This is a genomic window from Actinomadura sp. DC4 (genome assembly GCF_030406325.1).
In the GTDB taxonomy this organism is placed as follows: domain Bacteria; phylum Actinomycetota; class Actinomycetes; order Streptosporangiales; family Streptosporangiaceae; genus Actinoallomurus.
Genome location: NZ_JAUEQY010000020.1, coordinates 113,641 through 171,311 on the forward strand (window position 1 = coordinate 113,641; position 57,671 = coordinate 171,311).

Below are 57,671 nucleotides of genomic sequence, written 5' to 3' on the forward strand. Positions count from 1 at the left end.
CGAGGAGTTCGACGCCGACTTCTTCGGCTACCGGCCGACCGAGGCCGAGCTCCTCGACCCGCAGCAGCGACTGTTCCTCGAATGCGTCTACCACGCCCTCCAGCAGGCGGGGTACGCGCCGCGCGAGTATCCCGGCGCGATCGGCGTGTACGCGGGCGCCGGCCAGAGCCGCTACTTCCTCACCCACGTGCACCCGCACCTGAACGGCGCCGCCGACTCGATGACGCTGCTGCCCGCCACCTCCGGCAACTCGCCGAGCTCGTTCGCCACCCGCGTGTCCTACGAGCTGGGCCTCACCGGGCCGGGCATCACCGTCGCGACGGCCTGCTCGACCTCCCTCGTCGCCGTCCACCTGGCCTGCCGCGACCTGCTCGACCACCAGTGCGACATCGCCGTGGCGGGCGGCGCGTCGCTCAACCCGGTGCCGAAGCAGGGGTACCGCCACACACCCGGCGGGCCGCTGTCGCCCGACGGCCGCTGCCGGGCGTTCGACGCCGGCGCGGACGGCATGTTCCCCGGCGACGGGCTCGGCGTCGTGGTGCTCAAACGCCTCGCCGACGCCCTCACCGACGGCGACACGATCCGCGCGGTGATCAAGGGCTCGGCGGTCAACAACGACGGGGATCGCAAGGTCGGCTTCACCGCGCCGAGCGCGCCCGGCCAGACCGAGGTCATCCTCGCCGCCCACGCCGCCGCCGGCATCGAGGCGGAGTCGGTCTCCTACGTGGAAGCCCACGGCACGGGCACGCCGGTCGGCGACCCGATCGAGCTGCGCGCCCTCATCGACGCGTTCGAAGGCTCCACCGGCTGCTCCATCGGCTCGGTCAAGACCAACATCGGGCACCTGGACGCCGCCGCGGGCATCGCCGGCCTCATCAAGACCGTGCTCGCGCTCGAACACGAGGCCCTCCCGCCCAGCCTGCACTTCACGCGGCCCAACCCGCTCATCGCGTACGGGCCGTTCCGCGTCAACGCCGAGCTCACCCCCTGGCCGCGCACCCCCGGCGCCCCCCGGCGGGCCGGCGTCAGCTCCTTCGGCATCGGCGGCACCAACGCGCACGTCGTCCTGCAGGAGGCGCCCGTACCGGCCCCGGCCTCGCGGGAGGACCGCCACCAGGTCGTGACCGTGTCGGCCCGCTCGCCCGAGGCCCTCGCGCAGGCCGCCACCGAACTCGCCGGCCACCTGGAGACCCACCCCGACCTGGACCTGCGCGACGTCGCGCACACCCTGCGCTCCGGGCGCGAGGAGTTCACCTGCCGCCGCGCGGTCGCCGCCCGTGACGCCCGCACCGCCGCGCGCCTGCTGCGCTCGGCCACGGACCACGTGGCGGCCGCCCGCCCGGTCGCGTTCCTCCTGCCCGGGGGCGGCGCGCAGTACGCCGCGATGGGCAGGGGACTGGCCGGCGAGCCGGTGTTCGCCGCCGAGCTCGCGCGGTGCGCCGCCATCCTCGGCAGGGACCGGGACACCTGGCTCGACGACGGCGGGGGCTTCCCCGGCCTGGTCGCGGTCTCGTACGCGGTCGCCCGGCAGCTGGAGGCGTACGGCGTGCGGCCGGTCGCGCTGCTCGGCCACAGCCTGGGCGAGTACACCGCCGCGTGCCTCGCCGGCGTGATCGACCTGGAGGAGGCGCTGCCGCTGGTGGCCGAGCGCGAGCGGCTCTTCGCGCTCGCCGGAGGCGCGACCACGAGCGTGCTCCTGGCCGCCGACGCACTCGGCGAGTATCTGACCGGGGCGCTGTCGCTCGCCACCGTCAACGGCCCGCTGCACTGCTCGGTCTCGGGGCCGGTCGAGGAGATCGAGGCGCTGGAACGGCGGCTGGAGGCCGACGGCGTCGACCACAGCAGGCTCCGGGTGCCCAACGCCGTGCACTCCGCACTGCTGGACCCGATCCTGCCCGAGTACGAGCGCGCCCTGTCGCGGGTCACCCTGCGCGAACCGCGCACGCCGTTCGTGTCCAACGTGACCGCCACCTGGATCACGCCCGAACAGGCGACCGACCCGGCGTACTGGCTGCGGCACACGCGCGAGACCGTGCGGTTCGCCGACGGCCTCGCCCGAATCCAGGCCGAGCACCGGCCGGTGTTCGTCGAGGCCGGCCCGGGACGCGGGCTGAGCCGCCTGGCCGAGATCCAGCTCGGCCGCGAGGCCGTCGTCGTCCCGGCCATGCGGCATCCCCGCGACGACCACGACGACGCCGAGGCCCTGATGGGCGCCCTCGGCACCGTCTGGGCCACCGGCGGCACGATCGGCCGGCACGCCCCGTACGAGGAGAACCCGCGCCGCCGCGTGCCCCTGCCCGGCTACCCCTTCCAGCGGCGGCGCTACTGGCTGAACCCTCCCGCCCCGGCGGAGGAGCCCGGCGGCACGTACGTCGTGCCCGGCGGGCTGCGCGACCCCGCGTTCGGCCAGGCCCTGGACCTGGCCCGGCGTACGCGCGGCCGGCTGCTGATCACCGAACCGGACGGTCCCGCCGTCTCCGGCGCCGACCCCGATGAGGAGACCCGCCGGGTCGAGGAGGACGACGAACTGCTGCGCGGTCGGATCCGCGTCGAGCGGACCCCCGAGGCGCTCCAGCGCGACCTCGACCGGCTGTGCTCGCTGTACGCGCTGCGCTTCCTGCGCGAGGCGGGGGTCACGGGCGAGCCCCGCACGGCCGGGGAGATCGCGGCCGCGGTCCAGGTCGTGCCCGGCTACCGGCCGTTCCTGAACGCCCTGCTCGCCATGCTGGAGGAGGACGGCCACCTCACCCGCGACGACGCGGGCCGGGTCACGGTCGACGGGCCCTCCGGCATCGACGAGTTGCGCGCCGCCATCCTCGAAGACCATCCCGGCCACGCCGACGAACTCGACCTGCTCGACCGCTGCGCCGCGCAGTACGCCGAGGTGTTCGCCGGGCGGAAGGAAGGCCATCAGGTCCTGCTCCCGGACGGCAGCAGCGACATCTCCCAGGCGGCCGTCGACCGGCGGGTCGGCGTCAGTGACGTCGCCGTGCACACGCGGCTCGTCGCCCAGGCCGTCGCGCGGCTCGGCCGGCGCGGGCCGCTGCGCGTCCTGGAGGTCGGCGCCGGCCGCGGCTACCTCACGTGGGAGGTCGCGGACGCCCTCAAGGGCATTCCGGACGTGGAGTACCACTTCACCGACCTCGGCCGGTCGTTCGTGCTCGCCGCGCAGCGTACGGCGGCCGAGCGCGGGATCGACTTCATGCGCTTCGGCGTGCTCGACGTCTCCGCCGACCCCGCGCCGCAGGGCTACCCCGCCGGCGGCTTCGACGTCGTACTCGCCTTCAACGTGCTGCACGCGACGCCCGACCTGCACGAGACGCTCGGACACGTCCGCGCGTCGCTGGCGCCGGGCGGGCAGCTGTTCCTGATCGAGGCCGCGCGGCAGCGGCGGCCGTCGATGATGACGGCGGGCCTGTACGCGGGCTGGTGGTACTTCTCCGACGACCTGCGTGAGCACTCGCCGCTGCTGGCGCCCGAGCGCTGGGCCGGCCTGCTCGCCGCCGAGGGCTACGCCGACGTGCGCGCCCATCCGCGGGACCGGGCCGTGGCGCGGGAGGCCGACCACGCGCTGCTCACCGCGCGGCGGCCGGCGCTCGACCCCGAACGCGCCCGGCGCGTGCGCCTGCTGGAGGAGGCCGGGGCGCAGGTCGAGATCGTGCCGGACGGCGGGCTGAGCGGGCTGGAGCGGCTCGGCGCCGTCGCGCTGCGGGTCGTGCCCGCGCGGGAGACCGTCCCGGAGAGCGCGCCGGAGAAGGGCCCCGCGCCCGCGGGCCTGTTCGGCGGCGGCTCGGCCTTCAACCGGCGCCCGGAGCTGGCCACGCCGTACGCCGAGCCGGCCACCGGCCTCGAACGCACCATCGCGGAGACCTGGCAGGCCATCCTCGGCGTCGACCGCGTCGGGGTGGACGACAGCTTCTTCGACCTGGGCGGTGAGTCGCTGCTGGCGATGCAGCTCGTCACCCGGCTTCGGCAGGAGCTCGACGTCGCCCTGTCCGTCCGCAGGTTCTTCGACGCCGGCGACCCGACCGTACGAGGGCTCGTCCGGGTGATCGAGGAGGTGCGGGCCGAGGGCGCGCCCGTGGCCGGCCCGATCACGGCGAGCCCGCGCCGCCGCGCCGGCCGGCAGTGAGAGGAGACGCGACCATGCTGGAGTTCCCCGCGTCGTACGCCCAGGAGCGGATGTGGTTCTTCCACCGCCTGGATCCGGGCAACCCGTCCTACAACGTCCCGCTCCTGCTCCGCCTGCGCGGACGGCTCGACCCCGTACGGCTGGAGCGCGCGCTGGAGAGCGTGGCCGAGCGCCACGAGATCCTGCGCACCACCTACGGCGACGCCGGCGGCGAGCTGCGCCAGCGGGTCCACGAGCGGCCGGCCGTGCCGTTCGACCAGGTCGCCGTGGACACACCGGTGCCGGCGCAGGTGATGGACGACCCGGCCGTCGCCGGGCTCGTACGCGACTTCGTGCGGGCCCCGTTCGACCTGGCCGCCGGGTCGCCGCTGCGCGCGCGGCTGCTGCGACTCGGGCCCGATGACCACCTGCTGATGCTCTGCCAGCACCACATCGCCACCGACGGCTGGTCGCTCGGCGTCCTCGTTCGCGAGCTCGACGCGTCCTACCGCGACGTGTCCCTGCCCGACCCGCCGATCCAGTACGCGGACTACGCCGAGTGGCAGCGCGCCACCGTGACGGGGGAGACCCTCGACGCCGAGCTCGACCACTGGCGGTCGCGTCTCGGCGAGAACCCGCCACGGCTCACCCTGCCGCAGGACCGGCCACGCCCGGAGGAACCGTCCTTCCGCGGAGCGCGCGTCGACTTCGCGATCTCCCCCGAGACGAGCGAGGCGCTGCGTGCCGTGGCGCGGCGGCACGGCGCCTCGCTCTACATGACGCTGCTCGCGGCCTGGAGCGCGCTGCTGCACCGGTACGGCGCGGGCGGCGACATCGTGGTCGGCACCCTCCTGGCGAACCGCGAGAACGAGCAGGTCGCCTCGCTGCTCGGATTGTTCGTCAACACTCTCCCGCTGCGCGTGGACCTCACCGGCGAGCCGGTCTTCGCCGAGCTGCTGGGCCGCGTGCGCACGGCGACGCTCGACGTGCTGGCCCACCAGGACACCCCGACCGAGAAGATCGTCGAGCGGGTGCGCCCCGACCGGGAGGGCGGCGGGAACCCGCTGTTCCAGGTGCTGTTCGCGCTGCAGAACTTCGCGAGCCGGCGGCTGGAGCTCGGCGGCCTGGACGTCGAGCGCGTGGACGACGAGGAGGAGTCCACGCGGTTCGACCTGGAGCTCCACGTGTGGGAGCACCCCGGCCACCTGCGCGGCGCGCTGGTCTTCGACCTCGACCTGTTCGACCACGGGACCGCCGAACGGATGGCGGGCCATCTGCGCGCGCTGCTCGACGCGGTGAGCGCCGACCCGGACCTGCCGCTGACGGCTCCGGCCCTGCGCACGGAGGAGGACGAGCGGCGCCTGCGCGACCTCATGGCGGCGCGCGGGCGGGCGGCCGTGCTGGACGGCCACGGCCATGTGCCCCCCGAGGGTGTGCCCGGCGACGTCTGGGAGGGGCGGCGTACGGGCGAGCGGGGCCGCGTGCTGCCCGACGGGACCGTCGAGATCTTCGCCGGGGTCGGCCCGGACGGGCGGCTCCCCGACGTGGTGCGCGCGGACGGGCGCCGCGTCGTACGGGCGGATCTGGAGGAGGCCCTCCTGCGTGCGGAGCCGGCGCTGGCCGACGTGGTCGTGGTGCCGCGGGTCCGCCGCGACACCGGAGCGGCCGAACCGGTCGCGTACGTGGTGCCGGCCGGGCCGGTCGACCTGGACGCGCTGGCCGGCGCGCTCCCGGTGCCGGTCGCCGTCGTCCCGGTCTCGGCGCTGCCGCTTTCCTCGGACGGGGAGGTCGACACGCGGGCGCTGCTGCGGCTGCCGGTCGCCGACGCCGACGAGGCCGTACGCCTGGAGCGGCGCCTCGGCGAGGGCGCCGCCGTGCTGGTCGCCGAGACCGGAGCGGAGCCGCTCGCCCGGGTACCCGTCCCGCCGTTCCCCGAGGCCGGACGGTCGCCGGCGCCCGAGCCCGAGAGCGGAGCACCGTCGCTGGCCGACGGCGGGCCGCCCGCCGACCCCGGCTTCGCCCGTCTCGGCGACGCACTGGTGCGGGCCGCCGAGTCCGCCCCGGAGGGACGCGCCGACATCGTCGTCATCGCCGACGACGGCGGAGAACGGTCCCTGACCTACGGCGAACTGCTGGACCGATCGCTGCGGACCCTCGCCGGGCTGCGCGCCCTCGGGCTGGAGCCCGGCGACCCGGTCCTGCTCCAGCTCGGCGACCACGCCGACTTCATGACCGTGCTGTGGGCGGCCGTCCTCGGCGGCTTCGTCGCCGTGCCGCTGGCCGCGCCCGAGGACTACCGGCGGCGTGGCGCCGCCGTCGACCGGTTCCACGGCGCCTGGGACACACTGGAACGACCCCTCGTGGTCACCGCGCCGGAACGCCTCGCCGAGATCCGGGAGGCGGCGCGCGAGCACGGCTGGGACGACCTGCGCGTGACCGCCCCGGACGACCTCGCCCGCGGCCACGCGCCCGCGGACGCCCACCCCGCCGAATCCGACGATCCCGTCCTCTATCTGCTGACCTCGGGCAGCACCGGGCGCCCCAAGGTCGTGGTCCTGCGGCACCGCAACATCCTCGCCCGCAGCGCCGCCACGGCCGCTCTCAACGACCTCGGGCCGGACGAGGTCTCGTTCAACTGGATGCCGCTCGACCACGTCGGCGGCGTCGTCATGTTCCACCTGCGCGACGTCATCCTCGGCTGCCGCCAGGTGCACGCGCCGACGAACTGGATCCTGCGCGACCCCCTGCGCTGGCCGGGCGTCGCGCACCGGCACCGCGCCACCGTCACCTGGGCGCCCAACTTCGCCTTCGGGCTCGTCGCCGACCGGGCCGCCGACCTGGGTGAACCCGGCTGGGACCTGTCCCGGCTGCGCTTCGTCATGAACGCGGGCGAGCCGATCGTGTCCCGCGTCGCCCGCCGCTGGCTGCGGGTGCTCGCCCCGTACGGCCTGCCCGCCACGGCGATGCGGCCGGCCTGGGGCATGTCCGAGACCTCCTCGGCGATGACGTACTCCGACCGTTTCACGCTCGGCACGACCGGCGACGACGACCCGTTCGTCGAGGTCGGCCGCCCCCTGCCCGGCTGCGCGGCGCGCGTCGTCGGTGAGGACGGTCTCACCGTCCTGCCGGAGGGGCGTACCGGCCGGTTGCAGGTACGCGGGACGACCGTGACCAGCGGGTACCACGACGCGCCGGAGCGGAACGCCGAGGCGTTCACCGCCGACGGCTGGTTCGACACCGGGGACCTCGGCCGCATCCAGGACGGGCGGCTCACCCTCACCGGGCGCGCCAAGGACGTCATCATCGTCAACGGCGTCAACCACCACAGCCACGAGATCGAGGCGGCCGTCGAGGAGCTGGACTGCGTCGAGCCCTCCTTCACCGCCGCCGTGGCCGTCCGCCCGGCCGGCGCGACGACGGACGAGCTCGTGGTCTTCGTGCACCTGCGCACGGACGCCGGCGACGCGCCACGCCTCGTACGTCAGGCCGTGCTGGACCGCACCGGGGTCAACCCCCGCCACGTCGTGCCGGTCGGCCGGGAGGACATCCCCAAGACCGAGATCGGCAAGATCCAGCGCTCGCTGCTGCGGACGCGCTTCGAGGCCGGGGCGTACGCGGAGCTCCTGCCCGCCGACGACTCCACGAGCGTCCCCGGCCACTTCCACCGGCCCGTGTGGGTCCGCCGGAACCTGCCGGGCACCCCGGAGAAGGCGCCGTCCGGCGACGTCCTGCTCCTCCTCGGTGAGGACGGGCCGGGCGAGGATCTCGCGGCCCTGCTCGGCAAGGCCGGGCGGCGCTGCCTGCGCGCCGAGGTCGCGCGCGACGGGACGGAGTTCGCCCGGCTGGGCCAGGACCACTACGCGGTGGCGCGGGGAAGTGCGGAGGGGTACCGCCGCCTCCGCGAGGCGCTCGGCGGGTTCCCGCCCACCGTCGTCCACCTGCGGTCCTGCGGCGCGCCCGCCGGGCAGGCCCGCGCGGAAGCGCTCGACCTGCTCTGCCTCGCGCGCGAGGCCGCCGGCGTGACCGAGCTGTACGCCGTCACCACGGACCCGGACGGTCTCGCCGGCTGCGACCGGGCGTCTCTGGCGGGGTTGATCGCCTCCCTCGCGCACGAACGGCCGGACACCCGCGTCGTCCACGTCGGCCTCGGCCCGGAGGCCGGCGCCGCCCAGCTCGCGGCCGAGCTCGGCCGGCTGCCGCGCGAGCGCGCCGTCGCCCACCGGTCCGGCCGCCGCCTCGTACGCCGCCTGGTCCTCGCGGAGACGTCACGGACGGGCGCCGTGCCGATCCGCAGCGGCGGCCGCTACCTGGTCACCGGGGCCGACGGCGGCATCGGCCGGCTGCTCGTCGCCGAGCTGGCCGGGCCGTACGGCACGCGGGTCCTGGCCCTCGGCCGTACCGGCGGGCCCGCCGTGCCGGGCGTCGAGCGTGCCGTCGCCGACGTCCGCGACCGGGACGCGCTCGCCGGGGTGCTCCGCGACGCCGAGCGGCGGTGGGGCGCGCCCCTGGACGGGGTGTTCCACCTCGCCGGCCGTTACGCGGAGCGGCCGCTGGACCGCTGCGCCCCCGCCGATCTGGAGGAGATCCTCGCCGCCAAGGTCGAGGGCGCACGGAACCTGCACGAGCTGCTGGGCGACCGGCCGGGCACGCTGTTCGTGTCCTTCTCCTCCGTCAACGGCCTCTTCGGCGGCGCGTCGGTCGGCGCGTACGCCGCGGCCAACGCCTACCTCGACGCGCTCGCCGTCCACCAGCGCCGCCGCGGGCTGGACGCGTACAGCCTGGCGTGGAGCATGTGGGACGAGGTCGGGATGAGCGCCGGATACCCCCTCAAGGCGCTCACCGAGAGCCGCGGCTACCGCGTGCTGCCCGCCGACGAGGCGCTGCGCTCGCTCCGGGTCGCGCTGGGCCGCGACGCGCCGCACCAGCTCATCGGGCTCGACCCGGCCCGCCCGTGGGTCGCCTCGCACCTCACCGGCTCACACCCGCTGCGGCGGCTGGCCGCCTACACCGAGTCCGGGCCGGTCCTGAGCGCGGAGGACAGGTACGGCACGCCGCTCGGCCACCGGACCGTACGGCTTGACGCCCTGCCGCGGGACCCGGGGACCGGGGAGGTGGATCGGGCACGTCTCGCCGGCACCGGTCCGCGCCGGGCGGCCGAGCCGCGCGAGGGGCTGGAGACCGTCATCGCCACGACCTGGGCCGAGGTGCTCGGCCTGACACGGGTCGGGGCGGAGGAGAACTTCTTCGATCTGGGTGGCGGGTCGCTGCAGGCGACCCGGGTCCACGGCCTGCTGGAGGAACGGCTGGAGCGTGAGCTGTCGATGGTGGAGCTGTTCCGCTGCCCGACCGTACGCTCTCTCGCCGACGCCCTCGAACCGGGGCGGGAGCAGGCGCCGGCGGGCGGCCGGGGCCGGTCCCGCGCGGAGCGACGCCTGCGCGCCGCGGGGAACCGGCCCTGACGCCGGGCGCCCGGAGGCGACGGCCTCCGGGCGCCCGGCCTTAGGAGGCCCTAGCCGCCGACCTTGGCGAACGCCCCGTCCAGACGCTGCAGCAGCCACGGGATGCCCAGCGTCGACGGGTTGCGGAACAGCGTGATCGTCGGCAGGTCGGCGAGCTCGTACGTCGAGCCCTTGGTCGCGGACCGCATCACCGGGTTCGTCTCGATCTGCTTCTGCACGTCGGGGGTCTGGTACGCCGCCACCATCAGGTCGGCCTTGAGCACGTCGAGCCTCTCCATGCTCAGGCTGCCGACGCCGTTGGCGTTCTTGACCAGCTTCGTGAGCCTCGGCGCCTGTTCCAGGCCCAGGGAGCGCAGGAACTGGACCGCGAAGTCCTGGTCGGAGGACAGGGTGAGGATCTGGGAGCGCGTCAGGGCGTACGTGACGCTGAAGGTCCTGCCCTTCAGCCCGGGGTGCTTGCTCTTGGTCGCCTCGATCGCGGCCTGCGCCGTCGACACCGCCTGGTCGGCCTTCGAGGACAGGCCCAGGGCCTTGCCGACGAGGCGCTGGCGGTCCTGCCAGGAGTCGGCGCCGGCGGACTTCAGCGGCCCGATGGTCGGGGCCACCCTGGAGAGCGCCTTGTAGTTCTGGGCCGCGGTGAAGTCGCCGGTGTCGAGGATGACGTCGGGTTTGACGCTCGCGACGCGCTCCAGCGGGATCGTCGGCACGGCGGCGATCAGCTGGGTGCGCTTCGGGTCCAGCCTTCCCTTCAGCCACGGGTAGACCCCGTCGGGGCTGAACGGGTCCTTGGCCGCCAGCACGGGGACGACGCCGAGCGCGAGCGCCGCGTCGACGTCGACGGAGCTGAGCGCGACGACCCGTTTCGGGGCGGACTTCAGCTTCGTCGTGCCCAGGGAGTGCTGGAGCGTCACCGGGAAGGCCCCGGACTCCGACGCCGGCGCGCTCCCGGAGTCGTCGGCCTTGCTCGAGCCGCAGGCTCCCGTCGCGAGCAGGGCCGAGGCCAGGGAGAGCCCGGCCCAGAGCCGCCGGGGATGGGTCGTACCGAACATGAAGGACCTCCGGAAGGAAGAGCGTTGTCGATGTGCGGGGAGAAGCGCCGGATCAGGTCGAGTCGCGGTGCAGGGGAGAGGAGAGGCCGCGGACGGCGACGGTTCCGAAGACCGCCGTCATCACCGCGGTCCAGGCGAGCGTGCGCAGCAGCGGCGTCAGGACCGCGCCCGCGCCCGCCAGCCCGCGCATCGTGTCCACCCCGCAGCTCAGCGGGAGGAGATGGACGACGGGCCGCAGGGCGTGCGGAAAGGAGTCCAGCGGTGCGAAGCCGGTGCTGAAGAACAACATGAGCAGGAAGACGACCGACACGCCGCTCAGGGCGGACACGTTGCGCGCGCGTACCGCGATCGCGCACACCAGCGAGGAGAACCCGATCCCGACGAGCACCGGGACCAGGGCGAACACCGGCAGCACGGCCACATCGTCGAGCCGGAAGCCGAGGGCGTATCCGACCGCGACGAACGTCAGTGCCGTGACCAGCATGCGGACGACCTCCGCCCCCAGCCGCCCGGTCAGTGGCGACGTACGGTGCACGGGCATCGCGCGGAACCGGCCGAGCAGCCCGGAGTCCCGCTCCAGCATCAGCGAGACGCCGACGCCGACGCCGCCGAAGACGGTGCCGACCAGCGCGGCGAGAGGGACGAAGCGGTTGAGGCTGTCGCCGCCGGACGCGGCGGCCATCGTGTCGCCGAACACGACGCGGAACACCAGGAGCAGGAAGACCGGGAAGACCAGCGCCTGCATGGAGACCATCGGCGTCCGCCACCAGCGGCGCAGCAGGCGCTGCGCCTGGAGCGCCCCGTGCGCGAACGCGGCGCGCGTTCCGGTCTCGCTCATCGGGCCCGTCCCCGGGCGAGGGCACGGCCGGCGAGGGGCGTGAAGACCACGAGCATCCCGGCCAGCCACGCGAGGGTGACCACGACCGGGCGCGCCGTCGGCCCGCCCGAGGCGAGCCCGCGCAGCGCGTCGGCGGCCTTGGAGACGGGCTGGTCGCGGACGAACGGCCGGATCCAGCCGGGAAAGCCCGAGACCGGCGCGAACCCGGTCGACAGCATCGTCAGCAGCAGTTGCGGCACCAGCAGCGCCGAGGCCGTGTGCTCGGGGTTCCCGACCGCCAGGCCGAGCGCCACGCAGCCGACGCACAGGCACAGCGCGCACCCCAGCGCCAGGGCGGCGAACCCCAGGGCCGGGCCGGCTCCGGTACGGAAGCGGAACCCGAAGGCCATGGCCACCGCGACCGCCACCACGAGGGCGAGCACGGCGCGGCACAGGTCCGCGCCGAGCCGTCCGGCGACCGGGGCGAGACGCGCCACGGGCATCGACCGGAACCTTGAGACCATGCCCGACCGCACGTCGGCGGCGATCGCGTCGGCGGAGCTCATCGCGACGAAGATCATCGCTTGGAGCACCACGATCGGCGGAAGCCACTGCGCGTAGTCGATCCCGCGCCCGGCCATGACGCCGCGCAGCGGCACGTAGAAGCCGGCGAAGAACACCAGAGGCGCGGCGACCGCGCCGATGACCTCACCGGTGTCGCGGCGCAGCAGGACCACCGCGCGCAGCGTGAGGACCCAGGCGGCGTTCACCGCGGCTCCTCCGTCCGGTGGCCGGTCAGCGCCAGGAACACCTCATCGAGCGACGGGCGCCGCAGCGCGATGTCGGTCAGCGCCACGCCCGCGTCCTCGACCCTCTTGACGACCTCGGTGAGCGTCCCGGGCCCGTCCGGCGCCGGCAGCACCACGGTGTCCCCGCGCAGGGCCGGGCTCAGGTCCGACAGCGTGTCCAGCAGACGCGGCGCATCCTCCGGATCGCCGGGCGTGACCTCGCAGAACGTGCCGCCGACCTGGCGCTTCAGCTCCTCCGGAGCGCCGGTCGCGATCACCCGCCCGTGGTCGATCACCACGATCCGGTCGGCGAGCCGGTCCGCCTCCTCCAGGTACTGCGTGGTCAGCAGCACCGCGGCGCCGCGCTCGCGCAACCCGCGTACGGCCTCCCACAGCGCCAGGCGGCTCCGCGGGTCCAGGCCCGTGGTCGGCTCGTCGAGGAAGACGACCGACGGGTCGCGCACCATCCCGGCCGCCAGGTCGAGCCGGCGCCGCATACCGCCGGAGTACGTCGCGGCGCGCCGGTCGGCGGCGTCGAGCAGGTCGAAGGCGGTCAGCAGCTCGGCCGCCCGCTCGCGCGCGGTGGCCTTGCGCAGGCCGAGGAGGCGCGCGAACAGCACGAGGTTCTCCCGGCCGGTCAGCTCCTCGTCGACGGCCGCGTACTGGCCGGTCAGGGCGATGACCCGGCGGACCGCCGCGGGCTCGCGCACCACGTCGTGGCCCGCGACGAGCGCGCGCCCGGAGTCCGGGCGCTCCAGCGTCGACAGGATGTTGACGGCGGTGGTCTTGCCCGCCCCGTTGGGGCCCAGCAGGCCGACGATCTCGCCCGGCCCGACCGTCAGGGACAGCCCGTCCAGCGCGACCTGGTCCCCGTAGGACATCCGAAGGTCCTCGACGCTGACACCGGCCGGTGCGCTCACGGTGCGCCCGCCCCCTCCGCCGCGGCGGCCAGCCGCCAGCCGCGCACCCGCGTGCGCTCGCGCCAGAAGGCGGCGTACCGGCCGTCGAGGGCCATCAGCTCCTCATGCGTGCCGGACTCGGCCACCCGCCCGCCGTCCAGGACGACGATGCGGTCGGCGCTCGTGATCGTCTCCAGGCGGTGCGCTACCACGATGAGGGTGCGCCGTCCCGAGAGCTCGCCCAGCGCCCGCTGGACCGCGGCCTGGTTCTCCGCGTCCAGGGACGCGGTCGCCTCGTCCAGCAGCATCACCGGAGCGTCCTTGAGCAGCGCGCGCGCCAGCGACACGCGCTGCCGCTCGCCGCCGGACAGCGCGGCGCCGCCCTCTCCGACGCGTGTGTCCCAGCCGTCCGGGAGCCGCGCGACGATGTCGTCCACGCGCGCCAGCCGCGCCACGCGCTCGATCTCCTCGTCCCCGGCCTTGGCCCGGCCGACCTGGACGTTCTGGCGGATCGTGCCGTCGAACAGGTAGACGTCCTGGAACACCACGGACAGCGTCGCGGCGAGCTGGTCGGTCGTGAGGTCGCGTACGTCGTGGCCGCCGAGGCGCACCGATCCCGAATCCACGTCGAAGAACCGCGCCACGAGACGGGTCACGGTCGTCTTGCCGGAGCCGGAGGCGCCGACCAGGGCCACGGTGCCGCCCGCGTCGGCGGTGAACGTCACCCCGTCCAGCACCCTGCGGCCGGCGTCGTAGCCGAAGCGCACGTCGCGGAACTCCACGGAGACGGCCTCCCCGTCCGGCGCCTCGCCCGGGTTCTCCGGCTCGGGGAGCGGCCGGGCGTCGAGCACCTCGGTCACCCCGGCCAGAGCGGTACGTGAGGAACGGAGCGTGCCGGCGAGGTTCGCCACCGCCGCCACCGGCTCGGCGAAGCGTACGACCAGCACGAGTGCCGCGATCGTCCCGGCCGCGTCGCCGCCGCCGAGCAGGTGCGCGGTCCCGACGACCAGCGCGGCCGCCACCCCGAGCTGCACGGTCAGCCCGAACAGCATCCGGGCGGGCGCGTCCGCGCGCGCCCTGCGGCGCGACGCGCGGTCCTGCTCGGTCAGGGCGTCCTCCAGCAGCGCCCGGCCGGGCCCGTCCGGACCGGCCGTGCGCAGCACGGGCTGGGCGCGGGCGAACTCCACGACCCGGTCGTTGGCCTCGGCAGCGGCCTCGTCCAGCCGGTCGTCGACGCGCTCGGCCAGCACGGAGGTCCAGCGGTACATCGCGTACAGGACGGGCGCGCAGACCAGCAGCGTCAGCCCGATCCGCCAGTCGAAGACGAACACGCCGACGATCACCACGAGCGGCGTGAGCGTCCCGGCCAGCAGCGGTTCGAGCAGGTGGGCGATGATGCCGCTGACGTCCTTGGCGCCCTGCCCGATCAGCCGGGTCAGCCGGCCCGTACGGCCGCCGGAGAACCAGCCGAGGGGCAGCGTCACGAGGTGGTCGCCGAGCCGGTGGTGCAGGCGGTTGATGGTCGCCATGCCGACGCGGAAACCGCCCATGGACTGTACGTGGCGTGCCGCCAGCGTCGCGACGGCCGACACCGCGACGGCGCCCGTCCAGATCCACGCCGCGCCGGTGTCGTGGCGCAGCAGCGCGCGCAGGGCCGGCACGAGGAGGACGAACGTGACCCCTTGGAGCACGGCGTAGGCGGTCACGGCGACGATCTGGCGCCGGAGCATCGGAGCGAGGCCGTCGCCGACGACGGCGTACAGGCGGCCGAGCAGGTTCTCAGACGTCATCGGGCCACCTCGCTGGTCTCGTTCTGGGCCTCCCACAGCCGCCGGTACGTCCCGTCCCGCGCGGCGAGGTCCTCGTGCCGGCCGCGGTCGGTGACCCGGCCGCCGTCAAGGACGAGGATCTGGTCGGCGTTCACGACGGTCGCCAGCCGGTGCGCGACCACGAGCACGGTGCGCCCGGCGGACAGCCGGGAAAGGGCGTCCTGGACCGCGGCCTCGGAGTCGGGGTCGGCGTACGCGGTCGCCTCGTCCAGGACGAGGACCGGGGGATCGGCGAGCAGCAGCCGGGCGACGGCCACGCGCTGCGCCTCGCCGCCGGACAGGTTCGCGTCCTCGCCGACGACGGACGCATAGCCGCGCGGCAGTGCCGTCACGACGTCGTGGAGGTTCGCCGCGCGCGCCGCCTCGCGTACCTCCTCGGCCGAGGCGCCGGCGCGGCCGAGCCGGATGTTGTCCTCGACGCTCGTCCTCAGCAGCGGCGCGTCCTGGAGGACGAAGCCGACGTGGCGGTAGAGCACGCCGGAGGCGATCTCACGGACGTCCACACCGCCGACCCGCACCGTGCCGGAGTCGACGTCGAAGAACCGCGCGACGAGCCCGGCCAGCGTGGACTTGCCGGCGCCGGACGGGCCGACCAGCGCGGTCAGCGCGCCGGGCTCGAGGACGGCGCTCACCTCGGTCAGCACCCGGGTGCCGGGGGAGTGGGAGAACGTCACCTGGTCGAACTCGACCCGGGCGCCGGACGGCTCGCGTGGCGCAACGGGCTCGCGCAGCTCCGGGGTGGCCAGCAGGCCGCGGATGCGCCCGGCCGCGGCCTCGGCCGCCCGCATGCTGTTCGCCGCCTGCCCCATCGTCTGCACCGGCGCGGTCAGCCCGAGCCCGAGCAGAACGAACGGCAGCACGTCGACCGGCGTGACCACATTCCCGGCGACCAGCGCCGTGCCGCCGACGAGGACGACGGTGAGCACGCCGACGGGGGCGATCACGGCGGTGCTGAGCGAGATGAGCCGGAGCACGGGTGCGTTCGCGGTGGAGAAGGTCCGGTGGTAGCCGTCGGCGGCGTCGACGAACCGGCGGTGCGCACGGCGGGAGCGGCCGTACATCTTCACGACGGCGATGCCCTGCACGAACTCGACGACCGAGGCGTGCACGGCGCGCATCGCCTGCGCGACCTCGGTCATGCCGCCGCCCGCGCGCGCCATGACGACGCGCTGCGCGGCGGCGAAGACGAGGATCGGGAGAAGCGTCACGAGCGAGAGCTCCCAGCTGATCGTGAACAGCCACACCAGCGCCGCGAGCGGCGTCACGATGGCGGAGACCAGGTCGAGCCGCGCGTGCGCCACGGCGTAGTGCATCTCGTCCAGGTCGTCCTGCAGGGCGCCCTGCACCGACCCGCTCGTCCCGGCGGTGAACCAGCCGAGCGGGACGCGGCGCAGGTGGTCCGCGATGCGCCGCCGCAGCGTGAGCGCGAGGTCGGCGTCCGCGCCGTGGCTGACGGCGACGGCGGCGCCGCCGACGAGGAACGCGGCCACGGCGGCACCGGCGGCCACGTAGACCGTCGCCCGGACACCGCCGTGCGAGGCTCCATCGGTCACGCGCCGGGCGATCTCGTAGACGGCCGCGAACGGGACCAGCACCAGGACGGCCGCGATCGCCCGCAGGACGGTCGCGACGGCGAGCGCTCGCCTGACCGGGGCGGTCAGCTCGTGGAACGCCTTGTCCGGCGAACCGTCTTTCGCGCGTCTCATGGCTGACTCCCTGGAGATGGAACGGGCGTTCGCAATTTACAACGGTGTGTTGTAAATAGGCAAGGTATGCCTAACCTAAGTGGAAGTGCCGCGGTACCGCCATGCGGGGGCAGAGTGGGGGTGGCGGGCGGTGAGAGTCTTGTTAGGTAAGGCTAACCTAAGTTAGCCTCCTGTTGCCTGAACGGGCAGATTCTCGACGCGAAGGGGTTTCCGTGGCCGTCACGCCTGCCGAACTCATCACGAAGTTGGACAGCGCCGATCCCAACGACATCGTCCGAAGATTCGCGGCGAACCCGGCCTTCCGTGCCGCCAACCAGGAAGAACTCACCACCGAGCAGGACCCGTACCGCCGCCCCGTACGGCCGGCCGACCTCGCCTGGCTGGACTACTCAGAGCCGATGCCGGCCGAGAGGACGCTCCTGCTGAGCTGGCTGCTCGGCAACCGCATGCTGCGCAACGTCTACGACGCCGACCTGCTCCACCTGCCCCCGGTGGCCGGCCCGGCCGCCGACCGCGACGGCGGCGAGTTCTACTCGATGGAGAACCGGGTGCTCGGGGCGCTGGCCGGGCCCATCCTGGAGCAGCACCTGTTCACCTATCTCCAACGCGACCACGAGCCGCTGGCGACGCCCGAGCTCCGCCCGCTCAAGGCGCACCTGCGCGCGTACTTCGAGGAGCGGTCGGCCGCGCGCGACGACGCCTTCGCGATCGCGCTGACCCGCCGCGACCGCCGCGAGGCGGCGACGTTCGTGCTGGTCCAGCTCACCGCGCACCTTCCCGCCGCCTACCACGCGATCGGCCGCAACGCGCTCGGGGAGTACGCCCTCGCACACCCGACCCTGCGCGGGTCGCTCATCGCCGACTACCAGGGCTGGTCCGACCGGGCTCCGGAGTACGGCCGGCTGCTCGCCGAGGCCGGGCTCGGGCCGGGCACCGCGGCGTACTGGCAGCTCTCCCTGGGCACCTCGCTCGCGCGGGGCAACCAGCTGCACCGCCTGTCACGTACCCACGAGCACTTCTTCCGTTTCCTCGGGGCCTGGGTGCACAAGAAGATCGACGACGCGGTCACGGCGGGACGGTACGCCGCCGTGTTCGAGGAGGGCCTCGGCCACCGGACCGGTCTGTTCGAGGGCGTCGCCGCGTACGACGACGCGCTGGTCGACGACGTCCTCACGCCACTCGTCGAGCGGTTCGGGACCTCGGTGATCGAGGAGTTCCACGCCGGCTTCGACGAGGCCCGGCGGCTGGCCGAGCTGTGGAACCGCGACCTGTCCGAGCAGCTCGCCTGGGCCGATGAGATCCCCGCGTACATGGAACGGGCGGAGCGGATCCAGCGCCACATCACCGACGAGAACATCCAGGTCGACCTCGACACCTTCGTCGAGTCGTGTGAGGAGACCTCGACCACCCACGTCCACGACGAGCACCGCCTCGTGATGATCGAGGTGGGTCAGATGCACTTCTGGAACAACGTCACCCACCAGATCAAACTCGAACAGGGCGACAAGCTACTGATCCCGCTGGGGCGCCTGCACGGCTCGGTCGTGCTCTCCGGGACGTGTACGTATCATCAGCCGATCATCCCGGAGGACATGTACCAGCGATTCTTCCGGGGCTGAACATGGATGTGGAGAGCTGCACGATCGGAGACCTGCCCGACTGGGGCGAGGCGTGCGTGGACGACCTGCTGGCGACGCTGCTGGAGGAGAAGTCCTTTCCCTGTACGTTCGCCGTCGCGGCGGCCAGGAAGAAGGCCCTGCGCTTCGCCTTCATCGAGAGCGCGAAGGACCCCGACCGCTGGGGTCCGCTGCCCGACGTCATCAACGAGTATCTTCGCGTCTACAAGAGCATCGACCGGGACACCTCACTAGTCGTCTTCTTCCGCCCGGAGCCGGAGCCGGCCCCGCTCTCCTCGTACTTCTCCCGGTTCTGGGACGTCCTCCAGTACCTGCACCGGAAGGACGCGCAGCCGTGGCCGTCCGGCCTTCCCGACGACCCCGGCGAGGCCATGTGGGAGTTCAGCTTCTCCGGCGAGCCGATGTTCGTGGTCTGCAACACCCCCGCGCACACGCGGCGGCGGAGCCGCCACAGCCCCGGAATGCTCATCACGTTCCAGCCCCGCTGGGTGTTCGAGGGCCTGGAACCGGACAGCCCGCGAGGGTCGTCGGCCCGGCGCGTCATCCGCAACCGCATCCGCCGGTTCGACGGAATGGAGCCGGCGTCCCAGCTCGGCGACTACGGCGACGCGAACAACCTGGAGTGGAAGGGCTACTTTCTGCCGGACGCCAATGACGAGGACTTCCGTCACTGCCCGTTCCACCAGAAGAAGACGCGGGAGATCGGGGTTCACCAGGTCGTCGTCAACGGCCGGCGGCAGTACTCCCTGTGGCCGTCCGGTCGCCGACTGCCCTCGGGCTGGAGCCCGGCCGGCTTCCGCGGGGACCGGCAGGCGTGTCTCGCCCATATCGAAGAGCAGTGGACCGACATGCGTCCGCTCGCTGTTTAGGGGCCTGCCAGCCAGTCGCGGCGGTTCGCTCGCTGTGGAGCGGACCGCCATTCGTTCCTGCCGCGGCGCCGGCCGGGCTAGGCTCGTCCGCCATGTCGCCTTCCTACCTGTCCGCGACGGCGGAGGCCTACGACGCCGTCGCCGCCCGCTATGCCGAGCTTCCCCGAGATGACCTCAACCGTCTGCCGCTGGACCGTGCGGTGCTGGCGGCCTTCGCCGAGGCCGTGAAGGACGCGCCCGTCGCCGAACTCGGCTGCGGACCGGGACCCGTGACGGCGCACCTGCGCGACCTGGGCCTGGACGTCTTCGGCGTCGACCTGTCGCCGGTGATGATCGACCTGGCCCGTGAGACCTATCCCGACCTGAGGTTCGAGGTCGGCTCGATGGACGGCCTGGACCTGGCCGACGGCGCCCTCGGCGGCATCGTCTCCTGGTACTCCGTCATCCACACCCCGCCGCGCGAGCTGCCGCCGTACTTCACCGAGTTCGGCCGGGTGCTGGCCCCGGGCGGCCACCTTCTCCTGGCCTTCTTCGAGGGCGAGGACGTCGAGGTCTTCGACCACAAGGTGACGCCGGCCTACCGCTGGCCGATCGACGAGCTCGCCGAACTGGCCCGCAAGGCGGAGTTCGCCGAGGTGGGCCGGATGCTGCGCGAGCCGTGCGAGGACGAGCGCTTCCGCCGGGGCCATCTGCTGATGCGCAGGCAGTAGGCCCGTTCAGGACCGCGCGCTGAGGCGGACCGGCAGATCCCCGGCGATGGTCCGCTGGCGGTCCGTCTCATGGAGGAGCGCGACGACCATCTCGTCGAACGCCTGGTCGGTGTGCTTGCGCCTGAGCGTCCGCAGGACACCCTTGCGGCTGGCCTCGGTGACCATGCCGAGCAGGGCGATGTAGGGAACCTCCTGGCCTGCGGAGAAGTCGTCGTACACGGCTTGAGCCACACTGCGCAGCTCCGCGTACGGAGCGGATTCCACGAGGACCATGTGTGCCGCGTCTTTGAGATCCACCTTCCGAATCCTATCTGCGCGCTGAGAGATTCACCCGCGGGTCGGTGGCCGACCTGCGAGCGCGGGAACCCCGCCCCACGAGACGCTGCGCCTGTTGAAGGTCGTCGGCACTCAGGACCTGAGCACCGCGGAAGGCCGGAGGTTGTTACCTTCTTCGCCATGGCTTCGCGGGCACGCGCATCGAACGAGCGCGGCGATGTGGTGGACGGACCGATCTCGGAGGACATTCGAACGCTGCTGAACGGACTGGGTCCCGGCAATCACTTCGTCATCGTGGAGCGGCTTGATGCCGAGAACGATGAGCACTACATGCAGGCCTATCTCCACGACGATGGCTCGTACTGGCTGGAGTATCGGGAGGGCACTGCCGACACGCACTTCCAGACCTCCAGCCGGAGTCCACAGTTGATATCCCAGACGTTCACGAAGTGGCTGTACCGGTTGCCGGGCTGGCGGGACGGCTTCAGCTGGCAGCCCTGGGCCGAGGAGCCGGACACGCGGTGATCCGGACCGTTGCAAGCCCCGCGTCGATCCAGGTCAGGGTCGGAGGGTGTGAGGGAGTCCGAAGAAGTCGAACAGGCCCGAGTCGCGGAACGCGACGATCCGCGTGATGCCCGCGTCGGAGGCCGAGAGGACCATCACCCCGTGCGCGTGATGGTTGCCGTCCGGCCCACGTCTGTACATGGCGGCCGCGGGCTGGCCGTTGGCGGAGGTCGCGACCATCCGGTAGAAGCCGGGCGCGGTGAGGACCCTGGCGCCGAAGAAGCGGCCGATGATCTCGCGTCCGGCGAACCAGGACGGGGTGGGCGGCATCTCCAGGACGGCCTCTTCGGTCAGCAGCTCCATGAGCGCCGGGACGTCGGCGTGCTCGAAGGCGGTGACGTAGCGGTCCAGAAGCTCTCGCCGGTACGCGCCGGAGGCCTCGGCCGTGCCGTCTTCGGAGGGTGCCACCTGGCCGAGCCGGCTCCGGGCGCGCTGCAGGATGCTCTTGACGGCGGGGACGGAGACGCCGAGCATTTCGGCGACCTCGGCCGCGCGCATCGCGAGCACGTCGCGCAGGATGAGGACGGCGCGCTGGCGCGGGGGCAGATACTGCAGGGCGGCGACCAGCGCGAGTCGCAGGCTCGCCCGCGTCGCGACGATGCCGGCGGGATCGTCGGAGCCGGCGCCGGCCAGGCGGTCGGGGAAGGGCTGTAGCCAGCTCACCTCCGGCGGCGGCGCCGTCGGGCCTTCGGGGTCCTCGGCGGGACCGCCGAGCCCCGAGGGCAACGGCCGGCGCTTGCGGTGTTCCAGCGCGGTGAGGCAGACGTTGACCGCGATCCGGTAGAGCCAGGTGCGCAGTGACGCCCGGCCCTCGAACGCGCCGTAGGAGCGCCACGCGCGCAGGTAGGTCTCCTGGACCAGGTCCTCGGCGTCGTGGACCGAGCCGAGCATGCGGTAGCAGTAGGCCAGCAGCTCGGGCCGGTACGGGGAGGTCAGCCGGGCGAAGCCGTCGCCGTCGGGCGTCACCGCCGGCCCACCGGGACGGTCCGCGGGGCCGCTTGCCTCGAACGGGAGGCGTACCCCCTCCGGGCCGTACGCTTCGGCGGGATCATCGCCCGTCAGGCTATCGACTTCGACGTAGGCGGAACCCATCCGCGTCACCGTCCGGTCCCGGGCAGGGCGGCGGGTTCGACGATCCGCAGGTGGTTTCCGGCCGGATCCTCCACGGTCGTGTCGACGATCAATCTCCCGTCGTCCACCACCCCCGGTCCGGACGTCGCCCCGTACCAGGCGCTGAGTCGTACCCCTGTCGCCTCTGCCATGACCGCTCCTCTCGCTTTCCCACGAAGACTCCTTTCGCCTACTGACTCGGCGACCCCTCAAAAGGAATCGGCATCAGCGGCTGGGGGTGAGCACACGCGCGGCGGGCGCTCTCGGGGCGGGGACGGTGCGGCGGCCCGGGATGGCCAGCGCCGCTATCGCTCCGGCCAGTGACAGCGTGCCGCTGGCGGCGGTCGCCCAGGCGAATCCGGAGGTGAAGGTGGCCGGTCCGGCGTAGCTGCCGGCCTTGCCGAACACGAGGGCCAGGACGGCGACCCCGAACACTCCGCCCAGTTGCCGTCCGGTGTTGAACACTCCCGAGGCCTTGCCGATCTGCTCGGGCGTGACCGCGTTGAGGACGGCGGTCTGGGCGGCGGGCATCGCCAGGCTCACGCCGGCCCCCGCGACGACCATCGGCGCGACCATCTGCCAGTACGGCGCGGAAGGCGTGACGACGAGCGCGAGGCATCCCATCCCGGCCGCCTGCATGGCCAGTCCGGCCGCGGCCAGGAGACGCGAGCCGACCCGGTTCACCAGCCTTCCCGCCGGCGGCGCCACGACCGTCACCGAGACCGTCCAGGCCAGCAGGTGCAACCCGGCGGTCAGCGGCCTGTCGCCGCGTCCGGTCTGGAAGTACTGGGCCGCGAAGAACAAGGAGCCGTAGAGCGAGGCGTACAGGAACACTCCGGCGGCGTTCCCCGCCGCGAAGCCGCGGAGACGGAACAGGCTCAGGGGCACCATCGGCCGTACGGCGGCCCGCTGCCAGGCCACGAAGGCGACGCCGCAGACCGCGCCCGCGACCAGCGCCCCGGTCACCTCGGCGCTGCCCCATCCGGCGGCGTGGGAGCGGATCAGGCCCCACACCAATCCGAGCGCGGCGCCGGTCGCCAGCGCCAGGCCGCCGCCGTCAACGCCACCACCGCCCCCACGGCTCTCCGGAATCCGCCGCAGCACCAGCGGGATGATGGTCACGCCGATCGGCAGGTTGAGCCAGAAGATCCACTGCCAGGCGAGTCCCTGGGTGACGGCGCCGCCGACCACGGGGCCGGCGACGACCGCGAGCCCGGTCAGCCCGGCGGAGACGCCCAGCGCCTTCGGCCGGTCCGCCGGCGGGTAGGCGGCGCCGAGCAACGCCATCGCCAGCGGCATCACCAGTGCCGCCCCGGCGCCCTGCACCACACGCGCCGCGATCAGCCAGTTGACGCCCGGGGCGAGCGCGCAGGCCGCCGAGGCCGCGGTGAACAGGGCCAGCCCGGTCGTGAACACCCGCCGCCGCCCGAACCGGTCGCCCAGCACGGCACCGGTCATGAGCAGTACGGCGAAGCTCAGGCTGTAGGCGTTCACCGTCCACTCGAGTTGTTCGATCGAGGTGCCCAGATCCAGCCGGATCCGGCTCAGTGCCGTCGTCACCACGGTGGAGTCCAGCGCCACCATCACCGAGGCCGCCGAGGCGAGCCCCATCACCCATCTTCTGTCCATGTGACTACCGACCGGCCGGCCGCGAAAAGGAATCGGGTCCCGGCCGGTTCCTTTTCGCGAGCCGCCGAGTCGACAGGTGTGACGGAACCTTCCGTACCAAGCGATCAGGAGTGACAGTGCTGCTCGAGAACAAGAACGCGATCGTCTACGGGGCGGGCGGACACGTCGGAGGCGAGGTCGCCCGGACGTTCGCCGCGGAAGGGGCACGGGTCTTCCTCGCGGGGCGTACCAGCGCCGCGCTGAACAGGATCGCCGAGAGGATCCGCGCCACGGGCGGTGTCGCCGACACCGCCACGGTGGACGTGCTGGACGAGGACGCCGTCGAGGCGCACGCCGACGCGGTGGTCCGGGCCGCCGGATCCCTCGACATCTCCTTCAACGCCATCAGCCTGCCCCAGGCGGGCATTCAGGGCACCCGGCTCGTCGACATGACGCCTGAGGGCTTCGATCTGCCGATGAACACCTACCCCAAGGCCAACTTCCTGACGGCCAGGGCCGCCGGACGGCGCATGGCCGGTCATGGATCAGGCGTGATCTTGACGATCACGGCGAGCCCGTCCCGTACGGCCGTCCCGCTCATGGGAGGCATGGCACCGGCGTGGGCGGCGATCGAATCGCTGTCCCGGGGCCTGGCCGCCGAGCTCGGACCTCAGGGTGTCCGGGTCGTCTGCCTGAACGCGGCCGGGATGCCGGAGACGACGCAGCTCACCGAGGTGTACGGCCTGCACGCCGACGCGTACGGCATCACCCGCGACGAGTTCGCGGCCCGCATGACGGGCCTGACGGTGCGCAAGCGACTGCCGACGGTCGCTGAGATCGCCGGCGTGGCCGCCTTCGTCGCCTCGGACCGCTCCAGCGCGATGACCGGGGCGATCGCCGACCTCACCGGCGGCCTGATCGCCGACTGAGAGGCAGGCGCGCGGCCGGACCGATGGATTCCGGTGCTTCCCCGGATCTCCATCTGTACAAGGCGATCAGAGGAGACGGACATGCAGGATTCCGTACGAGTTGCAGGATCGGTGGCGTTTGTGACCGGCGCCGACCGGGGGCATCGGTCGCGCGCTCACGGAGGCGCTGCTGGAGCGCGGCGCCATGAAGGTTACGCGACGGCGCGATCCGGAGACGCTCGCCGCGTTGCGCGAGCGCCATGGCTCCCGGCTGGTTGCGTTGCGGTCGGACGTCACGAACGCCGGGCAGGTCGCCGAGGCCGGACGCCAGGCGACGGACGTCGATCTGCTCTTCAACAACGCGGGCGCGTTCGAGCCGACAGAGCTGACCGGCGAGACGATCGTCGACGTGGCCCGGCGCGAGATGGAGGTCAACTACTTCGGGGCGCCGCGGATGCTGCGGGGCTTCGCGGACACGCTGTCGCGGCGCGGCGGCGTCATCGTCCACGTCGGCTCGGCGGCCGGACTCAGCAACGTGCCACTCCAGCCCACGTACAGCGCCTCGAAGGCCGCGCAGCATTCGCTGACCCAGCCTCCCGCGCGCTGCTGGCGGCCCGGGGCGTGACGGTGCACGGCGTCTACCCGGGGCCGGTCGACACTGACATGACCAAGGATCTTCCGCCTCAGTTCGAGAAGACCCCGGCCAAGGGCGTCGCGAAGGAGATCCTCGACGGCGTCGAGGCGGGTGAGGAGGACATGTTCCCGGACCCGTTCGCCGCGGCCTTCGGTGAGCGGTTCCACTCTTCACCGAAGAGCGTGGAACGGCAGATGGCGGCGATGGTCGCGGTCCCGGCGTACAGGGGTGATTCTCGGGGCCGCCTGCGGAGCGCTGTTCGGATGCGATGCCGTCGAACAGGCCCGCCGCAGGCGGTCCGCGCCAAGGCGGTGAGCTCTTGCGCTGGCGTACGGAGCGGATCGAGGTCCGCTCAGGGAGCTGCCAGGCGCTCACGTTCGGCGGTCCACTCGCCGGCGGGATCGTCGAGTACGAGACGACGCGTGTGGTGCCCCGGTCGACCCTGCGGCGCGCCATCCCCGGGGGCGGTTGAGCGTTGCCGTGCGTTACTAGGCTGGCGGGGTGGCGGGATATCCGGCGTTTGGTGTGCTGTTGGCGCGGCTGTCAGATCGTCGGAGGCTGGATATCGGTGGTCTGTCTGGGCTGGCCGGGGTCGGTGAGTCCGAGCTTCGGACTGTGTTCGATGGCGTCGTGCCGAGCCCGTCGCTGCTTCGGCGCCTCGCGCCGGCCCTCAGGCTGCATGTCGCGGACCTGTTCGTGATCGCCGGGGTGGCGGTGCCAGAGGAGTTGGCCCCGCTGGACGCGAACGCCAGAGTGTGGGTTCGCCGACTCGTCGGGCGTGCCGTGTACCTGTCGCCGGAGCACAGACGCCGGTTGTTGCGGCTCGTCCGGTCATTGCCTCAATGGGACCGTACGCAGCCGGTACCGCCGCCGCAGAAGCGGGAGCAGTACGAGCCGGGCTTCGGCGCCGTGCTCGTACGCATGCTGGGCAACCGGAATCTGGATTGGTCGGGCGGGGTCTGGGCTTTAGGGCTGCTGACCAGGCATCTGTATCTGTCCGCTGCGACGATCGGCATGGTGGGTCACGGTCGCAAGGAGCTGACCCCTGACTTGCTGGTCGGTTTCGCGACGGTGTTGGGCATCCCCGCCGACGACCTCGCCGCCATCACCGGAATCGAACCGGCCGGTGACATCTCCCCACCGAACCCGGCGGCGGCCGAGGTGGCCGAGCTGATCTGGGAGGTCCGCCGTCTGACCGCCGACCAGGTGCGGCAGGTCTGCGACGAGGCCGAGTCCATGCGGCAGGAGTGACCGGTCCGAGCGGCGGATCACCCACGCCTGCGACGCCGCCCGTACGGTCTCCGGCACACGGCGCTCCTGCTCGACGCCGGTGTCCCGCCCAAAGGAGTCGCGCGTCGCCTGGGTCGCAGCGTGGACATGCCGTGGAAAGCGTACACGGGTCGCCTCGACGGCGACGAAGCATGGATCAACCGGATGATCGAGGGCTTTGGCAAGGAATTCCAGGCCTATGTAGCGGCGGGCTTCGGTCCATTCGTCGGTCTGTTCCATCAGCACCGCGCCGACCGGGCGGATGATCGCGCTCCGGGTCGGGGAAGATCCCGACCAAGTCGGTACGCCGACGGATCTCTCTGTTCAGTCGTTCTTGGGGATTGTTGGATCGGATCTGCCGCCAGATCTCGCGCGGGAAGCCGGTGAAGGCCAGCAGATCGGGCCGTGCCGACCGCACCCGCCACCGCTGCGACCATCTTCGAAAAGCCCGCCAACGAGGAGGTCTGTGCTCAGCACGCCCGGGTGGTCGACAGCTTAGAGGCCAAGCCTCCCGACGCGGCCGGCCATCTAGACGAGGCCAAGCCGTGCAGTACACCGGTGACGGCGACCTGCCGCCAACATCTGGACTGACCTGGCTTGGCCTCGTCTCGCCCGTCAATCACCGTTTAAGGGTAATGCGTAGCTTGCGACCTTTTGGTAGGATCGCACCCTTAATGCCCTTTAGCTTAAGAGTAGCGTACCCATGGACACAGATGAGACTGGACCCGAATTCGAAATTCGGGCACTCCGGATTGCGCGAGCCATTCACGATCCAGGCAGTCTGCAGGGCCCGATAATTTACCAAGGCCGTGAGCGAGACGCGGTATTCGTTGACGCCACGGCGATAAATGCGTATGAATTTACGGTTCGGAGAGACGTAAAGAAGGCTAGGGACGACGCACGCAAGCTGATGCAGATGCTAACCGAACTGCAACGTCAGCCGGATAATGCATTTAAGAGCTTGACGGGCTGGTTTGTCACAAGAGAAGAACCCAACGCAGAACAACGGAAGGCTATATCACAGATCCTTCATGGATCGAAGGTGGCCGTCCATGTAATCAGTGTCGCGACCTTGCAACACAGATTGTGCGACTCGGAAAAATACCTGAACGCCCGCACAAACGCTCCATTTGGCAGTATCGCCTATTCATCTCGGCAGAACTTGCCAGCCGTAAAGGTGCCCGTCTCATTTTTTGGCGAAGGCGTTTCGGAACTATCACTTCAAGATGTCGTCACCCAACTCCTGGGCGGTAAACGATTCTTGCTATCGGGGGAATTCGGTACCGGAAAAAGCCATGCGCTACGCGAGATCTATGCGACCCTCCGGAAAATGCATTTCCGCAAGCATAAGCTGACCCCTTTTCCGCTACATATAAATTTGCGAGATTGTGTCGGACTTAGGAGTCCCTCGGAAGTGATACGTCGCCACTCTGAGGAAATCGGCTTTGCCGATTCGGCGAGTCTCATCTCGGCATGGCGAGCCGGTTCATGCGTTCTTCTGCTGGACGGTTTCGACGAGGTTGTGCCTCCACGATGGCTTGGGAGCGCATCTGACTTGAAGAGCTTCCGCTGGCAGGCTCTCTCGGCGGTGAGGAAGCTAGTCCAGGAAAGTCCACATGGCGTTGGGCTTATCGCGTGTGGGCGGTCGCACTACTTCTCTTCCAAGAGCGAAATGTTTGACGCTTTGGGATTTACTGGCGATTCATCTTTGCTCACCATTCATGATTTCGACAGACGGCAGCTCAGCGAGTATCTAGAGTTGGCGGGTGTGGAGTGGTCCGTTCCTGACTGGATGCCGACCAGGCCGCTACTCATTGGCTATCTTGTCGCTATGAATTTGTTCTCAGAAATTGACCCGACGCTTTCAACGCCGGCAGTGGCTTGGCGAAAGCTCTTCTACGCTCTTTGCGAGCGAGAATCTCGCATATTTACGGCAGTTCGACCAGAGGTAATACGCCATCTGGTATCTCGCGTGGCTACAATTGCGCGCGCGAAGGGCGACGAGAACGGCCCGGTAGATGCCGATATGCTCCGTACCGCATTTATTGAGGTGAATGGACGCGAACCCGATGAAGAAGGATCGCAGGTTTTGCTTCGCCTGCCGGGACTGGCAATATCAGACTCACCGACTTCTGATCGTGAAGGAGGCGGCGAAGAGCGGTTCTTTGCCGACAAGGCGCTCGCCGAAACCGCATATGGCGAGGACTTGGCCCAGTACTTGACCACACCGTACGACGGCCACCCTCTTTCGAGAAGGGCGGCTTGGGTTACCGGAACAGATTCGCTCGGTATAGGTGTTGCGGCGGCCGCGTGTCGCGATGCTAGCGTGACACCTTCCGCCGTACTCGCTGTCTCTAAGCGCCGACAGGACCATCATCATTACGATGCGGTACTCGCAGATTCTTTGCAGGTGTCTACCGAACTAGATACCGATCCCACGAGCGTTCGAACGAACTTCCTAATCGAGGGTGTAATCTTCCCGTCGATAGCACTTATAGGCAATGACCCGGTAATGTCTCGCACAACATACAAAGACTGCGTCGTTGAGATACTGGATGTCGCTGACTTGGATGCTGATGACAAGATACCGACATTCCAGAATTGTCTAATTGGATATTTCGATGGGTTTTCGAGACTTCCAGAATGGCTGACGAGCAGTTTTGAAAACTGTGATATAGAGGCTTTCTCGGCCGCACACCAGACAACTGCGGCAATCATGGAACTCAATATACCATCCGAACGGCGGGTCGCCCTAACCATACTCAAGAAGATATACGATAGGCCGGGAGGTGGCCGAAAGGAAGGTGCTCTTTCGCGAGGCCTTGATATGCGCAGTCGCGAGTTGGTGCCAGACGTCATTAGCAAGCTTGTCTCAAACGGGTGGATCGCTCGCGCTTTTGGGAGTAATGACACGCTCTATGTACAAGTAAAGGGCTTGCGACGAGAAGTGCTTGCGGTTCTAGAAGAACCTATGAGTTTCCGTTTTTGACGTTTTGGATACTCGGCTTTACCGCTTTTCGACGTCCGATTTTGGGACTCGCGCCCCAGTTGAGGTTCCCCCCGTTCGGCGGACAGCGGTGCTGAAGTGCGCGGCGCGGCGGCGTAGGTGTCGGTATCGATTGGCGGCGCGTGCCGTGGGTGGCGGTGTCGTGGCCGCGATTCGGTAGAAGAAGCGTTTGCCGATTTCGATCAGGGCGAGATAGCCGGCCACCATGCCGGCGAGCGCGGCGAAGAACCCGATGGGCAGCGGCCGGAAGCCGAGGGCATGAGCGAGCGGTGTCGCGGGCAGCAGTGCGCCGACGGCGACGACGCCGAGCGCGGCAAGGGTGAGTGGCAGGCTGGGGTGGCTCCGGAAGAACGGGATGCGGCGCGTGCGGATCGCGAAGATGACCAGGGTCTGGGTGGCGAGGGATTCGACGAACCAGCCGGAGCGGAACTGTGCGGGGCCGGAGTGGAAGATCCACAGCATGACGGCGAAGGTGGCGAAGTCGAACACCGAGCTGAGCGGGCCGAAGTAGATCATGAAGCGGCGGATGAAGGTGATGTCCCAGTGTGAGGGGCGGCGTAGCTGCTCCTCATCGACGTTGTCGGTGGGAATCGCCAACTGGCTGGAGTCATAGAGCAGGTTGTTGAGCAGGATCTGGGACGGCAGCATCGGCAGGAAGCTCAGGAACAGCGACGCGCCGGCGGCCGACGCCATGTTGCCGAAGTTGCTGGACGTCCCCATCAGCACGTATTTGATGGTGTTGGCGAAGATCCGCCGTCCTTCGGCGACGCCGTCGGCGAGTACGCCGAGATCCTTTTCCAGCAGGATCACGTCGGCGGCGTCCTTGGCGACATCGGTGGCCGAGTCGACGGAGATGCCCACGTCGGCGGCGTGCAGCGCGAGCGCGTCGTTGACGCCGTCACCGAGGAAGGCGACCCCGCCGCCACTGTGCCGTTGAGCGTGGACGATGCGGGCCTTGTGCTCGGGGGTGACCCGGGCGAACACGGTGGTGCGGGCGATCGCTGCGGCGAGGCCGGCGTCGTCGAGCGCGTCCAGGTCGGTGCCGGTCAGTGCGCCACCGGCGCCGAGTCCCAGGTCGCGACAGACCTTGCCGGCGACGGCGGCGTTGTCTCCGGTGACGACCTTGACGGTGATCCCCAGGTCGGCCAGGCGGCGCAGGGCCTGGGCGGCGTCCTGTTTGGGCGGGTCCAGGAACACCAGGAACCCGGCGAGCCGCAGGCCGTGCTCGTCGCCGTTCTGCGGCCGGTGGCCTTCGGGCAGGGGCCGGGTAGCGACGGCGATGACGCGGTTGCCCTGGGCGAACTCGGCGTTCAGCGCCGTACGTGCCGCGTCCGTCACATCGGTGCAGCGTTCCAGTACGGTCTCCGGCGCTCCCTTGGTGATGAGGAGCGTCCGGCCTGCCGGATCACGGACCAGGACCGAGATCATGCGGCGGTCGTGGTCGAACGGGAGCACCGCCAGACGTGTGTGGCCGGCCTGCGCGGCCTGCAGGGACGCGGCCTCAGACGATCGCCACAGTGCCTGGTCGAGGGGGTTGCCGGCCACCGTCTGCTCCCCGGGGGCCGAGTCCTCGGTGCACAGCAATCCCAGGCGCAGCACGGCGCCGGGGTCGCCGCCGTCGGCTGGGACGGCGCGCATGTAGTCGACGCGTCCTTGGGTGAGGGTGCCGGTCTTGTCGGTGAACAGGACGTCGACGTCGCCCAGGTCCTCGATGCACACCAGGCGTTTGACCAGCACCTTGCGACGGCTCATCCGCCGGGATCCGGCGGCGAGGCTGGTCGAGACCACGGCTGGCAGCAGTTGCGGGGTGATGCCGACCGCGATGGCGAGAGAGAACAGCAGCGCGTCGATGATCGGTCTGTGCAGCACGACGTTGATCACGAAGATCGTGATGGTCAGCGCCCCGGCGACATAGACCAGCAGCATGGAGAAGCGGCGGAGCCCGATCTGGAACTGGGTGTCGAGCGGGTGTGTGCCGAGCCCGGCGGCGATCCTGCCGAACTCGGTGCGGGCACCGGTGGCCACCACGACCCCGTCGGCGCTGCCGGCGTGCACCACGGTACCCATCAGCGCGCAGCCGGACAGGTCGGCCAGTGGTGTGCCTGCCGGGACGGGGCCGGTGGTCTTGTCGACCGGCAGTGACTCGCCGGTCAGCGCCGACTCCTCGCACTCCAGGCCGGTGACGTCGATCAGCCGGAGGTCGGCGGGGATGATGTCGCCGAGCCGCAACCGTACGAGGTCGCCGGGGACCAGGGCGGCGACGTCGACCGCGGTCGTCTGGCCGTCGCGGGTGACGAGCGTCTGGTGATGGATCTGGGAGTGCAGGGCCTGGGCGGCCCTCTCGGCGCGGTACTCATTGACGAAGCCGAGCCCGACCGAGACCGCGACGATCACCGCGATGATGATCGCGGAATCGCGTTCGCCGACCAGGAAGGAGGCGAGCGCGGCGGCCAGCAGAAGGCCCAGCAACGGAGACCGCAGTTGATGCCACAGCACCGACCACGGCCGCGCCCGGTGGGTGGCCACCGCGTTCGGCCCCCACCGCGCCTGCCGCGCCGCGACCTCCTGCGCGGACAGGCCTTCGGCGGAGACCCCGAGCTCACGCAGCGTCTGCTCGGTGGTCTTGCTGGCCGCCTCCGCCGTGGTCTCGAAGATTCGGGCGGTGGGCTTCACGGTGACCGTCATCGTCGGCTCGATCCGGACGGCGCGCCGAGGAGCGTACGGGCCTCGCGCGCGATCTGCAGATCTTCGCGCGCAGTGATCACCACGGTCGCGACAGTGGCTCCGGTGGTGGTGATGTCACCGTCGCCCTGGACGGCAGTGTTACGGCGGGCGTCGATGCGGGCGCCGAGGAAGCCCAGCGGCTCGACCGCCCGCTGCCGCACCGTAGGGGAGTGCTCACCGACCCCGCCGGTGAAGGCGAGCACGTCCAGGCCTCCGAGGGCGGCGCTCATCGCGGCGATCCCGCCCGCGAGCCGATGGATGTAGACGTCCAGGGCGAGAGTGGCGGCCGGTTCCCTGCGCGTGGCGGCGGCCACGATCGACCGCATGTCTCCGGTGCCGGCCAGCGCGGTGAGTCCGGAGCGTTCCTCCAGCGCGGTGGCGATCTCGTGCGGTGTCAGCCGTCGCTGTTCCTGGAGCCACAGCACCAGCCCGGGGTCGACGGTACCCGATCGGGTGGCCATGACCAGGCCCTCCAGCGGGGTGAAGCCCATGGTGGTGTCGACGCTGCGTCCACCGGCCACGGCGGTGAGCGAGGCGCCGGCTCCCAGGTGACAGGTGACGATCCGGAGATCCTCGATCCGGCGGCCGAGTAGTTCCGCGGCGCGCCGGGAGCAGTAGGCGTGCGACAGCCCGTGGAACCCGTAGCGGTGGATCGCATAGCGGTCCCGCCATTCGCGCGGTATCGCATAGGTCGAGGCCGCGGCGGGGATGGTGGTGTGGAACGCGGTGTCGAAGCTGGCCGTGGCCTGGACGTCGGGCAGCAGCGAGGTGACGGCGTCGAGCGCGGCGAGGGACTTGGGCTGGTGCAGCGGGGCGAGGGCGGTCAGCTCTCCCAGCCGTTCCCGGACGTCGTCATCGATCCGGGCTGGTCCGGTGAAACGCGTCCCGCCGTGCACGATCCGGTGCCCGACCACGTCGGGCCGCTCCCAGCCTTTCAGGATCTCGCGCAGCCGGTCCGTGTCGAACCCGTCCGGCCCGGCGGGCAGGTCGTCGTCGTGCCGGGGGGCGTCGTGCGCGTCGAGCAACCGCAGTTTCAGGCTCGAGGATCCGGCGTTGATGACCAATACCCGCATCTTTCAGCTCCTGTCGAGGGGTCAGTACGGCCACGCCCACTCGCGGATGTCGGCGGAGTCCTCGCCGTGCTCTCGGGTGTGGGCGCGGTGGCGGAGCCGCTCGTCACTCATCTGCTGCCGGATGTGGCCCATCCGGCCGCCGAGTCCGGGCACCCGGTCGATGACGTCCATCACCAGGTGGAACCGGTCCAGGTCGTTGAGCATCACCATGTCGAACGGGGTCGTGGTGGTGCCCTCCTCCTTGTAGCCCCGTACGTGCAGGTTGGGGTGGCCGGCGCGGCGGTAGGTCAGCCGGTGGATCAGCCACGGGTAGCCGTGGAAGGCGAAGACGACGGGCTTGTCGGTGGTGAACAAGGCGTCGAACTCGGCGTCGGGCAGGCCGTGCGGGTGTTCGCTCGGCGGCTGGAGCTTCAGCAGGTCCACCACGTTGACGACCCGTACGCGCAGCTCCGGGAGGTGCCGGCGGAGCAGGTCGACGGCCGCCATCGTCTCCAGCGTCGGCACGTCGCCCGCGCAGGCCAGCACCACGTCGGGGTCGGCGCCGCCGTCGGTACTCGCCCACTCCCAGATGCCGATGCCGCGGACGCAGTGAGCCACGGCCTCCTCCATCGGCAGCCAGGTGAGCTCGGGCTGCTTGCCCGCAACGATGACGTTGACGTAATCACGAGAGCGGAGGCAGTGGTCGGCGACCGACAACAGCGTGTTGGCGTCCGGTGGCAGATAGACGCGAACCACCTCGGCCTTCTTGTTCAGCACCACGTCGAGGAAGCCGGGGTCCTGGTGAGTGAGGCCGTTGTTGTCCTGCCGCCACACATGCGAGGACAGCAGGTAGTTCAGCGAGGCGATCGGACGCCGCCAGGGCAGATGCCGGGTGACCTTGAGCCACTTGGCGTGCTGGTTGAACATCGAGCCGACGATGTGGATGAACGCCTCGTAGCTGGTGAACATCCCGTGCCGGCCGGTCAGCAGATACCCCTCGAGCCAGCCCTGGCACAGGTGCTCGCTCAGCACCTCCATCACCCGGCCGTGCGGAGCCAGATGCTCGTCGGTCTCCAGCCGCTCGGCCTGCCAGACCCGGTCGGTGACCTCGAACAGCGCCGAGAGCCGGTTGGACACGACCTCGTCAGGGCCCATGACCCGGAAGCTGTCGGGGTTGGCGGCGACGACATCGCGAAGGTAGCCGCCCAGCACCTGGGTCGCCTGGCTGACGATGGTCCCGTGCTTGTCCACGGGAACGGCGTACGTCTCGAACCGCGGCAGGTCCAACGGCTGTAGCAACATCCCGCCGTTGGCCATCGGGTTGGCGCTCATCCTGCGGGTGCCGACCGGTGCCAGCTCGCGCAGGGCGGCGACCGGCCGGCCGTCGTCGGCGAAGAGGCCTTCGGGCTGGTAGGAGCGCAACCACTGCTCCAACTGAGCCAGATGCCCGGGATTGGCACGGACCTCGGCGAGTGGTACTTGGTGGGCGCGCCAGGTGCCCTCGACCGGTAGGCCGTCGACCGTCTTGGGACCCGTCCATCCCTTGGGTGTGCGTAGCACGATCATCGGCCAGCGGACCGGTCGTTCGAAGACCCGGCCCGCCCGCACCGCCTGCTGGATCGCCGTGATGTCATCCATCGCCTGGTCCAGCGTGTCCGCCATCAGGTCGTGCAGCACCTCCGGATCGCTACCGGCCACGACATAGGGGCGGTATCCGTACCCTTCGAGGAGGCTGATGAGGTCGGACTCGGGGATGCGGGCGAGCACGGTCGGGTTGGCGATCTTGTAGCCGTTCAAATGCAGGATCGGCAGTACCGCGCCGTCCCGTACGGGATCGAGGAACTTGTTGGAGTGCCAGCTCGCCGCGAGCGGCCCGGTCTCGGCCTCACCGTCCCCGACGATGCAGGCCACCACCAGTCCTGGATGGTCGAACGCGGCGCCGAAGGCGTGCGCCAGGGAATAGCCGAGCTCGCCGCCCTCGTGGATGGAGCCCGGCGTCTCCGGCGCGACGTGGGAGGGGATGCCACCGGGGAAGGAGAACTGCCGGAACAGCCGCTCCATCCCTTCGGCGTCCTGGGAGACCCGCGGGTAGGTTTCGCTGTAGGAGCCCTCGAGCCAGGCGTTCGCGACCGCCGCCGGACCGCCGTGGCCAGGACCCATCACGTAGATCATGTCCTGGTCGCGCGCCTTGATGACGCGGTTCAGGTGGACGTAACAGAAGTTCAGGCCGGGCGAGGTGCCCCAGTGCCCCAGCAGGCGCGGCTTGATGTGCTCGCGCAGCAGCGGTTCGCGCAGCAGTGGGTTGGCCATCAGGTAGATCTGTGCGGCCGACAGGTAGTTGGCCGCCCGCCACCAGGCGTCGATCAGGTCGCGCTCGATCGGGTCCACGAAGACTCCCCACTTCTCGCACGGCCGTCATCTTGGCCAGGGGCTGGGCTTACCTGGGTAAAGGTCACTTCAGAATGGGCAGGGATCGGACCAGTCCGGTGCTGCGCCACCAGCGGCCCAAGCCGAGGGCGTCGCCCGCACCGACCATCGCCAGCCCGATGAGCAGCAGGGCATAGATCAGATGGTCATCCATGAACGGGTTACCGGCGGGCGGGAGCACCGCGCTCCACATCATCACCATCAGCAGCGCCCCCGCGGCGGCTGTGATGCGCATTCCGATTCCCAGGATCAGGGCGGCGCCGACGGCAGCCAGCCCGATCATGAACAGCCAGTCGACCACGGTGACACCGGTGAGGTGACGGTAGAGCCCGGCCAGCGGCCCCTTGGTTCCGAACTTGAGAAAACCCTGCGTGGGGTGACCGCCGTGGAGCCAGGCCTGTTCGCCGGTGGTGTCATGTCCGAGCCCGAAGGTCTTGTCCAGGAAGGCCCACAGGAAGACCCAGCCCAGACCCAGACGCGTAGCCGCCCACAGGCACCGGGCGGCCGACGTCTGAGAGGACGTACGCGGCGAGGCGATGGGGGCCGGCGGGCCGGGATACCGCCGAGACAGTCGCAGACGGTGGGACGGCCGGTAGCCGGACCCGGGAGCTTTCGCGGTCATGTGTTCCCATTCCCAAAGCCGATGTCGTCCCCAGGCAACCGTGACCGGCGCTGAGGGGAAACAGTCGATCTGCGCTGAACTCATCACCGCACCAGATGGCCGGGCCCAGAAAGCATCCCGCGGATTATTTTGCGCCGTCATGTAACATGAATTTGACGTCTTCAAGAGTTCTTGGAGACGTCCGCTATTAGACGCGCCAGATGAGCTCGGAACGGTTCGCCGGTGACCATTGCGGGTGGTGATCGGTCCTGGTGATGGGTTCTTCCTCGATCAACTGTTTCCCGGAGGACGGGGGCGGCGTTCACTAGAGAGTGAAACAGCTCGGCCTCCGCATTCGTGGATGAGACCGGGCCCTCTGCGTCGACCGGCCCGGAAGACCGACCTTCCGCAGACCTTGAGTCATCTAGCGTTCGGAGTCGGTCATGGGCATCATCGCCTGGGTCATTCTCGGGCTGGTGGCAGGAATTGCCGCCAAAACGCTGGTTCCCGGCAGGGACGGTCATGGACTGGTCATCACCACATTAATCGGTATCGCCGGAGCGCTGCTGGGCGGTCTCCTTGCCACGCGGCTGTTCCATGTCAACGGCACGCAGGGATTGTTCAACCTCTCTACCTGGGTCACCGCCATCCTGGGCGCCGCAGTCCTTCTGCTCGCGTCCCATCTGGTCACCGGGCAGAACCGTGGCCGGTTCTCCGGAGGACGCAGGTGAGCGTGCCGACGCCGCGGCCCCGCCCGCCCATGCCTTGAACCGGGCCGGAGGCGGCATCCGAGACTGCCGCTGTGGGGTTGCCGTCAGAACGCCCCACGGCGGCGTTCCATCGACCGGCCGACCGGTGATCAGCTGAAATGGTGGGCCTTGCTCGGATTCGTGAATGGTGCCCTCGCGTAACTGCCGAGGCGCCCCGCGGCAGTCGGCACCGAGCAGCTTCGATCGCATCTGACGGGGAGGCCCTCGCGTGAGTCCTGGCCCTGACCGGCCGCCTGGACTGAGCTTCGTCTCTCACGTTCGGAACGGCTACACCATCGCTGAACTCAGCGGCGAACTCGACATCGCCTGCGTTCCCACCTTGCGCGAGCAGCTTCTCGGGGCGCTCCGGCCCGATGCCGGCCACCTCATCGTCGACCTGTCCGGGGTGGACTTCTGCGACGCCAGCGGCCTCGCCGTACTCATCGGAATCGGTCGCCGCGCCACGCTTCTCGGCGGTGTCCTCCGCCTGGTCGCCCCCGCACCATCGACGATGACGGTGATCTACTCCCTGGGCCTCCACCGAAAGCTGGACATCTTCCCCAGTGTCCCCGCCGCGACCACCGGCGCGAAGACCATTCGGCATCGGGCCGCGGAGGCGACAAGGTCCGAGGCCACCGGCTCCGGGCTCGTGATGAAACACACCGCTACACCGGACATCGAGGAACTACGGCCGGCGATCGCCACCCTGCTCGCCGAGATCGACGCGTGGCACGAGGCCGACCCTGACGGCCGGTTCACTCCCGTGCTCCACATCCTGGCCGGAGCGTACGCCGGCCTCGACCAGACCGCTCTCGCCCACGCGGCGCGTTCCCTCGTTCTCACGCTGAGGCGCCACCCCCTCACCCACTCCCCGGCCGTCGCCGCAGCCGCGAGCCGTCTACGGCGAATCGTTGAGGCGGACGGGCATCAGCTGTAGATCGGGCGGAGAATGGCGTTGTGGGAGGGCCACCCAGCGTTATCGTGCCGCCGAAGGCTTCCGGCTGAACCGGCATTCCCCTACCTGTGGCATGTGCCGCTCGGTCTCGGCCGGGGGCCCGGAAGACCAGATGAGGACGTAGCGGCCGCGGACCGTGCTCGCCGCGGCCAGTGGGAGTGCACCGCCGGACAATGCCGCGGTCTCCAACCGGGGAATGCGCGCCCACCGTCGCGAGGGCCTGGCGCGTCACATTTGTGTGCTCATCCCTGAGATGCTGGACAGCGGACCGTGGTGGTCCGTGATCCCGGCGACCCGAGCGGAGGTGGCGGGACATGGAGGTTCGCCAGCTTCGTTACTTCGTGACGCTGGCCGAGGAGTTGCATTTCGGCCGGGCGGCGGCGCGGGAGCACATCGTGCAGTCGGCGCTGAGCCAGCAGTTGCAGCGGCTCGAACGCGAGTTGGGCGTTCGCCTGCTGGCGCGCAGTACGCACTACGTCCGGCTGACCACGGCGGGTGCGGCGTTCCTGGTCGAGGCCCGCCAGATCCTCGCCCACATCGATCGCGCGGCGCAGATAGCCCGCAGCGCCGCCGGATCGTCCCCGAGCCTCCGGGTGGGCATCATTGACGCGAGCTATGACTCGATGCCGCAGATCCTGCACGAGGTCCAGGCGCGCCATCCGGACCTGGTGATCCACCAGGTCGAGCTCAGCGTTCCTGAGCAGTACCAGCAGCTTCTCGACGGCCGCCTCGACGTGGGCATCGGCCGGGCGGCGCTGGCCCCGCCCGGGGTGGCCTCGCACCTGTTCCGCGACGACCCGCTGGGGGTGCTGGTGCCCGACGGGCATCGCTTCACGGCCATGGACGGCGTGCCCGTCGCCACGCTCGCCCGCGAGCCGCTGCTGCTCGCCGAAGACGGGCGGGCGCCGGAGTTCAACCAGTTCGTGGTTGAGATGTGCAGGCAGGCCGGGTTCACCCCTGCGGTCTACAAGGGGACCGTGGAGAGCATCCGCGCCGCCGTCGACCTGGTCGCCGGCGGACGGTGCCTGTACTGTGTGCCGTCATCGTGTATCTCGGCGCTCCCGGGCACCATCTGGCGGCCGCTGGTCGAACCCATGTCCGACTACCCCTGGTCGCTTCTGTGGCGGGCGAAGGACACCTCCGATCTCGTACGTGCCGTCGTCAACTGCACCAAAGTGATGTCGGAGCGACTGGGGTGGCTGGCCTCCCCGGCCCGGACGATCCACTGATCGCGGATGGCTTCAGCGTACGGAAGGTGTTCGCGGATTCCGGGCGTGGATGAGGGCCGGGCCGACCAAATCTGGGGTCGATCACCGATGCCGTCGGCGGGACGATTCGGGTTGGTGTGCTTGATCTGTATCGGAAACGGCCGGGGCTGCTGTCGGAGGTACAGCCGGCCGACGTGTCACGTCCGCCTCCGCCGCGCTCAACCTCGTACTGCGCCAAGCGAGTACCGAAGTGGACGGAGCGGCGGCCGTAAACGCCGAGGCTTGTCGATGGACCGATCATTCATCGCCCTTCGCGGCTACGCACACAGCAACAACCGCAAACTCAAAGAGGTCGCCTTGGCGCTTATCGATGATGCCATTAGCATCACTGACCTCGCCTAACCACTGTTCCAGCGTGGCCCGGCGAACTGGGCGAGCGCTTGGTGCAGTTGTGGGGTGACTTTGGCGACGCGCCCGACATAGCAGACGAGTAGATGTCCGTCCCGCAGGTAAATTGCTCGGGCGGGGGGCTGGGCGCTTGGCCGCAACTGAACCTGGAGCGCGTAGCGGTTGGATCCTTGTCCAGGCGCTGTCCGCGCCCTGCCTACAGTCACCTTGTCGATGTCCTGCCAGGACAACCGAAAGGGGTGTAGAGGGTTGGTAACCTCAATGAACTCGCCGTTGATCACTAGCTCACCGCTGTACTTCCGGCGCATCACGAGTAGTGGGGTGAGGGCCAGGAACGGCAGTGCAAGGAGGACGACCAGACTCCGCCATGCCCCTGGATACCAGCCGCTTTGGTTGAGGAGGACGATAATAGCCAGTGCGAGCGGCCAGAACAGCATCAACATCCTAGGGCGGAACACCGGGCCGCGGAGAGGACACCGGTACTCACCGTCAGGAATGGCCGACTCGGCCGCGCCTATCCTGGGCATGACCGACAGCGGTGCCTCAGGCACGGGGACGACCGTCACGGGAGCGGAATCGTTGGTGACGAACCCGGCCAGTCGGTCTCGCACGCTGCGATGACGGAACTGATACACGCCCCCAACCTGCCGCAGTAGCCCCAATTTGTGCGCATCGCGTAAGAAACGCACCAGTGACCACGGCAGGCGGCCCGAACCCGCCAGGGATACTCGCGTCAGGACCCACCGAAACCAGGCGCTTAGTACCAGCACAGCGATGGTTGTCCCGGCCAGGGCGCCCAAGCCGATGCAGACATCGGAGATCAGGCTGTGCACCCCCGCATAAGCGGCTAATCCGCTGTCCCCGGCCCATACGATGCCGCCCACCACGCTCAGGGTGAGCACGGTGGCTCGGCGATCACCGCGCAGCAGCGTATCCGGGGCGGTGACCTCGTCCACGGCGGCTGGTGCGGCGACGGCGACCTTGAACAACACGAGCAGCAGGAAAACCCCTGCCCCGACTAGGGACACAGCACGTTCCTTGAAATTGCCCACGGTCCCGAACAAGCCGAGCACAGCCGTGAAAGCCAACCCCACTTTGCCCCAGCGCGAGAACAGGGCTTTCCGTAGCGCTGCAAGAGCGGCACGCAGCCGGGGCAATCTGGTCCGGCCACTGGGTTGCCCGACTCGGAAGCCGAACAACCTCGCGACTAGGATTTCCACGCAAAAGCCGACGAACAGGCCGGTGACCATCGCAACGTTGACATCGGGCCGCGCGACGGATGCCGGAACGTCGGCCAGTGTCGCGGCGATCCACTCAGCTAAGGGCACGAAGACGAATACGACCAGGGCCGCCACGGCCGGCACGGACAACGCCCGCGGGATGGCCCTGTGCAACTGCCACCATGCGAGCTCGTCGGTACCCTGGCGAACCAGGTGGCGCGCGAGAAATCTTAACCACGCATCGGCGCGCTGAGCGTCCCAACGCCGTACCCGCCGCTCCGGAGCCGGTGGATCAGCGCCGTAGACAGCGGGTATCAGGCCGTCAAGGAGGTGATCGCGCACTGCCTCCGCAGTGGAAAAACGTAGGGGATCGGCCAGTTCACCGGGGTGCGTGTTGGGCCTGGAGTAGACCGTGCGCAACAGCCAGATCATCAGCGGTGTCTTTAACGCGGCGGCCAGCGGCGTCTCACGGCTATCGAAGAGCTGTCTGAGAACCGGCACCCACTCATCGGCTCGCTCGTGCGGCACCGACTCGCGCAGGTAGCGGGCCGCGGCGTCCGGGCTGACCGGCTCGGCCCGGAGCATGATGGCCGACCTGAGCTCGCCGCCCACCGCGGCGACAGCCGCTTCGTACTCGGCTGTGCGGCAGGTTAGGACGATCGGTTCCTTAGTGCTCAAGGATCTGTTGATCCTGGCAAGGCACTCGGCGCGACGCGCCTCGGGCAGTTCGTCCAGCCCATCGAGAACCGGGAACACCCGCCGTTCGGAAACCAACTCCCCTGCCTGGCCCCTCAACCAGGGGTGCTCCTCCCCAAGGCGACGAGCCATCCACGTGTGCAGGTGTTCCTCCTCCGACCAGGAGGAGATCGACAACAGCACAGGTATCGGATTTCTCGGCTTCCGCTGTGCCAGTAGCTCCAGCACCAGCAGCATCGCCAGTGTTGTCTTGCCGGCGCCCTGGTCACCGACCACGACCATACGTTGGTGCAACTCGTGGAACGCGCTGGCCAGCCCGGCGATCCTGGGCTCTCGGCCAGCCACTGGCAGATCGGACGTCGACCACCGGACCTCGAGTGGGTACTCGTCGTCCACGCCGAGCACCGCAACTTCGGCGAGCCATCGCGCCCGCACCTGTGATGCGAGGCGTTCGGTCGCGTCGTCCTGCGGGGACCCGCGCTCGACGTGGATGGTGATCTGTTCGATATCCCTGGCCTGGACTAGAAAGCGGACGACACTGTTGGAGACGGTGTTATAAGTGTCTCCGGATCGGTCGTCGTGACCAGCCATGGCCAAGTCCTCAATCTTGTTGAACTACTGTGCTGAGCCGCTCCGGTTCGGTGGAGGCTCTATAAGTTGACTCCTGCCGCCGGTTGGGGCCGGTGTCGAGCGTAGTAGCTGGTTTCGTGTTCGGCGGGCGGGATGGAGCGATTGGAAAATCCTATAATCATGTGTGGTTCACGCTGCTCGGAGAAATCGATCGAGGACCATGAAGTCCTCGTCGGTGAATTATCGACGACACGTGGATCTGGCACTGATTTCGTGATCTTGACCCAAGCCGGCGGTCTGCCCGGTGATGTGCCGGTACCCCCAGTCCGGGTTCTCGGCGGCCAGCCGCAGCACCAAGGCTCGAATGGTGGGGCGGATCGGCGGTCGTCCCGGCCTGTGCTTGGAGTAGGTCAACGTCGCTTCACAAGATCGGCCTGCCAGCGCAAGAGCGTCCGTGGGGTGACGAACAGGTGGTGCCGGCGGGTCGCGGGAGCAGTCGCGCGAGCGCGGAAATGATCGCCCGGTCCGCCCACGATGGCCGAGGAGCCGCGGTCTGGCGGCGGAGCAACGCGAGCTGATGACGCAGTACCAAGACCTCGGCATCTTTCGACGCCTGTGCCCTGGGGGAGCAGCGCAATCCAGCAGATCCTGCCGGACCCGAGCCTGTCGAGCACACGAAACCCCAGATCAGAACCTGTGACACGATACTCGGCACCCACAGGTCAGCGGTCCCGGAAGCGAGCCGGCCCGATCCTCACCCGAAGGATCAATCAGGCGATCGCCGAATGGTACGTCGTGCAGATGCTCGAACTGTCCTGGGACGGGTTCTGCGAGCACACCGAGCAGCTGGAACATCGGCCGCCCTCAATACGGCTACCTGGCCGAAAGCGCCCTCATCCGGTGCCGGCGAGACGCGCGGAGGGCAAGACCAGGACCCGCCTGGTCCCCGATCCGGCCACAGCGCCGACGGTGACCCTGATCTTCCAGCTGCGGGCTTTGCAACGGCTCGGCTATGACGACATCGCCGACCGGCTGAACACCGATTCCACGGCGCACCCGCCTCCCGCGCCGGTCGATCCGCGGCGGGCGGTCGGGCGATGGACACGGCCGGCCGTCCGCGGCGTTCTTGGGAATCCGAGGTACACCGGCCACATGGTGTGGAACCGGCGGGCGACCAAGAAGGGCGGGCGTTTTAATCCGCCGAGTGAACGGGTCTGGTCACCACGCCCCACCCATGAGCCGCTGGTCACCAAGGAATTGTTCGAAGCCGCCTCACCGGTGGCCAAGTACCGGCAAGGCTCCCGTACGGGCGCCGGAATCAACGATCACCCGCAGGCGAAGCGCTCTTATCGGCTGCGCTCCTATGTCATCTGTGATTTCTGCGACCGCCGCATGTTCGGGAAGACACGACGTGACGTCGCCTTCCTCGCGTGCCAGCCGCAACGGCAGCATCACAAGGGACGCGCTCCGCCAAAGATCAACGCGACGACAGCGCGATCTTCCAGCGCAAGCAACTCACGCGTGAACTCACCGGGCTTCAACGGCGCCAGGACAACCTCATCGACCAACTGGAGAACTTCGAAGCCACCGGCGACACCGACGCCGACGCCGAGTACCGGCAGACCATCCAACGTCGTTTCGCCGAACTCACCGTCACCCGGCGAACCAAGCAGTCCGAGCTCGACCAGATCAAGATCGACACATCGCCATCCGGAGGCGACGCCGACCTACTCGATCTGATCCCTAGCTGCAGGCCGACATGGCCGAACTCCCCAAGAGCCTCGAACGCCGGCTCTATGACGCCTTCCACCTGAACGTCCACTACAACCGAGCCCGTCACGAAGCCACCATCCAGGTGACGATCCGCGAAGAAACGATCATTACGCTCACCGAAGCCACACAGGACGACCGGGACGACCAGGACGAAGGTCGACGCACCTCGGGTGTACTCGGTGACGCGTTGTTCTGGGTGCCCCCGGCAGGATTCGAACCTGCGGCACACGGTTTAGGAATCCACAGGCTATCCGCCTGCTGGCCGGTCCCTGACCTGCGCCGGACCAACCTCGGCAGCCTATGAGGGGAACCGCCATCCCGCGTATATCCCGCGGGCCCACTGCTACCCGTCTTGGATCTTGGCGTCCATCGCTCCAGGAGGTTGGCCGCATGCAACACTCGATACAGTGGTTAGACAGTGGGTTGATACTGCGTGGCGAGGGGGCAGTGATGACTACGAGCAGCGCGGACTACCCGTCCGAACGTCCGGAGCGTGGTTCAGTGTCGCTCGATGAGCTGGCGCGGCGCAAGCACGTCCATCCGATCCGGTCTGCTGATGACCTGGCCCAGGACGACGTGTTCGACACTGACGAGGAGCTGGACGCTTTCCTCGAACATGTTCACTCGTCCCGTCACGCCGACCTAGCCTGATTGCTCGTGGATCGCGTAGTCCTCGACACAGACGTCTCATCCCTGAGCTTGAAGCGCCGGCTCCCGTCATCTGTCATGACCCGGCTCATCGGCAAACAGCCATGCATCACGTTCGTCACGCTCGGCGAGCTGACCCAGTGGGCCGAACTTCGACAGTGGGGCCGGCGCAACCGTGACGCCTTGGGCCACTGGCTCGACGGAGTGATCGTCCTTCCGTATACCGACGACGTCGCGCGAACGTGGGGCCAGATCTCCGCGTACGCCATCCGCCGCGGTCGGCCCCGACCTGCCAATGACTCCTGGATCGCGGCCTGTGCTCTCACCTACGGCCTGCCGCTGGCGACGCTCAACGTCAAAGACTTCGAAGACTTCGCCGAGCACGAGGGCCTGACACTGATCACTCGGTAGGCAGTGGGCGAGTCGCTCGCCCATTACCCTGGTCCGATCGGCACTAGGAGGCCGGCTACGAAAAACAAGAGACCGACTCCTACGTTGACAGCAAATCCCTGCCAAAACGATCGCCGATTATTCTTGGCGAGTTCGGCACGGAGCTGATCCTCTTGTTTCTCAAGCTCAAGCCGGAGAAGCATCGCAACAGCTTCCTGCTGTTCCTTATGGATCTCAGCTAGCTGTTGGGCATGCTCCGCCTCCGTCCTCAACTGCTCGAGTGCTGCCGCACGCGCTGTCATCTCGGCGGTAAGCTCATCAAGAAGACTGCCAGACTCCTTAAGCAACTCAGCGACACGTACAGCACGATCTTCAAGGCTGGGCAGCGTAAGTCGTTCTTCGAGCTGGTTGTCAACCAACTGCTCCGTCCGGGGCTCATCCCCGAGGATACGCGAAAGCCACTGGTCTACCTGGGATATGACTCTGCCTATATGGGATTCGACTCTGTTTTTCAAGGCCGCTTGTGCAGCCGAAGCGCCGAGAGCAAACAGAACAAATGCGACCACGCCTACAATCTGTACTAAATCCACGGCGAGCACCCTATCCGTGTGAGCAGCCACGTCAAGGCCTGCATACGACGATGTTCTCCGCCATGCGTACAGGCTCCCGCCGCCCGGTCATCCCGTCCGCCATCGCCCCACCCTTCGGGGAGCGGGCCAGGTTTCAGGGGTGAAGGTGGAGCGCCCCGCTGGACGAACGACCTTCACCCCTGAAACCTGGTCTGCTTGGCTCGTCCTGGGGCGATGGCGGACGGGATGACCGGGCTTCCACCTCAACGACCCAGGAACCCGACTTCCCGCGCAGGCCATCCCGGAGCCGCAGCACCCCCGCCGGAGGCATAGGGACGGCAACCGGCCACTGTGGCATAGTCCGTGAACGGCATGTGCCTGGCTGCTGATGCGTTGAACGAGTGCGGCAACGAAGTTGCACAATGGGCCGCCCGATCGGCACGGCCGGAGGGACCGGCGCCCACGCCGCACGCCCGTAGGGCGTGCCGGAGCGGGAGGCCCTGCGGTGGCGCGCAGCGCCGCCGCCTTGATGCGCTGGCCACGGTTACCCCGGCCCTTGTGTTGGACGTACGGAGTGCGCCGACCGCGAAGCTTCTAAGGCGTGCGCTGCTCCACCATGGGCTGAACCCCTCCCGCTGGGAGCTTCCGGTGCCGGCCGCCGAGGCAAAGGCGCTCAAGTGGCTCGCTGACCAGTCCCGCCCTGTCGCGGACCTGGCCGAGGCCGACGTCACGCGAACGGCGCTCAACGCCATTGCGGTCACGATGGCCGGCGGTGCGGCGGCTGCGTCGACCATCGCCCGTAAGCGTGCGGTGCTCTACAACGTGCTCAAGTACGCGGTGAAGGAGCGCAGGCTTTTGGAGACCAACCCGATTGATCAAGTGGACTGGAAAGCGCCGGAGCGGGTCGAGCAGGTGGACCGTAGCGTGGTCGCGAATTCCACTCAGGCGCGTCAGCTTCTCGCCGCGGTGACGTACGTCGGTCGGCTCTCGGGCCGTGGGCAACGCTTGCGTGCGATGTACGCCTGCATGTATTACGGCGGTCTTCGACCTTCGGAGGCGGTGGGGCTTCGGCGGCGGGACTGCGAGTTGCCCGAGTTGTGCGCCTGCCAAGGTGAGTGCTCCTGTGGTCGTCCGAAGGCAGCCTGGGGGCGGCTGGTGCTGGTCAAGTCGCGTCCTGGTCCGGGCAAGCTCTACACCGACAGCGGCGAAACCCACGATGACAGGGACTGAAACGGTGCCCGTCCGGTCACAAGCGCGTCGTTCCGATTCCGCCGGAGCTGGTGCGCATCCTCGCTGAGCATCTGGAGAGGTTCGGCGCGGGGGAGGAAGGCCGGCTGTTCCGTACCTCGACCGGCGGCATCGTGTCCGCGTCGGCGGTATGGCGTATCTGGCGTGATGCGCGGGTCATCGGCCTGTCCTCTGAGCAACAGGTGACGCCACTTGCCGGGCGGCCATACGACCTGCGGCATGCGTACGCGACGCTGCTTCTCAACGCGGGCGTGCCGCCCAAGGAGGTCGCACTGCGCATGGGCAACAGCGTCGAGGTGTTGTGGAAGGTGTATGCGGGTTGCCTCGACGGCGATGAGGTGCGCCTCAACCGCATGATCGAAAAGGCGCTCGCCGCGTGAGGCGGCTCCAAGGGCAGGGCTCCGGTTTCATCCCGGGGCTCTGTCGTATTTCAGGGCTTCACTTGCACAAACGAGTCGATTTTCATCCCACACATATCCCGCGAACACCGGCTGAGGGCTGCTTCTCGTGGCATCCGGCTGCACACATGCGAAACCCCGACCACCCATGTTCATGCTGGTCAACGTGGGTTTTCGGTGATCATCTAGGTGCCCCCGGCAGGATTCGAACCTGCGGCACACGGTTTAGGAATTCGCTGGGGTTCATGCCGGACGGCAATGGATGATGTCGCCTTCGCGCATTCTTGCAGCTAGCTCGCTCGGCTACGTGTCGATCAGTCCGAGGAATGATGCGCGCTGTTGTCTCCGCGTAGTCCGTGCGGGCCCCCCTCGGGCTCCCACGCGCTCCCCATCGCAGCCGCGGGACGCGGCGATCGAAGCACCCGCCCGGATGTCCTGCCGCTCTGTGCCGGTCGAGGCGGTTTGGTCCTGTTTCCTGTCGTGTTCCCATCCGCTCCGCCCTTCAATAACTGACGGTCACGGTCCGCATTGATTGCGGGGAGGCACCATCTCTGATGCCTCGGTGGGGTGGGCGGACCGTGTGGTGCGGTGGATGACCACGCTGAGTGTCATGGTGCTGGCCAAGGACCGTCGCGATCACCTCCTACAAGGCCGGATTGCAACGTCAGGCGTGGCAGTGGGCGCGGGCGAACCGGACACCGACCGGCGCTCTGCCCTCGGGCCGGCGATAGCCAAGCAGTTCGAACGTCACGAACACTGAGGTCGCCTGGTTAAACAAACCGGCACAAGAGCTGGGCCCGACTCCCGCGTGAGTAGCTCTTGCAGGCCCGACTCAGCATGGCCACTGTCGCGCCACTATCCGCTCATGCCGAGTACAGGATGTGTGAGGGGATCCCGGGTTAGGACGCACGACGCCCGAAGGCCCGACGCTTACGTGGAAGATCCGGCCCGTCCCCTTAGAAGGAGCGCCCAGCCATGATCCTCCCGAACGTTCGGGACCCTCGCTTCATCACGCTTCGTCGCGGCGGGAGGCTCACTGATTCGGATCATCATCTCCTCGCTCTTTGGGCGGCGTCGTGCGCGGAACACGTCCTTCACCTGTTCGAGTCGGTTCAGCCGGAGGAACCACGACCACGTGAAGCGATCGAGCACGCCCGCGCCTGGGTGCGTGGCGAGGTCAAGATGATGCAGGCTCGCGCGGCGGGCGGTCATGCAATGGGCGCGGCCAGAGACCTGCGTGGGACAGCACGGCATGCCGCGTACGCTGCTGGCCAGGCGGGGGCCGTCGCACACGTCGCCGCGCACGAACTCGGTGCGTCCGCCTATGCGATCAAGGCCGCACGTGCTGCCGCGCCGGAAGGCGAGAGCGATACCGCAGGGCGACTCGAGTGCCGATGGCAGCGTGACCAACTCCCGGAGGCGATTCGCGAGCTCGTGCTCGATGACCAGCGGTTGCGGAACGACATCTGCTGGTCGGTGTTTGACGGCTGAGCGGGCGTGGGCTGCGAGCCCACCCCAGCGCTCACCCGAATCTGCCGCTGGTCGGGCATGCCATCGGCGATCCGCGTGCGGACACGTCCGGCTTTGCCGATGGAAGTGTTCCATTCGGGTCCCGATCCTGGGTGGAGTGACTTGTTTCGGGGCATCATGGACGGAAGGATGAAAGAGTAGCTTTGCCCGCGGAATGAACCTGTCTTGTCGCTCGACGGCTTTGGGTGGAATGCGAGGTTGCTCATGGATCCATCCGCGATCATCGCAGCGGCGCTGAGCGGTGGCGCCACCGCTACTGCGTCCGAGCTAGCGTCGGCCGCGGTGCGGGATGCTTACAGCCGGTTTCGTGCCGTACTCATCGCGCGTCTTGGAGATCGGCGGCCGGCTGAGCGTCTTCTCGAAGATATTGAGAGAGAGCCCGAGAAGTCCGATATCTTAGTGCTCCAGATTATCCGCGATGATCCTGATGTCATCAATGAGGTTTATCAACTCGCCGTGCGCCTCCTTGACGCCCTGCAAGAATCGGACGCCAGCCCTGTCAAATATCGCGTGGAAGTCACGCGGGCAGCGGGCGTTCAGATCGGCAGCCACAACACACAGGTGAACACCTTTTCTGTTGGCGAGGCCAGAGTCGGCGGGGATTAGCGCCAATGGTGGAGACATCCAGGACACCACGGCCGACTGGAACGCAGGCAGAAACGCTTTCCACACAAACCAGGGTGCTCCGCTGGCCCGATCCGCTGAAGCCACCGCTTCAATTGGAAGAGTCGATGTTACGGTCAGCCGAGGCAGTGGGGGCAGACCACTCGGAGACTCTGAATTTGCGCGTACAACTAGCGTTCTCAAGGGCTCAGCGCGGCTCGTCACAGGACGCGGTGGTGACATTGGAGGCGGTGCTCGAGCGGCAGATCGCCCGACTCGGTCCTGCCGCACAGGACGTGTTGGCCACCATGAACATGTTGGCTCATTGTCGTGGACAGTCGGGTGATCTTTCTGGTGCGGTTGTTGACTTCAATAACCTCGCATTGGAGTGTACGCGGATTTTCGGAGCTGCTCATCCTGAAACCTTCTTCGTCCTGCACAATCTGGCCATATGGCGTGGCTTGGCGGGAAACCCGCGGGGTGCGGTCCAAGCTCTGGAGGAGTTGATACAGGATCAGGAGCGAACTCTCGGCCCTGAGGATCCGGACACGCTCGCGACACGATCGGCATGGGCCCATTGGATAGGTGAATGCGGCGAAAGTGAGAGGGCTATCAAGGCGCATGAGGCTGTTCTTGATTCGTACGCAAAGACACTGGGTATCCGTCACCCAGTGGCGATGACGGTGCGAAACAACTTGGCGCACCTCCTCGGGAGTGCCGGTCGGACGGAGCTCGCCGTGGCGAATTTTAAAGCACTCCTCTTGGATCGGCGCTCGGTCCTTGGCCCCGACCACCCGGACACGCTCGCCACAAGAAACAATTTGGCGCACTGTTGGGGCCTAGCCGGCCAACTAGGTCGGGCGGTGGCCGAGTTGGAGCAATTAGTCCTTGACTACACCAGAATTCTGGGTGAGAGCCACCCCGGCACCCGGGGAGCAGTCGGAAACCTCAGATATTGGCGAGATCGGGATGGCGATAAGTGATGACGGCGGCATCGAACCCGGAGCCGTATGCCGCCGTTAGTGGTTCGGGGGTCATTCATAACGTCTTCATGAGTGGCGCAATCGAGGGCGTAGCGAAGGCCGACCCAGAAAATATCCAGCAGGTCGCCGCGTCTCAGCTGGCGCTAAGCAATAGCTATTACCAGAGCGCATTGAGTCAGGCTTCACGAAGCTTTATGGCGGCAATCGTCTCCGCTGGAGTGGGCCTATTGTTCTTTGTTTCTTCTGTCGTATTCGCCATGGTGAGCCGCAATGTGAGTGCAGCGTACATTAGCGCTCTGGCAGGTGGCATTGTAGAAGTGATCTCCGGCCTAAACTTTTGGTTGTTCGGTAGGACTGCATCACAGCTTGACACCTTTCATGTGCGGCTAGAAAAGATGCAACGATATCTTCTCGCAAATAGTGTTTGCACTAGTCTTCCTGAGGAAAATCGGGCACAGGTGATTGCTGACCTTGTTAAGTCAATGGTCGACGGCCGGGAGTAGCCACAAGACGAAAAAAGGGCAAATAGCGCCTCAAAAAGAAGTCGATACCCTTTTAGCTCGAACTTGTTTGATACTTAATGAGTCATTTGATCGCTGACGAATTCATCTGCCGCTGATCGTGCGCAACATGCTGATGACAGAGCATGTCCTGCAACGTGGCGTGCCAGCCATCGCTGCAAGCGGCGACAGTTTCGCCGGCACACCCCTAGAACGGGGTGTTGCGACGACTCCTAGAACCGAAGGGGGTTCCAGGGGGTCACCCCCCTGGGCAAATACAGTGTCCGAGGGGCGACTGGACAGTTAAGCCCATGGTCTTGCCCACCGATCTAGTGTTTCGTCGGCGATGAGCTGAGGTGGCATATTGTGCCTACTCGGCCATGATCACGGCGTCATAGTCGACCGTGGTAAGTGTCGTGTTGTTGGCGGCTATCGCTGTGGTCGTCAGCTTCGGGCACATGCGTGAGCTAGCGCTTCGGCACGGGGAGCCGTGGTGGAGCGCCACGCTTATCCCACTCAGCGTGGATGGGATGGTCGTTGCGGCTTCTATGTCGGTCCTACTGGCGAGCCGGATGGGCAGGCGGGTGAGTGGTTGCCTTGGACGCTTCTCATCGTCGGGAGCATGGCTTGTCTCGCGGCGAACGTCGGGGTGGCGAGCCACATGTGGTGAGTCGTCTGATCGCTGCCTGGCCGTCTTTCGCGTTCGTAGGTTCGTACCACTTGCTTCAAGGACAATTCCGGATCGGTCGTGGCATCCCCGCCCCACGCTGGGATGGGTCGGAGGCTGTTCTACTGGGTCTCGGATCGGCGACGGGGATGAAGGCCCGTCGTGTCTGGAGGATCCGGGGAGGGTTCTTCAGCGCCAGGCATGGGAGTGGGCGTTGGCGAATCGCTCAGAGGATGGCCTGCTGCCCGCGGGGGCGGTTATCGCGAGGCGCTTCAACCGAAGTCCTCGATGGTGGTGCCTAGTCAAGAACACCGGCGCTGCTGGATCCTTGGAACCGATCGCGATCACGGCGGACCTCTACGCCGAAGTGGTCACCGAGCTCGCCCGCGAGGCCGCGGAGAAGACGGCCGCGATGATCCCCCGGAACAAGGCACGCGCCACGCGCCGGTCCCCCCACGGGCCCCCAAGGCTCGGATCCGTCCAACGGAGAGCGAGTACATGAGGTGTTTTCCCTGGTCAGGCGAGGTGCCCCCGGCAGGGCACGCAGAAGATGGGAACGCCTTCTGCACGGCCCGCAGCTCGCCAGCTGGTGGTCGAATCGGTCGTCTTGCTGCCGCCAGCGCTTCGCGGCGTACACGCGATTCGGGCGGCACAGGAGCGGCGGGCGACAGCATCGCCGACTGACGCCGGGGCTGTTGAGCATTGAGGGGAAACGGTGCTCGAACAACTCGATGGTCGACAACCCCAGCGCGGTGGTAACTGGTAGGGATCGCGCGATGTTGTCGCGGCAAAAGCCTCAACGCTACAGCGACGCGCCTTAGAAACTGTCACGTGGACATCTAACGACACCAACGTCTGGGCGGGATCCTCGGCGAGTACGCACATGCCGTTTGACCTGCGTGGACGAGATTATCGGCATGCACAGGCCAGGTAACGGTTCGCGCCGTTGCAACTTCCCGTTGACCTCGACGAGCGCGTGCGCTGGGACGCCGTCCGCGCCACGTGCGATCGCGCTGACGAGATCGCTCGGCAGCTGTACGCCGATGTCCTACAGAGGAGAAGCGCCGCTGCATGTATCAGAAGCACGAAGGGCACGGCGAGGGTGGTCAGCGTGAGGTGAGTGTGATGGTCAAGGTGATCGCATTGCGGACGGAGAGCTCGTCGGTTCCGTTCTGAATTGCGAGGGCACGAGGGTTGGTGCTCAGTTGTGTGGAGACATGGGGTGCGGAGTCTTCATCAAGGGCGAGGGCGAGCGGCCGAGCGATCTCTCGGGCGATCCAGCCGAGGAAGACGCCTTGGTGTTGGACCTGGACAGCATTCGGGTCTGCCTTGTTGTTGCGGTCGCGGACGAGCTCGAGGAGGGTGCCAGCGGGCAGCTGAGAGAGGTAGGCGGCGTTGCCGGCATTGCGGTGTCGGCGCAAGGGGCAGGTGAAGGTTCCGTTGCCGCTGAGGATCGTGGCCTGCGCGGTGCGCGGGCTGCGGCGTTCGGTGCTGCGGATGAGGAGACGAGCGGTGTCGGGGTCCGTGATCTTGGTGATCTCGTCGACGGTGAGTTGGCTGAGCCAGTCGAGGAACTGCCCCAAGGTCGGCTCCGGGTGGGGGCAGGCGGCGGCGAGGACTGTCGCCGCAGCCCGGTCGTGGATGCCGATGCTGGATGCGTAGCAGGCAGTGGGGCTTCCGACCCCGTATTTGATCATGGCGGGAAGGGCGGCCAGGCGGTCCTCGGCGGGGACACCGCGGCGGAGTTCGAGAAGCTGGAGCAGAGCCGAGACGACCCAGGCGAGGTCTTGGACGATGATCTTGTCGATCGCGCTGGTCGTCGCGGCGATGTCAGAGGTGAGCAGGTCCCTGTGGTGGGTTTGGTGGAGATCGGTTGCCGGGAGGCCGGCGATCCAGTCGGTGGCTACAGGCACGAGGGCAGAGGCGGCGACCCTCTTCTGGCGGGCGCTGCGCTGGAATTCGTATACGTTGATCGCGAGAGTCAGGACAAGGCGTTGCAGGTGGGGCCAGCTGTCGGCGGTGAGTAGTTCGGGGTGGGCATCGAGGGCTGCGTGGATCTGCTCAGCGGCGACGAGTGCGTCGATGCCGCCCTGGACGCTAAGGCCGGAGCGGATGATCGCGGCGCGTGTTGGGCGGTCGGGTAGACGCTGGGCGATGGCGGTGACGCGGCGGGCGGAGAAGCGGGCCAGCGGGGCCAGAGACCACTTCTGGGAGCCGAGTTGGTGGCCGGCGAGGGTATCTCCGAGAAGAGCCTGGGCGGCCTGTTCGAGGAAAACCTGGTCTGGGGTGTCAATGATCTCCTCGGCGAGCAGGGCCAGGAGCTGGAGGTCCAGTGCCTCAGCCCACTCGGACAGTGTTTCGTCGGTGGGCTCGGCCAAGTCCAGCGCGGTGAGGTCCTGGCCGGACTCGGGCCGATGACCAAGGCGGGCGATGACCAGTTTGTAGTAGAGCCAGGCGAGCGTGGAGATGACCGGTTCGATCTTGTCGTGGTCCAGGTAGCGGCGGCGGAGCTCCCTGGCGGTGTTGCCGTCCTTTGCGATCAGGATGACGTGGCCCTCGGTCTCCCGCCCGGCGCGGCCAGCCCGTCCGGCCGTGTTCCAGAAGTCGCGGATGCTGACCTGGTCGTTTTGGCCGCGCCAGGTGTCGGGGACGAGGACGGTCTTGGTGGGCAGGTTCATGCCCTGGGACAGGGTGCTGGTGGCGCACAAAACCCGAAGTGCGCCATTGCGGTAAGCGCGTTCGATGCAGTGGCGGACGGCTTGAGGGACCTCGGAGTGGTGGTAGGCGTAGCCTCGGAGGACCATGGTGGCCAGTTCGTGGCTGGCCCCGATGTGCCGGCCGATCTCGGCGGAGGCTTCCAGCCGTTGCTGTACGACGTCGGCGTTAATGGCGTCGTCCGAGGTGCCGAGTTTCGGAGCGCCTTCCTTCTCTAGGGCTTCGCCCAGGGCCCTGGCGGCAGCGCGGGCTTTGATCTTGGTGGGCTGGCTGATGAGCACTGGCCCGAGCCGATCGAAGTGCAGAGCCAGGGCCGCGGCGACGTCCTTAGGCGCTTCAGGGAAAAGGTTGACGCGCTTGAGGTGCCGAGTCAGGACGCTGGGAAGGAAGAACTCGCCGTTGTCGCCGTTGCCGTAGTCAATGGCGCCCTGCTGTCCGTCCATTTTGCGGCCACGCCAGGAGAAGATGCCCATTCGCAGGCGAGAGGGCGACCAGTTGATCTTGGCGAGGTTGGTGGCGTCAGCGTTGGGGTCGAGCCAGCGGGCGAGATCGTCACCGTTGGGCAGGACCGCAGAGAGCAGCACGAGGCGGGCGGTCGGGGCTGTGCGGCGGAGGCGGGTCAGCAGCATCTCAAGGCGCAGTCCGCGCTCGGAGCGGTCGATGGTATGGCCCTCGTCGACCAGGATCAAGGCGAGGCGCTGCGCCAGCTCGGGCATGTTGCGCAGCAGCAGGTCGAGCTTCTCGCTGGTGACGACGAGGACATCGGTGAAATCAAGGAGCTGAGTCTCGTAGCGGACGTGCTCGGCACCGCCGAAGAGTGAGGAGACTCGGAGGCCGAGAAGGTCGAGGCTCTCGGACAGGTGTCTTTCGACCTGGGCGGCAAGGGCACGGGTTGGGACGACGTAGACGGCGAGGCGGGGAGTGAGCCACCAGTGGTTTTCGTCGCCGGGTTGGGGGGCGAGGGCGTGGAGGATGGCCCATTCAGCGATGTGGGTTTTGCCCGCTGAGGTGGGCATGGTCACGGCCATGTTTCGTGCCACTGCGTCGACCAAGCCAGCGTCCAGGGCGGCGCGTTGGGAGGGCCATACCTGGATGACGGGGCGCTCGGCAACGATCAGGGCTCTGAGGTAGCGCTCCCAGAGGCGGCCCCAGGTGGCCGCGCGGCGCAGGAGCAGCCAGGGCGATGTGGCGACAATGTCTTCGGCGACGTGAGCGAGGGAGTCGATAAGAGTCCAGGTATCGGCCACCGAGGCGTCCAGCAGGACGGAGGCGGCCTTGCGTAGGTCGGTCACAGCCGCGCGGCCTGCAGTCCGGTTGCCGCTGCGCCACAGTGCCGCAAGGTTGCGGGCGGCACGTCCGGCGAGTCCGTAGGCGGCCAGCACGGCGGCGTCCGCCACATCTGCCCGCCCTTCGGAGGTTTCATCGATGAGCCGTTGCCCGAGAGTGGGCAGTTCCTCGGCAGCCTGGGCGCCCAGACGCGAGACCTCGTCGAGGTCGCGGCGTAGGACGGCGCCTGCCAACGCGGCGATCCGGTACGGAGCGGTTGTGGTCGGCGACTCGAAGTCCTCAAGCTCGTCGCGGGCGAAAAGGGCATGTACCTCGCGGGTGAAGGCGGCGGCGAGGGTCGAGGCGTTGGCCTGGTAGCCAGCCAGGCTCCACATCGTCGAGGCGATCGCCAGCAGTTCGACGCGCCGTGGATGGTCGGCCTCGTATCGGTTGGCGAGGTCGGCGTACGCCTCGGCGATTTCGGTCAACGGGCCGGGATCGGCTCGGCGTTCCCTTGGCGTGCGGGTGAGCTGGCCAAGCCGAGCGAGGGTCAGGCCGCGTCGCATGCCGTCGAGGTCGTAGGTGTAGGCAGCCGGGGTACCCTCAGCGCTGATCTGGTTGCTGAGAACGTGCGAGCGTAGCTGGGCACGCAGACCGGGGGCGGCCTCGCCATCAGTGAGGACTTCCTTGCCAAGCCTGTAGATGGTGCCGTTGTAGTCCTTCACGCCGCGGTGCCGTGGGTGGTCTCGGTATGGCGGGGGCCGGCGCCTGTTACAGCGGCCTGGTACACGCGTGCCACGAAGTCCTGAAGTCCGCTGATCTTGACGACCGTTAGCTCGGTGCGATGGGTTACCTTGTCGGCCAGGCGGTCGACGATTTCGTCCTTCCAAGCGAGAGTGTCGTGGACGAAGACCATATGCCGCTCCACCACTCGTTCCTTGGGCCGGCGAAGCAAATCGGCAAGGTTCCGGACGAGGAATTGGTGGTTTCGCTCGGCGCAGCGAGCCAGGGCGAAGTGCAGGCTTTCATCGAGTCGATCGAGGACCTTCTCCAGGCTGTCGTATGCCTCCAGCCCCAGGTCGAGCTTGCGAGTGGCGCGGGTCTTCACTTCGGGCACGGCGATCACGGGCGGTGACTGGCGGAAGCGGAAGGCCAGCACGTCCGTGCCCTGCACAGCCTGGTTCGGTGTTTGCTTGTAGCGCAACTTCAAGATCGGCACGTACCAGCGACGCACCCGCCGATACAGGCCGGCGGTCACGATCTCACCGAAGTCGCCGTGCCTGACCTTGATGTCGTTCGGGAACTTGTTCGCGCGCAAATAGTCGGCGACATCTGAGGCTCCGAGGTCATCGAACACAAGCGCCAGTTCATTGGGGTTCAGGTAGTTGCGGGCCACATCGTGGCCGAGTTGGTCCATCAGCTCCTCGTTGTTGAGCTGACTGGATTCAACGAGGGCTTCGTAGTGCAGCTCGCCCTCGGGCTGCTTCACCGGTTGCGGCTCCAACCACCTGCCGAACATGCTCCCCCTTGGACTCTGCGATACCCCGCCCTCATTCTCGTGTACATCCCTCCCGAAGACGAGACCTGCTCGCGTTCAGGTGGCTGATGCTCAGCCTTGATCGGGATCCTTCCGGGTCTTCGATGTCTCCATCAAACCCGGGGCGGTTCACCGAGAGCCTTCTGATCGCAGCTGAGCCAGAGCTGGTCGCACGCTATGGTCACGTTCCCGGCGATACCGGAGTAAGCCTGAAGTCGACTGGCGTGCATCTGCGGCAAGCGAGCGGGCTGACGTCAAGCGCGCCTGAATCGCCTGCGGCCCGCGTTACGATTGACCTGTTGCCGGGCCGCGCGCAGCGCAGTGTTGTCGAGCGGTGCCGACACTACTTCACAGGGCCGATCCCGCAGGCCCGTTCGCGCGTCAAGTAATACCGGCACGCCTGAGCGGTGATGACACATGACCACAGACCCAAGCTCGACCCGCGTACCTGGTCGGGTGATCTCTCCAGCGGCATACGCTGCGCTGGGTGAGGCCCTCACAGCAATCATCTGGAACAAGGACGCTTTCGAGCGTCATCTCCGAGGGCTGCTCCGTGGTCACCCTGAGCTATTGGTGCACCTGAACTTCGGCGACATCAAGCGCGTAGTGGCTGATGAACTGGTCGACCAACTCATGGCGGACGAAGACCAGTACCAGGAGTTCACGCTCTGGCTGATGAACGAAGTCGCCAGTATGGAGAGCTTCCCGAACCTCGAACGACAGCGCAATGACCGTGCACTCCACCTGGAGCGGGCGTACAAGGCCATTGCCGACCTCCGGCGGTTCACTGCGAAGTACGCGGCTGAACAGGGTGAGCGGCAGAAGATGCGGGAGCAGTTTGCCCATCTGAGGGCTGCGGCGGAAATGCGGCAGGGCTTCTCGCAGGCGCTGAGGGAACTCAAAGCCGAATTTCTCGCCATGCAAACGTCTACTAACCGGCAGCAGCGCGGACGAGACTTCGAGCGATTCCTCCACCGGCTCTTT

45 protein-coding genes and 1 pseudogene (2 of these 46 only partly in view) are annotated in these 57,671 nt (G+C 68.5%); 27 read left to right on the forward strand and 19 right to left on the reverse strand.

Features of this window, described 5'->3' with window-relative positions; all coding sequences use genetic code 11:
* Nucleotides 1-4,132, forward strand: partial view of a type I polyketide synthase gene (locus tag QWU11_RS29690; protein WP_290117754.1) — the 3' portion only. The gene continues 1,613 nt to the left of window position 1, outside the view; the window shows 4,132 of its 5,745 coding nt (coding positions 1,614-5,745); its start codon lies off the left edge, out of view; it ends in the stop codon at nt 4,130-4,132.
* Between the two features lie 14 nt (nt 4,133-4,146).
* Nucleotides 4,147-9,570 carry an SDR family NAD(P)-dependent oxidoreductase gene (locus tag QWU11_RS29695; protein ID WP_290117755.1) on the forward strand — a complete coding sequence of 1,808 codons (5,424 nt, stop codon included), beginning with the start codon at nt 4,147-4,149 and terminating at the stop codon, nt 9,568-9,570.
* A 50-nt stretch (nt 9,571-9,620) separates the two neighbouring features.
* Here QWU11_RS29695 and QWU11_RS29700 read toward each other — a convergent pair whose 3' ends face one another.
* From QWU11_RS29700 to QWU11_RS29725, 6 genes are read right to left on the reverse strand one after another with little or no spacing between them, the layout of a single operon-like run.
* Nucleotides 9,621-10,619 (reverse strand): ABC transporter substrate-binding protein, encoded by a 999-nt coding sequence (locus QWU11_RS29700; RefSeq protein WP_290117756.1) that lies wholly within the window; start codon nt 10,617-10,619, stop codon nt 9,621-9,623.
* 52 nt (nt 10,620-10,671) lie between these two features.
* Nucleotides 10,672-11,457, reverse strand: a complete 786-nt coding sequence (locus tag QWU11_RS29705) for an ABC transporter permease (RefSeq protein WP_290117757.1) — start codon at nt 11,455-11,457, stop codon at nt 10,672-10,674.
* The gene (locus QWU11_RS29710; protein ID WP_290117758.1) at nt 11,454-12,206 is read right to left on the reverse strand and encodes an ABC transporter permease; all 753 of its coding nucleotides are present in this window, start codon (nt 12,204-12,206) and stop codon (nt 11,454-11,456) included. Before QWU11_RS29710 ends, QWU11_RS29705 begins: the two co-directional genes overlap by 4 nt.
* Nucleotides 12,203-13,105 carry an ATP-binding cassette domain-containing protein gene (locus QWU11_RS29715; RefSeq protein ID WP_290117759.1) on the reverse strand — a complete coding sequence of 301 codons (903 nt, stop codon included), beginning with the start codon at nt 13,103-13,105 and terminating at the stop codon, nt 12,203-12,205. The genes QWU11_RS29710 and QWU11_RS29715 overlap by 4 nt, the downstream gene beginning before the upstream one ends.
* 35 nt (nt 13,106-13,140) lie before the next feature.
* Nucleotides 13,141-14,913 carry an ABC transporter ATP-binding protein gene (locus QWU11_RS29720; RefSeq protein ID WP_290117760.1) on the reverse strand — a complete coding sequence of 591 codons (1,773 nt, stop codon included), beginning with the start codon at nt 14,911-14,913 and terminating at the stop codon, nt 13,141-13,143.
* Nucleotides 14,910-16,658, reverse strand: a complete 1,749-nt coding sequence (locus QWU11_RS29725; RefSeq protein WP_290117761.1) for an ABC transporter ATP-binding protein — start codon at nt 16,656-16,658, stop codon at nt 14,910-14,912. The genes QWU11_RS29720 and QWU11_RS29725 overlap by 4 nt, the downstream gene beginning before the upstream one ends.
* A 212-nt stretch (nt 16,659-16,870) precedes the next feature.
* Between QWU11_RS29725 and QWU11_RS29730 the strand changes: the two genes are divergently transcribed.
* The 3 genes from QWU11_RS29730 to QWU11_RS29745 all read left to right on the forward strand — a co-directional run bounded on the left by QWU11_RS29730 (nt 16,871) and on the right by QWU11_RS29745 (nt 19,874).
* The gene (locus tag QWU11_RS29730; protein ID WP_290117762.1) at nt 16,871-18,277 is read left to right on the forward strand and encodes a hypothetical protein; all 1,407 of its coding nucleotides are present in this window, start codon (nt 16,871-16,873) and stop codon (nt 18,275-18,277) included.
* 2 nt (nt 18,278-18,279) lie between these two features.
* Nucleotides 18,280-19,164, forward strand: a complete 885-nt coding sequence (locus QWU11_RS29735; RefSeq protein ID WP_354670917.1) for a YqcI/YcgG family protein — start codon at nt 18,280-18,282, stop codon at nt 19,162-19,164.
* A 92-nt stretch (nt 19,165-19,256) separates the two neighbouring features.
* Complete coding sequence (locus QWU11_RS29745; RefSeq protein ID WP_290117763.1) at nt 19,257-19,874, forward strand: class I SAM-dependent methyltransferase; 618 nt, start codon at nt 19,257-19,259, stop codon at nt 19,872-19,874.
* Nucleotides 19,875-19,880: 6 nt separating this feature from the next.
* Here the strand turns inward: QWU11_RS29745 and QWU11_RS29750 are convergent, their stop codons facing one another.
* Nucleotides 19,881-20,171: a hypothetical protein gene (locus tag QWU11_RS29750; RefSeq protein ID WP_290117764.1), complete on the reverse strand. Its 291-nt coding sequence runs from the start codon at nt 20,169-20,171 to the stop codon at nt 19,881-19,883.
* Between the two features lie 159 nt (nt 20,172-20,330).
* Here QWU11_RS29750 and QWU11_RS29755 point away from each other — a divergent pair, with 159 nt between their 5' ends.
* Nucleotides 20,331-20,675, forward strand: a complete 345-nt coding sequence (locus tag QWU11_RS29755; protein ID WP_290117765.1) for a hypothetical protein — start codon at nt 20,331-20,333, stop codon at nt 20,673-20,675.
* Nucleotides 20,676-20,708: 33 nt separating this feature from the next.
* On the opposite strand, the gene QWU11_RS29760 is transcribed toward QWU11_RS29755, so the two are convergent.
* The 3 genes from QWU11_RS29760 to QWU11_RS29770 form a co-directional block, all read right to left on the reverse strand.
* Nucleotides 20,709-21,806, reverse strand: a complete 1,098-nt coding sequence (locus QWU11_RS29760; protein WP_290117766.1) for a sigma-70 family RNA polymerase sigma factor — start codon at nt 21,804-21,806, stop codon at nt 20,709-20,711.
* 5 nt (nt 21,807-21,811) lie between these two features.
* Complete coding sequence (locus QWU11_RS29765; protein ID WP_290117767.1) at nt 21,812-21,976, reverse strand: hypothetical protein; 165 nt, start codon at nt 21,974-21,976, stop codon at nt 21,812-21,814.
* A gap of 73 nt (nt 21,977-22,049) precedes the next feature.
* A complete protein-coding gene (locus QWU11_RS29770; protein ID WP_290117768.1) occupies nt 22,050-23,453 on the reverse strand; it encodes an MFS transporter in 1,404 nt (467 codons plus the stop codon).
* A gap of 116 nt (nt 23,454-23,569) precedes the next feature.
* On the opposite strand from QWU11_RS29770, the gene QWU11_RS29775 reads away from it, so the two are divergent.
* The 4 genes from QWU11_RS29775 to QWU11_RS29790 all read left to right on the forward strand — a co-directional run bounded on the left by QWU11_RS29775 (nt 23,570) and on the right by QWU11_RS29790 (nt 26,225).
* A complete protein-coding gene (locus tag QWU11_RS29775) occupies nt 23,570-24,361 on the forward strand; it encodes an SDR family oxidoreductase (RefSeq protein WP_290117769.1) in 792 nt (263 codons plus the stop codon).
* 142 nt (nt 24,362-24,503) lie between these two features.
* Entirely contained in the window at nt 24,504-24,965 is a 462-nt protein-coding gene (locus tag QWU11_RS29780; protein WP_290117816.1) for an SDR family NAD(P)-dependent oxidoreductase, read from the forward strand.
* Nucleotides 24,966-25,293: 328 nt separating this feature from the next.
* Entirely contained in the window at nt 25,294-25,446 is a 153-nt protein-coding gene (locus QWU11_RS29785; protein WP_290117770.1) for a hypothetical protein, read from the forward strand.
* Between the two features lie 29 nt (nt 25,447-25,475).
* On the forward strand, nt 25,476-26,225 hold the full coding sequence (locus QWU11_RS29790) for a helix-turn-helix transcriptional regulator (protein WP_290117821.1): 750 nt from the start codon (nt 25,476-25,478) through the stop codon (nt 26,223-26,225).
* 195 nt (nt 26,226-26,420) lie between these two features.
* Here the strand turns inward: QWU11_RS29790 and QWU11_RS29795 are convergent.
* Nucleotides 26,421-26,652: pseudogene (locus QWU11_RS29795) on the reverse strand (transposase); the annotation flags it as partial.
* A 294-nt stretch (nt 26,653-26,946) separates the two neighbouring features.
* Here QWU11_RS29795 and QWU11_RS29800 point away from each other — a divergent pair.
* Nucleotides 26,947-29,232 carry an NACHT domain-containing protein gene (locus QWU11_RS29800; RefSeq protein WP_290117771.1) on the forward strand — a complete coding sequence of 762 codons (2,286 nt, stop codon included), beginning with the start codon at nt 26,947-26,949 and terminating at the stop codon, nt 29,230-29,232.
* An 18-nt stretch (nt 29,233-29,250) separates the two neighbouring features.
* Here QWU11_RS29800 and mgtA read toward each other — a convergent pair whose 3' ends face one another.
* The 4 genes from mgtA to QWU11_RS29820 all read right to left on the reverse strand — a co-directional run bounded on the left by mgtA (nt 29,251) and on the right by QWU11_RS29820 (nt 36,159).
* Nucleotides 29,251-31,935, reverse strand: coding sequence for a magnesium-translocating P-type ATPase (gene mgtA / locus QWU11_RS29805; protein WP_290117772.1), 2,685 nt, complete (start codon nt 31,933-31,935; stop codon nt 29,251-29,253).
* A complete protein-coding gene (locus QWU11_RS29810) occupies nt 31,932-33,047 on the reverse strand; it encodes an acetate/propionate family kinase (RefSeq protein ID WP_290117773.1) in 1,116 nt (371 codons plus the stop codon). Before QWU11_RS29810 ends, mgtA begins: the two co-directional genes overlap by 4 nt.
* A gap of 21 nt (nt 33,048-33,068) precedes the next feature.
* Nucleotides 33,069-35,414 carry a phosphoketolase family protein gene (locus tag QWU11_RS29815; protein ID WP_290117774.1) on the reverse strand — a complete coding sequence of 782 codons (2,346 nt, stop codon included), beginning with the start codon at nt 35,412-35,414 and terminating at the stop codon, nt 33,069-33,071.
* Nucleotides 35,415-35,478: 64 nt separating this feature from the next.
* A complete protein-coding gene (locus tag QWU11_RS29820; protein ID WP_290117775.1) occupies nt 35,479-36,159 on the reverse strand; it encodes a hypothetical protein in 681 nt (226 codons plus the stop codon).
* A gap of 338 nt (nt 36,160-36,497) precedes the next feature.
* On the opposite strand from QWU11_RS29820, the gene QWU11_RS29825 reads away from it, so the two are divergent.
* The 3 genes from QWU11_RS29825 (at nt 36,498) to QWU11_RS29835 (ending at nt 38,987) form a co-directional block, all read left to right on the forward strand.
* Entirely contained in the window at nt 36,498-36,785 is a 288-nt protein-coding gene (locus tag QWU11_RS29825) for a GlsB/YeaQ/YmgE family stress response membrane protein (RefSeq protein WP_290117776.1), read from the forward strand.
* Between the two features lie 247 nt (nt 36,786-37,032).
* On the forward strand, nt 37,033-37,740 hold the full coding sequence (locus QWU11_RS29830) for an STAS domain-containing protein (RefSeq protein ID WP_290117777.1): 708 nt from the start codon (nt 37,033-37,035) through the stop codon (nt 37,738-37,740).
* Between the two features lie 332 nt (nt 37,741-38,072).
* Nucleotides 38,073-38,987, forward strand: coding sequence for a LysR substrate-binding domain-containing protein (locus QWU11_RS29835; RefSeq protein WP_290117778.1), 915 nt, complete (start codon nt 38,073-38,075; stop codon nt 38,985-38,987).
* 377 nt (nt 38,988-39,364) lie between these two features.
* Here QWU11_RS29835 and QWU11_RS29840 read toward each other — a convergent pair whose 3' ends face one another.
* Complete coding sequence (locus QWU11_RS29840; protein WP_290117779.1) at nt 39,365-41,881, reverse strand: NACHT domain-containing protein; 2,517 nt, start codon at nt 41,879-41,881, stop codon at nt 39,365-39,367.
* 780 nt (nt 41,882-42,661) lie between these two features.
* Between QWU11_RS29840 and QWU11_RS29845 the strand changes: the two genes are divergently transcribed.
* From QWU11_RS29845 to QWU11_RS29860, 4 genes are all read left to right on the forward strand, one after another.
* Nucleotides 42,662-43,600, forward strand: coding sequence for a recombinase family protein (locus tag QWU11_RS29845; protein ID WP_290117817.1), 939 nt, complete (start codon nt 42,662-42,664; stop codon nt 43,598-43,600).
* A gap of 19 nt (nt 43,601-43,619) precedes the next feature.
* Nucleotides 43,620-43,937: a hypothetical protein gene (locus QWU11_RS29850; RefSeq protein WP_290117780.1), complete on the forward strand. Its 318-nt coding sequence runs from the start codon at nt 43,620-43,622 to the stop codon at nt 43,935-43,937.
* Between the two features lie 146 nt (nt 43,938-44,083).
* Nucleotides 44,084-44,284 carry a hypothetical protein gene (locus tag QWU11_RS29855; RefSeq protein WP_290117781.1) on the forward strand — a complete coding sequence of 67 codons (201 nt, stop codon included), beginning with the start codon at nt 44,084-44,086 and terminating at the stop codon, nt 44,282-44,284.
* Nucleotides 44,285-44,359: 75 nt separating this feature from the next.
* On the forward strand, nt 44,360-44,692 hold the full coding sequence (locus QWU11_RS29860) for a type II toxin-antitoxin system VapC family toxin (RefSeq protein ID WP_290117782.1): 333 nt from the start codon (nt 44,360-44,362) through the stop codon (nt 44,690-44,692).
* 23 nt (nt 44,693-44,715) lie between these two features.
* Here the strand turns inward: QWU11_RS29860 and QWU11_RS29865 are convergent, their stop codons facing one another.
* Nucleotides 44,716-45,291: a hypothetical protein gene (locus QWU11_RS29865; RefSeq protein WP_290117783.1), complete on the reverse strand. Its 576-nt coding sequence runs from the start codon at nt 45,289-45,291 to the stop codon at nt 44,716-44,718.
* A 597-nt stretch (nt 45,292-45,888) separates the two neighbouring features.
* Here QWU11_RS29865 and QWU11_RS29870 point away from each other — a divergent pair.
* The 8 genes from QWU11_RS29870 (at nt 45,889) to QWU11_RS29905 (ending at nt 51,671) form a co-directional block, all read left to right on the forward strand.
* Entirely contained in the window at nt 45,889-46,470 is a 582-nt protein-coding gene (locus QWU11_RS29870; RefSeq protein ID WP_290117784.1) for a hypothetical protein, read from the forward strand.
* On the forward strand, nt 46,467-46,868 hold the full coding sequence (locus QWU11_RS29875; RefSeq protein WP_290117818.1) for a tyrosine-type recombinase/integrase: 402 nt from the start codon (nt 46,467-46,469) through the stop codon (nt 46,866-46,868). The genes QWU11_RS29870 and QWU11_RS29875 overlap by 4 nt, the downstream gene beginning before the upstream one ends.
* Nucleotides 46,869-47,478: 610 nt before the next feature.
* Nucleotides 47,479-47,646 (forward strand): hypothetical protein, encoded by a 168-nt coding sequence (locus QWU11_RS29880; RefSeq protein ID WP_290117785.1) that lies wholly within the window; start codon nt 47,479-47,481, stop codon nt 47,644-47,646.
* A gap of 215 nt (nt 47,647-47,861) precedes the next feature.
* Nucleotides 47,862-48,377 carry a putative immunity protein gene (locus QWU11_RS29885; RefSeq protein ID WP_290117786.1) on the forward strand — a complete coding sequence of 172 codons (516 nt, stop codon included), beginning with the start codon at nt 47,862-47,864 and terminating at the stop codon, nt 48,375-48,377.
* A 243-nt stretch (nt 48,378-48,620) separates the two neighbouring features.
* Nucleotides 48,621-49,022, forward strand: a complete 402-nt coding sequence (locus QWU11_RS29890) for a hypothetical protein (protein WP_290117787.1) — start codon at nt 48,621-48,623, stop codon at nt 49,020-49,022.
* A 248-nt stretch (nt 49,023-49,270) separates the two neighbouring features.
* The gene (locus QWU11_RS29895) at nt 49,271-50,002 is read left to right on the forward strand and encodes a tetratricopeptide repeat protein (RefSeq protein ID WP_290117788.1); all 732 of its coding nucleotides are present in this window, start codon (nt 49,271-49,273) and stop codon (nt 50,000-50,002) included.
* The gene (locus QWU11_RS29900) at nt 50,002-50,505 is read left to right on the forward strand and encodes a hypothetical protein (RefSeq protein WP_290117789.1); all 504 of its coding nucleotides are present in this window, start codon (nt 50,002-50,004) and stop codon (nt 50,503-50,505) included. Before QWU11_RS29895 ends, QWU11_RS29900 begins: the two co-directional genes overlap by 1 nt.
* Nucleotides 50,506-50,960: 455 nt before the next feature.
* Nucleotides 50,961-51,671 carry a DUF2637 domain-containing protein gene (locus QWU11_RS29905; RefSeq protein ID WP_290117790.1) on the forward strand — a complete coding sequence of 237 codons (711 nt, stop codon included), beginning with the start codon at nt 50,961-50,963 and terminating at the stop codon, nt 51,669-51,671.
* Between the two features lie 604 nt (nt 51,672-52,275).
* On the opposite strand, the gene QWU11_RS29910 is transcribed toward QWU11_RS29905, so the two are convergent.
* Complete coding sequence (locus QWU11_RS29910; protein WP_290117791.1) at nt 52,276-55,875, reverse strand: DEAD/DEAH box helicase; 3,600 nt, start codon at nt 55,873-55,875, stop codon at nt 52,276-52,278.
* Nucleotides 55,872-56,639 carry a Hachiman antiphage defense system protein HamA gene (locus tag QWU11_RS29915; protein ID WP_290117792.1) on the reverse strand — a complete coding sequence of 256 codons (768 nt, stop codon included), beginning with the start codon at nt 56,637-56,639 and terminating at the stop codon, nt 55,872-55,874. The genes QWU11_RS29910 and QWU11_RS29915 overlap by 4 nt, the downstream gene beginning before the upstream one ends.
* 465 nt (nt 56,640-57,104) lie before the next feature.
* On the opposite strand from QWU11_RS29915, the gene QWU11_RS29920 reads away from it, so the two are divergent.
* Nucleotides 57,105-57,671, forward strand: partial view of a restriction endonuclease gene (locus QWU11_RS29920; RefSeq protein WP_290117793.1) — the 5' portion only. Its footprint extends 390 nt past the window's final position; only the first 567 of its 957 coding nucleotides appear in the window; it begins with the start codon at nt 57,105-57,107; the stop codon falls past the right edge of the window.

Excerpts from the sequence above, each read along its gene's own strand:
- QWU11_RS29695 (WP_290117755.1), top strand. The coding sequence starts at position 4,147 with ATGCTGGAGTTCCCCGCGTCGTACGCCCAGGAGCGGATGTGGTTCTTC.
- QWU11_RS29745 (WP_290117763.1), top strand. The coding sequence starts at position 19,257 with ATGTCGCCTTCCTACCTGTCCGCGACGGCGGAGGCCTACGACGCCGTC.
- QWU11_RS29705 (WP_290117757.1), bottom strand. The coding sequence starts at position 11,457 with ATGAGCGAGACCGGAACGCGCGCCGCGTTCGCGCACGGGGCGCTCCAG.
- QWU11_RS29800 (WP_290117771.1), top strand. The coding sequence starts at position 26,947 with ATGGACACAGATGAGACTGGACCCGAATTCGAAATTCGGGCACTCCGG.
- QWU11_RS29820 (WP_290117775.1), bottom strand. The coding sequence starts at position 36,159 with ATGAGTTCAGCGCAGATCGACTGTTTCCCCTCAGCGCCGGTCACGGTT.
- QWU11_RS29850 (WP_290117780.1), top strand. The coding sequence starts at position 43,620 with ATGGCCGAACTCCCCAAGAGCCTCGAACGCCGGCTCTATGACGCCTTC.
- QWU11_RS29840 (WP_290117779.1), bottom strand. The coding sequence starts at position 41,881 with ATGGCTGGTCACGACGACCGATCCGGAGACACTTATAACACCGTCTCC.
- QWU11_RS29845 (WP_290117817.1), top strand. The coding sequence starts at position 42,662 with ATGCTCGAACTGTCCTGGGACGGGTTCTGCGAGCACACCGAGCAGCTG.
- QWU11_RS29835 (WP_290117778.1), top strand. The coding sequence starts at position 38,073 with ATGGAGGTTCGCCAGCTTCGTTACTTCGTGACGCTGGCCGAGGAGTTG.
- QWU11_RS29900 (WP_290117789.1), top strand. The coding sequence starts at position 50,002 with ATGACGGCGGCATCGAACCCGGAGCCGTATGCCGCCGTTAGTGGTTCG.
- QWU11_RS29855 (WP_290117781.1), top strand. The coding sequence starts at position 44,084 with ATGACTACGAGCAGCGCGGACTACCCGTCCGAACGTCCGGAGCGTGGT.
- QWU11_RS29860 (WP_290117782.1), top strand. The coding sequence starts at position 44,360 with ATGACCCGGCTCATCGGCAAACAGCCATGCATCACGTTCGTCACGCTC.
- QWU11_RS29765 (WP_290117767.1), bottom strand. The coding sequence starts at position 21,976 with ATGGCAGAGGCGACAGGGGTACGACTCAGCGCCTGGTACGGGGCGACG.
- QWU11_RS29885 (WP_290117786.1), top strand. The coding sequence starts at position 47,862 with ATGATCCTCCCGAACGTTCGGGACCCTCGCTTCATCACGCTTCGTCGC.
- QWU11_RS29905 (WP_290117790.1), top strand. The coding sequence starts at position 50,961 with ATGCGTGAGCTAGCGCTTCGGCACGGGGAGCCGTGGTGGAGCGCCACG.
- QWU11_RS29720 (WP_290117760.1), bottom strand. The coding sequence starts at position 14,913 with ATGACGTCTGAGAACCTGCTCGGCCGCCTGTACGCCGTCGTCGGCGAC.
- QWU11_RS29725 (WP_290117761.1), bottom strand. The coding sequence starts at position 16,658 with ATGAGACGCGCGAAAGACGGTTCGCCGGACAAGGCGTTCCACGAGCTG.
- QWU11_RS29890 (WP_290117787.1), top strand. The coding sequence starts at position 48,621 with ATGGATCCATCCGCGATCATCGCAGCGGCGCTGAGCGGTGGCGCCACC.
- QWU11_RS29760 (WP_290117766.1), bottom strand. The coding sequence starts at position 21,806 with ATGGGTTCCGCCTACGTCGAAGTCGATAGCCTGACGGGCGATGATCCC.
- QWU11_RS29715 (WP_290117759.1), bottom strand. The coding sequence starts at position 13,105 with ATGTCCTACGGGGACCAGGTCGCGCTGGACGGGCTGTCCCTGACGGTC.
- mgtA (WP_290117772.1), bottom strand. The coding sequence starts at position 31,935 with ATGACGGTCACCGTGAAGCCCACCGCCCGAATCTTCGAGACCACGGCG.
- QWU11_RS29825 (WP_290117776.1), top strand. The coding sequence starts at position 36,498 with ATGGGCATCATCGCCTGGGTCATTCTCGGGCTGGTGGCAGGAATTGCC.
- QWU11_RS29700 (WP_290117756.1), bottom strand. The coding sequence starts at position 10,619 with ATGTTCGGTACGACCCATCCCCGGCGGCTCTGGGCCGGGCTCTCCCTG.
- QWU11_RS29770 (WP_290117768.1), bottom strand. The coding sequence starts at position 23,453 with ATGGACAGAAGATGGGTGATGGGGCTCGCCTCGGCGGCCTCGGTGATG.
- QWU11_RS29755 (WP_290117765.1), top strand. The coding sequence starts at position 20,331 with ATGGCTTCGCGGGCACGCGCATCGAACGAGCGCGGCGATGTGGTGGAC.
- QWU11_RS29735 (WP_354670917.1), top strand. The coding sequence starts at position 18,280 with ATGGATGTGGAGAGCTGCACGATCGGAGACCTGCCCGACTGGGGCGAG.
- QWU11_RS29810 (WP_290117773.1), bottom strand. The coding sequence starts at position 33,047 with ATGCGGGTATTGGTCATCAACGCCGGATCCTCGAGCCTGAAACTGCGG.
- QWU11_RS29880 (WP_290117785.1), top strand. The coding sequence starts at position 47,479 with ATGACCACGCTGAGTGTCATGGTGCTGGCCAAGGACCGTCGCGATCAC.